Source organism: Streptomyces sp. iso_384 (genome assembly GCF_056172905.1).
In genome coordinates this window covers 5,843,664-5,900,235 of sequence record NZ_JBWBTT010000001.1, presented here as the reverse complement: position 1 = coordinate 5,900,235, position 56,572 = coordinate 5,843,664, and the positions used below count along the sequence as shown (strand labels likewise).

Annotated in this window: 56 protein-coding genes (2 of these 56 only partly in view); 37 read left to right on the top strand and 19 right to left on the bottom strand. The window is 70.9% G+C overall.

Annotated elements, in window-relative coordinates; genetic code table 11:
• Positions 1-60, bottom strand: the start of a protein-coding gene (locus AC0VY3_RS26350; protein WP_475550740.1) for a CAP domain-containing protein. It extends 900 nt beyond the left edge of the window; only the first 60 of its 960 coding nucleotides appear in the window; the start codon lies at positions 58-60; the stop codon falls past the left edge of the window.
• Between the two features lie 236 nt (positions 61-296).
• Here AC0VY3_RS26350 and AC0VY3_RS26345 point away from each other — a divergent pair, with 236 nt between their 5' ends.
• The 4 genes from AC0VY3_RS26345 to AC0VY3_RS26330 all read left to right on the top strand — a co-directional run bounded on the left by AC0VY3_RS26345 (position 297) and on the right by AC0VY3_RS26330 (position 7,121).
• A complete protein-coding gene (locus AC0VY3_RS26345) occupies positions 297-578 on the top strand; it encodes an acylphosphatase (protein ID WP_103512709.1) in 282 nt (93 codons plus the stop codon).
• 439 nt (positions 579-1,017) lie between these two features.
• Positions 1,018-1,230, top strand: a complete 213-nt coding sequence (locus AC0VY3_RS26340) for a hypothetical protein (RefSeq protein ID WP_006127885.1) — start codon at positions 1,018-1,020, stop codon at positions 1,228-1,230.
• Between the two features lie 322 nt (positions 1,231-1,552).
• Complete coding sequence (locus AC0VY3_RS26335; protein ID WP_475550739.1) at positions 1,553-5,488, top strand: AAA family ATPase; 3,936 nt, start codon at positions 1,553-1,555, stop codon at positions 5,486-5,488.
• A 214-nt stretch (positions 5,489-5,702) separates the two neighbouring features.
• Positions 5,703-7,121 (top strand): sugar porter family MFS transporter, encoded by a 1,419-nt coding sequence (locus tag AC0VY3_RS26330; protein WP_475550738.1) that lies wholly within the window; start codon positions 5,703-5,705, stop codon positions 7,119-7,121.
• Positions 7,122-7,188: 67 nt separating this feature from the next.
• Here the strand turns inward: AC0VY3_RS26330 and AC0VY3_RS26325 are convergent, their stop codons facing one another.
• Positions 7,189-8,175: an LLM class flavin-dependent oxidoreductase gene (locus AC0VY3_RS26325; protein ID WP_475550737.1), complete on the bottom strand. Its 987-nt coding sequence runs from the start codon at positions 8,173-8,175 to the stop codon at positions 7,189-7,191.
• Positions 8,176-8,367: 192 nt separating this feature from the next.
• Between AC0VY3_RS26325 and ftsY the strand changes: the two genes are divergently transcribed.
• Complete coding sequence (gene ftsY / locus AC0VY3_RS26320; RefSeq protein ID WP_475550736.1) at positions 8,368-9,579, top strand: signal recognition particle-docking protein FtsY; 1,212 nt, start codon at positions 8,368-8,370, stop codon at positions 9,577-9,579.
• 102 nt (positions 9,580-9,681) lie between these two features.
• Here ftsY and AC0VY3_RS26315 read toward each other — a convergent pair whose 3' ends face one another.
• Positions 9,682-10,329 carry a bifunctional DNA primase/polymerase gene (locus AC0VY3_RS26315; RefSeq protein WP_242736914.1) on the bottom strand — a complete coding sequence of 216 codons (648 nt, stop codon included), beginning with the start codon at positions 10,327-10,329 and terminating at the stop codon, positions 9,682-9,684.
• A 455-nt stretch (positions 10,330-10,784) separates the two neighbouring features.
• Between AC0VY3_RS26315 and nsdA the strand changes: the two genes are divergently transcribed.
• The 5 genes from nsdA to ffh all read left to right on the top strand — a co-directional run bounded on the left by nsdA (position 10,785) and on the right by ffh (position 18,466).
• A complete protein-coding gene (gene nsdA / locus AC0VY3_RS26310; RefSeq protein ID WP_359144809.1) occupies positions 10,785-12,260 on the top strand; it encodes a transcriptional repressor NsdA in 1,476 nt (491 codons plus the stop codon).
• 357 nt (positions 12,261-12,617) lie between these two features.
• Positions 12,618-13,970, top strand: a complete 1,353-nt coding sequence (locus AC0VY3_RS26305; protein ID WP_103510742.1) for an ammonium transporter — start codon at positions 12,618-12,620, stop codon at positions 13,968-13,970.
• Positions 13,967-14,305 (top strand): P-II family nitrogen regulator, encoded by a 339-nt coding sequence (locus AC0VY3_RS26300; RefSeq protein ID WP_006127894.1) that lies wholly within the window; start codon positions 13,967-13,969, stop codon positions 14,303-14,305. Before AC0VY3_RS26305 ends, AC0VY3_RS26300 begins: the two co-directional genes overlap by 4 nt.
• Before the next feature lie 29 nt (positions 14,306-14,334).
• Positions 14,335-16,794: a [protein-PII] uridylyltransferase gene (locus AC0VY3_RS26295; RefSeq protein ID WP_103510740.1), complete on the top strand. Its 2,460-nt coding sequence runs from the start codon at positions 14,335-14,337 to the stop codon at positions 16,792-16,794.
• 121 nt (positions 16,795-16,915) lie between these two features.
• A complete protein-coding gene (gene ffh / locus AC0VY3_RS26290; RefSeq protein ID WP_359144819.1) occupies positions 16,916-18,466 on the top strand; it encodes a signal recognition particle protein in 1,551 nt (516 codons plus the stop codon).
• A gap of 78 nt (positions 18,467-18,544) precedes the next feature.
• On the opposite strand, the gene AC0VY3_RS26285 is transcribed toward ffh, so the two are convergent.
• The gene (locus tag AC0VY3_RS26285; protein WP_475550735.1) at positions 18,545-19,429 is read right to left on the bottom strand and encodes a methyltransferase domain-containing protein; all 885 of its coding nucleotides are present in this window, start codon (positions 19,427-19,429) and stop codon (positions 18,545-18,547) included.
• A 451-nt stretch (positions 19,430-19,880) separates the two neighbouring features.
• On the opposite strand from AC0VY3_RS26285, the gene AC0VY3_RS26280 reads away from it, so the two are divergent.
• From AC0VY3_RS26280 to AC0VY3_RS26200, 17 genes are all read left to right on the top strand, one after another.
• Positions 19,881-20,474 carry a hypothetical protein gene (locus AC0VY3_RS26280; RefSeq protein WP_003965961.1) on the top strand — a complete coding sequence of 198 codons (594 nt, stop codon included), beginning with the start codon at positions 19,881-19,883 and terminating at the stop codon, positions 20,472-20,474.
• 157 nt (positions 20,475-20,631) lie between these two features.
• Positions 20,632-21,072 carry a 30S ribosomal protein S16 gene (gene rpsP / locus AC0VY3_RS26275; protein WP_475550734.1) on the top strand — a complete coding sequence of 147 codons (441 nt, stop codon included), beginning with the start codon at positions 20,632-20,634 and terminating at the stop codon, positions 21,070-21,072.
• 2 nt (positions 21,073-21,074) lie between these two features.
• The gene (locus tag AC0VY3_RS26270) at positions 21,075-21,314 is read left to right on the top strand and encodes an RNA-binding protein (RefSeq protein ID WP_003965959.1); all 240 of its coding nucleotides are present in this window, start codon (positions 21,075-21,077) and stop codon (positions 21,312-21,314) included.
• Positions 21,315-21,461: 147 nt separating this feature from the next.
• On the top strand, positions 21,462-22,058 hold the full coding sequence (gene rimM, locus AC0VY3_RS26265; RefSeq protein ID WP_242736924.1) for a ribosome maturation factor RimM: 597 nt from the start codon (positions 21,462-21,464) through the stop codon (positions 22,056-22,058).
• Positions 22,058-22,879, top strand: coding sequence for a tRNA (guanosine(37)-N1)-methyltransferase TrmD (gene trmD / locus AC0VY3_RS26260; RefSeq protein ID WP_475550733.1), 822 nt, complete (start codon positions 22,058-22,060; stop codon positions 22,877-22,879). The genes rimM and trmD overlap by 1 nt, the downstream gene beginning before the upstream one ends.
• 129 nt (positions 22,880-23,008) lie before the next feature.
• Positions 23,009-23,359, top strand: a complete 351-nt coding sequence (rplS, locus tag AC0VY3_RS26255; RefSeq protein ID WP_003965955.1) for a 50S ribosomal protein L19 — start codon at positions 23,009-23,011, stop codon at positions 23,357-23,359.
• Between the two features lie 45 nt (positions 23,360-23,404).
• Positions 23,405-24,175: a signal peptidase I gene (gene lepB, locus AC0VY3_RS26250; protein ID WP_475550732.1), complete on the top strand. Its 771-nt coding sequence runs from the start codon at positions 23,405-23,407 to the stop codon at positions 24,173-24,175.
• Positions 24,168-25,244, top strand: coding sequence for a signal peptidase I (gene lepB, locus AC0VY3_RS26245; RefSeq protein WP_475550731.1), 1,077 nt, complete (start codon positions 24,168-24,170; stop codon positions 25,242-25,244). Before lepB (AC0VY3_RS26250) ends, lepB (AC0VY3_RS26245) begins: the two co-directional genes overlap by 8 nt.
• Complete coding sequence (lepB, locus tag AC0VY3_RS26240) at positions 25,147-26,061, top strand: signal peptidase I (protein ID WP_103507122.1); 915 nt, start codon at positions 25,147-25,149, stop codon at positions 26,059-26,061. The genes lepB (AC0VY3_RS26245) and lepB (AC0VY3_RS26240) overlap by 98 nt, the downstream gene beginning before the upstream one ends.
• A gap of 49 nt (positions 26,062-26,110) precedes the next feature.
• Positions 26,111-26,866: a signal peptidase I gene (lepB, locus tag AC0VY3_RS26235; RefSeq protein WP_475550730.1), complete on the top strand. Its 756-nt coding sequence runs from the start codon at positions 26,111-26,113 to the stop codon at positions 26,864-26,866.
• Complete coding sequence (locus AC0VY3_RS26230; protein ID WP_475550729.1) at positions 26,863-27,351, top strand: NUDIX hydrolase; 489 nt, start codon at positions 26,863-26,865, stop codon at positions 27,349-27,351. Before lepB (AC0VY3_RS26235) ends, AC0VY3_RS26230 begins: the two co-directional genes overlap by 4 nt.
• Before the next feature lie 64 nt (positions 27,352-27,415).
• Positions 27,416-27,724, top strand: coding sequence for a DUF2469 domain-containing protein (locus AC0VY3_RS26225; RefSeq protein WP_003965949.1), 309 nt, complete (start codon positions 27,416-27,418; stop codon positions 27,722-27,724).
• Between the two features lie 161 nt (positions 27,725-27,885).
• Complete coding sequence (locus AC0VY3_RS26220; RefSeq protein ID WP_103507119.1) at positions 27,886-28,245, top strand: YraN family protein; 360 nt, start codon at positions 27,886-27,888, stop codon at positions 28,243-28,245.
• Positions 28,245-29,867, top strand: coding sequence for a YifB family Mg chelatase-like AAA ATPase (locus tag AC0VY3_RS26215; RefSeq protein WP_103507118.1), 1,623 nt, complete (start codon positions 28,245-28,247; stop codon positions 29,865-29,867). The genes AC0VY3_RS26220 and AC0VY3_RS26215 overlap by 1 nt, the downstream gene beginning before the upstream one ends.
• A gap of 281 nt (positions 29,868-30,148) precedes the next feature.
• Positions 30,149-31,261, top strand: coding sequence for a DNA-processing protein DprA (gene dprA, locus AC0VY3_RS26210; RefSeq protein WP_103507127.1), 1,113 nt, complete (start codon positions 30,149-30,151; stop codon positions 31,259-31,261).
• Positions 31,262-31,515: 254 nt separating this feature from the next.
• Complete coding sequence (gene whiG / locus AC0VY3_RS26205; protein ID WP_103507117.1) at positions 31,516-32,352, top strand: RNA polymerase sigma factor WhiG; 837 nt, start codon at positions 31,516-31,518, stop codon at positions 32,350-32,352.
• A gap of 139 nt (positions 32,353-32,491) precedes the next feature.
• Positions 32,492-33,061, top strand: coding sequence for a TetR/AcrR family transcriptional regulator (locus AC0VY3_RS26200; protein ID WP_103507116.1), 570 nt, complete (start codon positions 32,492-32,494; stop codon positions 33,059-33,061).
• Here AC0VY3_RS26200 and AC0VY3_RS26195 read toward each other — a convergent pair.
• Entirely contained in the window at positions 33,000-33,785 is a 786-nt protein-coding gene (locus AC0VY3_RS26195) for a M23 family metallopeptidase (protein ID WP_103507115.1), read from the bottom strand. The two genes, AC0VY3_RS26200 and AC0VY3_RS26195, sit on opposite strands and share 62 nt — an antisense overlap.
• Before the next feature lie 348 nt (positions 33,786-34,133).
• Between AC0VY3_RS26195 and rpsB the strand changes: the two genes are divergently transcribed.
• The 5 genes from rpsB to AC0VY3_RS26170 all read left to right on the top strand — a co-directional run bounded on the left by rpsB (position 34,134) and on the right by AC0VY3_RS26170 (position 38,726).
• Positions 34,134-35,090 carry a 30S ribosomal protein S2 gene (rpsB, locus tag AC0VY3_RS26190; RefSeq protein WP_475550728.1) on the top strand — a complete coding sequence of 319 codons (957 nt, stop codon included), beginning with the start codon at positions 34,134-34,136 and terminating at the stop codon, positions 35,088-35,090.
• A 99-nt stretch (positions 35,091-35,189) separates the two neighbouring features.
• Positions 35,190-36,026, top strand: coding sequence for a translation elongation factor Ts (gene tsf / locus AC0VY3_RS26185; protein ID WP_030629547.1), 837 nt, complete (start codon positions 35,190-35,192; stop codon positions 36,024-36,026).
• Between the two features lie 161 nt (positions 36,027-36,187).
• Positions 36,188-36,961: a UMP kinase gene (pyrH, locus tag AC0VY3_RS26180; protein ID WP_103507113.1), complete on the top strand. Its 774-nt coding sequence runs from the start codon at positions 36,188-36,190 to the stop codon at positions 36,959-36,961.
• A 122-nt stretch (positions 36,962-37,083) separates the two neighbouring features.
• Positions 37,084-37,641 carry a ribosome recycling factor gene (gene frr / locus AC0VY3_RS26175; RefSeq protein WP_006127917.1) on the top strand — a complete coding sequence of 186 codons (558 nt, stop codon included), beginning with the start codon at positions 37,084-37,086 and terminating at the stop codon, positions 37,639-37,641.
• Positions 37,641-38,726, top strand: a complete 1,086-nt coding sequence (locus tag AC0VY3_RS26170) for a phosphatidate cytidylyltransferase (RefSeq protein ID WP_103507112.1) — start codon at positions 37,641-37,643, stop codon at positions 38,724-38,726. The genes frr and AC0VY3_RS26170 overlap by 1 nt, the downstream gene beginning before the upstream one ends.
• Positions 38,727-38,980: 254 nt before the next feature.
• On the opposite strand, the gene AC0VY3_RS26165 is transcribed toward AC0VY3_RS26170, so the two are convergent.
• The 14 genes from AC0VY3_RS26165 to AC0VY3_RS26100 form a co-directional block, all read right to left on the bottom strand.
• Positions 38,981-39,739: a hypothetical protein gene (locus AC0VY3_RS26165; protein ID WP_475550727.1), complete on the bottom strand. Its 759-nt coding sequence runs from the start codon at positions 39,737-39,739 to the stop codon at positions 38,981-38,983.
• A gap of 78 nt (positions 39,740-39,817) precedes the next feature.
• Positions 39,818-41,056 carry a tyrosine-type recombinase/integrase gene (locus tag AC0VY3_RS26160; RefSeq protein ID WP_367539012.1) on the bottom strand — a complete coding sequence of 413 codons (1,239 nt, stop codon included), beginning with the start codon at positions 41,054-41,056 and terminating at the stop codon, positions 39,818-39,820.
• A 75-nt stretch (positions 41,057-41,131) separates the two neighbouring features.
• Positions 41,132-41,359, bottom strand: coding sequence for a helix-turn-helix transcriptional regulator (locus tag AC0VY3_RS26155; RefSeq protein ID WP_367539011.1), 228 nt, complete (start codon positions 41,357-41,359; stop codon positions 41,132-41,134).
• Between the two features lie 183 nt (positions 41,360-41,542).
• Positions 41,543-42,754: a DUF3631 domain-containing protein gene (locus tag AC0VY3_RS26150; protein WP_367539009.1), complete on the bottom strand. Its 1,212-nt coding sequence runs from the start codon at positions 42,752-42,754 to the stop codon at positions 41,543-41,545.
• Complete coding sequence (locus AC0VY3_RS26145; protein WP_475550726.1) at positions 42,751-43,098, bottom strand: hypothetical protein; 348 nt, start codon at positions 43,096-43,098, stop codon at positions 42,751-42,753. Before AC0VY3_RS26145 ends, AC0VY3_RS26150 begins: the two co-directional genes overlap by 4 nt.
• A complete protein-coding gene (locus AC0VY3_RS26140) occupies positions 43,095-43,982 on the bottom strand; it encodes a bifunctional DNA primase/polymerase (RefSeq protein ID WP_367539006.1) in 888 nt (295 codons plus the stop codon). Before AC0VY3_RS26140 ends, AC0VY3_RS26145 begins: the two co-directional genes overlap by 4 nt.
• Complete coding sequence (locus AC0VY3_RS26135; RefSeq protein ID WP_475550725.1) at positions 43,979-45,058, bottom strand: DNA cytosine methyltransferase; 1,080 nt, start codon at positions 45,056-45,058, stop codon at positions 43,979-43,981. The genes AC0VY3_RS26140 and AC0VY3_RS26135 overlap by 4 nt, the downstream gene beginning before the upstream one ends.
• Before the next feature lie 90 nt (positions 45,059-45,148).
• Entirely contained in the window at positions 45,149-46,924 is a 1,776-nt protein-coding gene (locus tag AC0VY3_RS26130) for a MarR family transcriptional regulator (RefSeq protein WP_367539002.1), read from the bottom strand.
• A 255-nt stretch (positions 46,925-47,179) separates the two neighbouring features.
• Positions 47,180-47,635 carry a hypothetical protein gene (locus tag AC0VY3_RS26125; protein ID WP_367539000.1) on the bottom strand — a complete coding sequence of 152 codons (456 nt, stop codon included), beginning with the start codon at positions 47,633-47,635 and terminating at the stop codon, positions 47,180-47,182.
• Complete coding sequence (locus AC0VY3_RS26120; RefSeq protein ID WP_367538998.1) at positions 47,632-47,979, bottom strand: RRQRL motif-containing zinc-binding protein; 348 nt, start codon at positions 47,977-47,979, stop codon at positions 47,632-47,634. Before AC0VY3_RS26120 ends, AC0VY3_RS26125 begins: the two co-directional genes overlap by 4 nt.
• A complete protein-coding gene (locus AC0VY3_RS26115; protein ID WP_367538996.1) occupies positions 47,976-48,977 on the bottom strand; it encodes a DUF2637 domain-containing protein in 1,002 nt (333 codons plus the stop codon). The genes AC0VY3_RS26120 and AC0VY3_RS26115 overlap by 4 nt, the downstream gene beginning before the upstream one ends.
• Positions 48,974-49,279: a hypothetical protein gene (locus AC0VY3_RS26110; protein WP_367538994.1), complete on the bottom strand. Its 306-nt coding sequence runs from the start codon at positions 49,277-49,279 to the stop codon at positions 48,974-48,976. Before AC0VY3_RS26110 ends, AC0VY3_RS26115 begins: the two co-directional genes overlap by 4 nt.
• Before the next feature lie 17 nt (positions 49,280-49,296).
• Positions 49,297-49,578: a DUF6284 family protein gene (locus AC0VY3_RS26105; RefSeq protein ID WP_367538992.1), complete on the bottom strand. Its 282-nt coding sequence runs from the start codon at positions 49,576-49,578 to the stop codon at positions 49,297-49,299.
• Between the two features lie 693 nt (positions 49,579-50,271).
• The gene (locus AC0VY3_RS26100; RefSeq protein WP_367538991.1) at positions 50,272-50,988 is read right to left on the bottom strand and encodes a GntR family transcriptional regulator; all 717 of its coding nucleotides are present in this window, start codon (positions 50,986-50,988) and stop codon (positions 50,272-50,274) included.
• Positions 50,989-51,044: 56 nt separating this feature from the next.
• Here AC0VY3_RS26100 and AC0VY3_RS26095 point away from each other — a divergent pair, with 56 nt between their 5' ends.
• The 5 genes from AC0VY3_RS26095 to AC0VY3_RS26075 all read left to right on the top strand — a co-directional run.
• Complete coding sequence (locus AC0VY3_RS26095; protein WP_367538989.1) at positions 51,045-51,866, top strand: class I SAM-dependent methyltransferase; 822 nt, start codon at positions 51,045-51,047, stop codon at positions 51,864-51,866.
• Positions 51,867-52,037: 171 nt separating this feature from the next.
• Positions 52,038-53,144, top strand: coding sequence for a dual-specificity RNA methyltransferase RlmN (rlmN, locus tag AC0VY3_RS26090; protein WP_030085148.1), 1,107 nt, complete (start codon positions 52,038-52,040; stop codon positions 53,142-53,144).
• Between the two features lie 283 nt (positions 53,145-53,427).
• The gene (locus AC0VY3_RS26085; protein ID WP_475550724.1) at positions 53,428-54,525 is read left to right on the top strand and encodes a thiamine ABC transporter substrate-binding protein; all 1,098 of its coding nucleotides are present in this window, start codon (positions 53,428-53,430) and stop codon (positions 54,523-54,525) included.
• A gap of 80 nt (positions 54,526-54,605) precedes the next feature.
• Positions 54,606-56,231, top strand: a complete 1,626-nt coding sequence (locus AC0VY3_RS26080) for an ABC transporter permease (protein ID WP_103507126.1) — start codon at positions 54,606-54,608, stop codon at positions 56,229-56,231.
• A 5-nt stretch (positions 56,232-56,236) separates the two neighbouring features.
• Positions 56,237-56,572, top strand: partial view of an ABC transporter ATP-binding protein gene (locus tag AC0VY3_RS26075; protein ID WP_103507110.1) — the beginning only. 696 nt of this gene lie beyond the right edge of the window; only the first 336 of its 1,032 coding nucleotides appear in the window; the start codon lies at positions 56,237-56,239; the stop codon falls past the right edge of the window.

Below are 56,572 nucleotides of genomic sequence, written 5' to 3'. Positions count from 1 at the left end.
GGCCCCGGCCGCGGACTCCTCAGCGGCGGGGCCTGCGGCGGATCGTCGGTGGCGTCCCATGCGCTGTGCCTTCCTGATGCTCCGGACGCCGTTGTGACGTCACGCGACTGCCCCGTTGCTGAACTGCCACGATGATCGAATTCGGTCGTACGCGGAGCGAATGCCGCTTGATCGACTTTCCGCCCGCGTCCGTCCGATACTCACCCGATCGAGTGAGGCTGTTGCGACGGGACTGTAGCCCATGGGCGAAAGGGGGCGACGTGCTTCGAGAGCAATTGGCCGGTTAGCGTTCGGGCATGAATGAACAAGCGCGCCTCGTCGTATGGGTACGCGGCCGAGTACAGCAAGTAGGCTTCCGCTGGTTCACCAGGGCAAATGCTTTGGAGATCGGCGGCCTCATCGGGTTCGCCCTCAATCTCGACGACGGCAGAGTGCAGATCGTGGCTGAAGGGTCGCGTGAGAATTGCCACCGTCTGCTGGACTGGCTGCGGTCCGACGACACTCCCGGGCGCGTGGACGGCGTCACTGAGATCTGGGACACCCCGCGCGGTGGATACGACGGATTCGCCATCCGCTGATCCCGCCCTGCGAGGCCCCCCTCGGATCCGCTCGGTGAAGACCGCGCCCCGAACGGTCACCGGAACGCCGTCCGGGGCCCCGCACCCGAAATGACCTGCGACGGGACCCGATGGCGACCGATGGTTGCCAGATACGGGATGTCGTGCAAGGCTGCGGCATTGACGAAGATCCGCACACCCCTCGGGGTCCCGCAGGAGAGTCGCGCCGCATGATCGTCCGGCCGCGCGCCCCCGGGACACCCGGGTACACAGGGTGTGATCGTGTTGACCGTCAAACTTTTTGGTGAGACGCTGAAAACCCCGCGCACCTTAGCTGTTCGGTAGAGCTGATTAGCAGCAGAACCGCAGTGGTGACAGAGCCCTGCCGAGCACCGCGGGTGCGATCCCCTGACGACCCACACCGCATCGGTCGGTCACTCATTGTGGAGGACCATCCATCATGGCAAAGGCGCTTCTCGGTTACGTCGGCGGTTCCGACCCGCGACTCCTCGCCGAGATGCGACGGCTCCAGCAGCGCGTCCAGGACCTGGAATCCGAGCTCACCCGGATCCAGGACGAGAACGACGCGCTGAACGCCGCCGCCCAGCACCAAGAGTCGCTGCTCGACAGCATCGACATCGACGTACCCCAGGGCGAGCCTGCGCTGACCTGACCATGATGGCCCCTTCGGGCCGGTCGGGCCGAGCACGCTCAGCAGCCTCGGAGCACCTCTGATTCGTCCTGCGTCACGGATCGTCGTCACCGAACACCGGGGTCCCCGCAACACCGGGGACGTCGTTGTCCGGTCGCTCTGCGATGCACCACGCAGGACCGCAGCTGGATCCACCGTGTCGCCAGCAAGATTCACAGGGACGCTTCGGCGTCCCTTTTTCTTTGCCCGACCCCCATCCCGGGCCTACCGGCCTTCGCTTACCGTCTGATGTGCCCTGCACCTTCATCAGCGAAACCGAGAGCGAAAGGTAGAGTCCGGCGGCGTGCACCTCAAGGCCCTGACCCTGCGTGGTTTCAAATCGTTCGCGTCCGCCACCACCCTGCGGTTCGAACCGGGGATCACCTGCGTCGTCGGACCCAATGGATCCGGAAAGTCCAATGTGGTGGACGCGCTCTCCTGGGTCATGGGGGAACAGGGCGCCAAATCCCTGCGCGGCGGCAAGATGGAAGACGTGATCTTCGCCGGGACGACCGGGCGGCCCCCGCTCGGCCGCGCCGAAGTGTCGCTGACCATCGACAATTCCGATGGCGCTCTGCCCATCGAGTACGCCGAAGTGACGATCACTCGGATCATGTTCCGCAATGGCGGCAGCGAATACCAGATCAATGGCGACACCTGCCGGCTGCTCGACATCCAGGAACTCCTCTCCGACTCCGGCATCGGCCGCGAGATGCACGTCATCGTCGGCCAGGGCCAGTTGGACTCCGTGCTGCACGCCGACCCGATGGGCCGCCGGGCCTTCATCGAGGAGGCCGCGGGCGTCCTCAAGCACCGCAAGCGGAAAGAGAAGGCGCTGCGGAAGCTGGACGCGATGGGCGCCAACCTGGCCCGGGTCCAGGACCTCACCGACGAACTGCGCCGCCAGCTCAAACCGCTCGGCCGGCAGGCCGCCGTCGCCCGCCGGGCCGCCGTCATCCAGGCCGATCTGCGCGACGCCAGGCTCCGGCTCCTCGCCGACGACCTGGTGACCCTGCGGGACGCGCTGCGCGACGAGGTCGCCGACGAGGCGGAGCTGAAGAAGCGCAAGGACGCGGCCGAGACCGAGCTGGGCGCGGCGCTCGCCCGGGAAGCCGAGCTGGAGGGCGAGGTGCGCCGGCTCGCGCCCCGGCTCCAGCGCGCCCAGCAGACCTGGTACGAGCTGTCGCAGCTGGCCGAACGGGTCCGCGGCACGATCTCGCTGGCCGACGCCCGGGTCCGCAGCGCCTCCGAGGCGCCCGCCGAGGAGCGCCGGGGCCGCGACCCCGAGGACCTGGAGCGCGAGGCCGCCCGGATCCGCGAGCAGGAGGCGGAGCTGACGGCGGCCCTGGAGGCGGCCGAACACGCGCTGGAGGACACCGCGGCCCACCGCGCCGACCTGGAACGCGAGCTGGCCGCCGAGGAGCGCCGCCTCAAGGACGTCGCCCGTGCCATCGCGGACCGGCGCGAGGGGCTCGCCCGGCTGAACGGCCAGGTCAACGCGGCCCGCAGCCGGGCCGGTTCGGCCCAGGCCGAGATCGACCGGCTGGCCGCCGCGCGCGACGAGGCGCAGGAGCGCGCGGTGACCGCGCAGGAGGAGTACGAGCAGCTCAAGGCCGAGGTCGACGGGCTGGACGACGTCGACGAGGAGCTGGCCGCCCGCCACGAGGAGGCCAAGGAGGCCCTCGCCGAGGCGCGGTCCGCCCACGGCGCGGCCCGCGAGGAGGCCACGGCCGCCGAGCGCAGGCGGGCGGCGGTCGCCGCCCGGCACGAGGCGCTGGCCCTCGGGCTGCGCCGCAAGGACGGCACGGGCGTGCTGCTCGGCGCCCGCGACCGGCCGGCCGGGCTCCTCGGCCCGGCCGCCGAACTGCTGACCGTGGAGCCCGGGTACGAGATCCCCGTCGCGGCCGCCCTCGGCGCTGCGGCGGACGCGGTGGCCGTCACGGACCCGGCCACGGCCGCCGACGCGATCAGGCTGCTGCGCGAACGGGACGCGGGGCGCGCGGCGATGCTGCTGGGCACGGTGTCGGCCGACGGCGCGGGGGCCCGGCCCCACCACGTGCCGGAGCAGCCGGGGGAGCAGACACCCGGACCGGAGCGGCCAGGTGCGCAGACACCCGTACCGGTGCGGCCCGGTGTGCAGACACCCGTACCGGAGCGGTCCGCGGAACAGACGCCCGTACCCGAGCAGTCCGGTGAGCAGACTCCGGCACCTGTACGGGAAGGCGCCCCGCATCCCGCGGCCGCCGTGCTGCCCGGTCAGGGTGGCGCTCACGGTGGTACGGAGCCCGCGCCTGCCGCGCACGCCGGGACGGAACCTCAGCTGCCCGCCCAGGACGGCATCCACGACGCCACCGAATCCGGGCCGCCCGCGCAGCACAGCGGTCCGCCCGCCGGTGTCGCCCTCCCGGGCGGCCGTGCCGAGACGGTCACCGCCCTCGCCGCGCCCGCCGTCGCCGACCTCGTGCGCGGGCCCGCCGCACTCGTCGGGGCCGTGCGCCGCCTCGTACCGGACATGGTGGTCGTCGGGACGCTGGAGGATGCCGAGGCGCTGGTGGCCGCGCACCCCGGGCTGACCGCGGTGACCGGTGAAGGGGACGTGCTCTCCGCCCACTTCGCGCACGGCGGTTCCGCCGGTGCGCCCAGCCTCCTGGAGGTGCAGGCCTCCGTCGACGAGGCCGCCGCCGAGCTGGCCGACCTGGCCGTACGGTGCCAGGAGCTGGCGGAGGCCCAGCGGCTGGCGGGGGAGCGGCGCACGGAGCGGACCGCGCTCGTCGAGGAGTTGGGGGAGCGCCGCCGGGCGGCCGAGCGGGAGAAGTCCGGTGTCGCCCAGCAGCTCGGGCGGCTCGCCGGGCAGGCCCGGGGCGCGGCGGGCGAGGCCGAGCGGATGACCGCCTCCGCCGCCCGCGCCCAGGAGGCCCTGGAACGGGCGACCGAGGAGGCCGAGGAGCTGGCGGAGCGGCTGCTGGTCGCCGAGGAGGCCCCGGCCGAGGAGGAGCCCGACACCTCGGTGCGGGACCGGCTCGCCGCCGACGGGGCCAACGCCCGCCAGACCGAGATGGAGGCCCGGCTCCAGGCCCGTACGCACGAGGAGCGGGTCAAGGCGCTGGCCGGCCGCGCCGATTCGCTGGACCGGGCCGCCCGCGTCGAACGCGAGGCGCGCACCCGTGCCGAACAGCGCCGGGCCCGGCTGCGGTACGAGGCCGAGGTCGCCTCCGCCGTGGCCTCGGGCGCCCGTCAGCTGCTGGCGCACGTCGAGGTGTCTCTCGTACGGGCCGACCAGGAGCGGACGTCGGCCGAGGCGGCGAAGGGCGAGCGGGAGCGCGAGCTGACCGTCGAGCGCGACCGGTGCCGGGCGCTGAAGGGCGAGCTGGACAAGCTCACCGACTCGGTCCACCGGGGCGAGGTGCTGGGCGCGGAGAAGCGGCTGCGGATCGAGCAGCTGGAGACGAAGGCTTTGGAGGAGCTGGGCGTGGAGCCCGCGGGGCTGGTCTCCGAGTACGGCCCCGACCAGCTCGTGCCGCCGTCGCCCGCCGCGGAGGGCGAGGAACTGCCGGAGGACCCGGAGCACCCGCGTAACCAGCCGAAGGCGTACCGGCGGCCCGAGCAGGAGAAGCGGCTGCGGGCGGCCGAACGGGCGTACCAGCAACTCGGGAAGGTGAATCCGCTCGCCCTGGAGGAGTTCTCGGCGCTCGAGGAACGGCACAAGTTCCTGTCCGAACAGCTTGAAGACCTGAAGAAGACCCGGGCCGATCTGCTCCAGGTGATCAAGGAGGTCGACGAGCGGGTCGAGCAGGTCTTCACGGAGGCCTACCGGGACACCGCCCGTGAGTTCGAGGGCGTCTTCTCGCGGCTCTTCCCCGGCGGTGAGGGGCGGCTCGTCCTGACCGACCCGGACAACATGCTGGCCACCGGGGTGGACGTCGAGGCGCGTCCGCCGGGCAAGAAGGTGAAGCGGCTCTCCCTGCTGTCGGGCGGCGAGCGGTCCCTGACGGCCGTGGCACTGCTGGTGTCGATCTTCAAGGCCCGGCCCAGTCCGTTCTATGTGATGGACGAGGTCGAGGCCGCGCTCGACGACACCAATCTGCAGCGGCTGATCCGGATCATGGAGGAGCTCCAGGAGAGCTCCCAGCTGATCGTGATCACGCACCAGAAGCGGACGATGGAAGTCGCCGACGCGCTGTACGGCGTGTCCATGCAGGGCGACGGGGTCTCGAAGGTCATCAGCCAGCGGCTGCGCTGATCCTTTACCGCAACGACCGAACCATCAGAGGTTCAATGCACCTTTTGTGCGCTCCTGGGCAGGCAACGCAGGACCCGCTGTTTGACTTCGCTTCTTGAACGCATAACCTCTGCAAAGTTGATTTCGCCTTCAAGTGGTGGCGGGCCGGATGTTGTGCCCCACTGGGAAGGCTCACCCCCCACGTCTGACTTGCGGCCAGGCATCAGGAGTTCACGTGACCAGCACAGCGAACGGACCCGAGTCCGGGCCCAGGGCGGCCCATCCGGACCACCTCGGCCATGTCATCTTCATCACCGCGGCCGCGGCGATGGGCGGCTTCCTCTTCGGCTACGACAGCTCCGTCATCAACGGCGCGGTCGAGGCGATCCGCGACCGGTACGACATCGGCTCCGGAACCCTCGCCCAGGTCATCGCCATCGCGCTGATCGGCTGTGCGATCGGCGCCGCCACCGCCGGCCGGATCGCGGACCGGATCGGCCGCATCCGCTGCATGCAGATCGCCTCGGTGCTCTTCACGGCCAGCGCGATCGGCTCCGCACTGCCGTTCGCCCTCTGGGACCTGGCGATGTGGCGCATCATCGGCGGCTTCGCCATCGGCATGGCCTCCGTGATCGGCCCGGCCTACATCGCCGAGGTCTCCCCGCCCGCCTACCGCGGCCGGCTCGGCTCGTTCCAGCAGGCCGCGATCGTCATCGGCATCGCCGTCTCCCAGCTGGTCAACTACGCCGTCCTCCAGATCGCCGACGGCGACCAGCGCGGCAAGATCCTGGGCCTGGAGGCCTGGCAGTGGATGCTCGGCGTGATGGTCGTCCCGGCCGTCCTGTACGGGCTGCTCTCCTTCGCCATCCCCGAGTCCCCGCGCTTCCTCATCTCGGTCGGCCGGAAGGCCGAGGCCCGCAAGATCCTCGAAGAGGTCGAGGGCAACAAGATCGACCTCGACGCGCGGGTGACCGAGATCGAGACCGCCATGCACCGCGAGCACAAGTCCTCCTTCAAGGACCTGCTCGGCAACCGCTTCTTCTTCCTGCCCATCGTCTGGGTCGGTATCGGCCTCTCGATGTTCCAGCAGCTCGTCGGCATCAACGTCGCGTTCTACTACTCGGCGACGCTGTGGCAGTCCGTCGGCGTCGACCCGACCGACTCGTTCTTCTACTCGTTCACCACCTCGATCATCAACATCATCGGCACGGTGATCGCGATGGTGCTGGTGGACCGGGTGGGCCGCAGGCCGCTCGCCCTCGTCGGCTCCGTCGGCATGGCGGTCGCGCTGGCCGTCGAGGCGTGGGCCTTCTCCGCCGACCTGGTCGACGGCAAGCTGCCCACCGCGCAGGGCGCCGTGGCCCTGATCGCCGCCCACACCTTCGTGCTCTTCTTCGCCCTGTCGTGGGGTGTCGTCGTCTGGGTCTTCCTGGGCGAGATGTTCCCGAACCGCCTGCGCGCCGCCGCCCTCGGCGTGGCCGTCTTCGCTCAGTGGATCGCCAACTGGGCGATCACCGCCAGCTTCCCGAGCCTGGCCGACTGGAACCTCTCGGGGACGTACATCATCTACGCCTGCTTCGCCGTGCTCTCGATCCCCTTCGTGCTGAAGTTCGTGAAGGAGACCAAGGGCAAAACACTGGAGGAGATGGGCTGACCCCCCCGCACTGGAGGAGATGGGCCACCCCCCCGCTGCCCCTCTCCTCTTCACCGACGGCCCCGGCTCACCCTTGAGCCGGGGCCGTCGGCTTCTCCCGGCCCACCGCCTCGCAGAACAGCCGCAGGCTCCGCCACCCCTCCTCCACCGGCATTCCGCCGCACAGCGGATGCAGCACCAGGCTCTCCGCCTCCAGGGCCTTCAGCCCGTCCGGGGTGACGATCCGGTACACGCCCTCCTCACGCAGCTCCGCCACCGTCGTCGCCGCCGAGCGCACCGCCGAGCGGATGTCCTCGGACTGCCACGAGGCGTACGTCCGTGCCTCGTGCAGGAAGTGCTCGCCGTACTCCGCCCACGTACGGTCCGGATCCTCGGACACATGCAGCAGCGGCGTCTCGGCCGCCGGCATCATGCAGAAGCCCTCCGTCCCGTGGACCGCGCGCTGCTCGTGGTAGTACGCCTCCAGCTCCGGCAGATGCGCGCTCGGGAACAGCGGCAGCCCCAGCCGGGCCGCCCGCCGCGCCGCCGCCCGCGAGCTGCCGCCGACCAGCAGCAACGGGTGCGGCCGCGTGTACGGGCGCGGGGTGACGCGTACCGTACGGCCCCGGTACGGGAACGGCTCCCCGGTCCACGCGGCCAGCAGTGTCTCCAGCAGCTCGTCCTGGAGCCGGCCGCGCCGCCCCCACTCGACCCCGGCCCGCTCGTACTCCTCGGGGCGGTAGCCGATCCCCGCCACCGTCACCAGCCGGCCCGCGCTCAGCAGGTCCAGCACCGCGACGTCCTCCGCCAGCCGCAGCGGATCGTGCAGCGGCCCGATGATCGCCGAGACGGTCACCGCGATCCGGCGGGTGGCGCCGAAGACCGCTCCGGCGAAGGTGAACGGGGAGGGCAGCCAGGAGTTCGCCACCCCGTGGTGCTCCTCGGTCTGCACCGTGTCGACGCCGTGCTCGTCCGCGTACGCCGCCATCTCCAGGGCGGCGCGATAGCGGGCCGAGAGCGCCACGGGTTCGGCTGCCGGGTCGACGAGATTGAACCGGACCACTGTGAAGGCCATCGGGGGCGTCCCTTCGCCGGAGCGGGCGGCTGTACGGGCAGGGGGGCGGCGGCACCGTACCTGACGAGGCGTCAGAAGTGTAGGGGTGGGCATCCGGATTGCGGCCAAAAGGTGCATAGGGGTCCACCGGATCGCCGAGGGTGTAGCCGGGGCAGCACCCGCGGCACGGCCGTGGCCGATACTGGACGGGTTATGGAACTCGTCGAAATCGTCATCCTCGCTGTAGTCATCGCCCTGGTCGCTGTCGGCCTGGTCGGCGGGCTCGTGGTCGGCAGCCGCAAGAAGAAGAAGCTGCCGCCCCCGCCGCCGAGCGCGCCGACCATCACTCCTCCCGCCGAGCCGCAGGTCGGCGAGGAGGCCGAGACACCGCGCGACGAAGCGCGGCGCACCATCGACGAAGTCGGCCTCCCGGACGCCACCGCGCCCGTGGAGGAGGCCCCGGTCGCCGAGGCCCCCGAGGCCCCCGCGCTGGAGGTCCCCGAGCCCACCGCCGGCCGGCTCGTCCGTCTGCGCGCCCGGCTCGCCCGCTCGCAGAACTCGCTGGGCAAGGGGCTCCTCACCCTGCTCTCCCGCGACAACCTCGACGAGGACACCTGGGAGGAGATCGAGGACACCCTCCTCACCGCCGACGTCGGCGTCGTCCCCACCCAGGAACTGGTCGAGCGGCTCCGTGAACGCGTCCGGGTGCTCGGCACCCGTACCCCCGAGGACCTGCGCACGCTGCTCCGCGAGGAGCTGATCACCCTGCTCGGCCCGGACCTCGACCGTGAGGTCAAGACCGAGGGCGGCGCCGAGACCCCCGGCGTCGTCATGGTCGTCGGCGTCAACGGCACCGGCAAGACCACCACCACCGGCAAGCTGGCCCGGGTGCTCGTCGCGGACGGCCGCAGCGTGGTGCTCGGCGCGGCCGACACCTTCCGCGCCGCCGCCGCCGACCAGCTCCAGACCTGGGGCGAGCGCGTCGGCGCCCGTACGGTCCGCGGGCCCGAGGGCGGCGACCCGGCGTCGATCGCCTACGACGCGGTCAAGGAAGGCATCGCCGAGGGCGCGGACGTCGTCCTCATCGACACCGCCGGCCGGCTGCACACCAAGACCGGTCTCATGGACGAGCTCGGCAAGGTCAAGCGCGTCGTGGAGAAGCACGGTCCGCTGGACGAGGTACTGCTCGTCCTCGACGCCACCACCGGGCAGAACGGCCTCGTCCAGGCCCGGGTCTTCGCCGAGGTCGTGGACATCACCGGCATCGTCCTCACCAAGCTCGACGGCACCGCCAAGGGCGGCATCGTCATCGCGGTCCAGCGCGAGCTGGGCGTACCGGTGAAGCTGATCGGCCTCGGCGAAGGGGCGGACGACCTCGCCCCGTTCGAGCCGGGCGCCTTCGTGGACGCCCTGATCGGCGACTGACCCCCTTCGCATCCGGTACGGCGGACGGGCGGCGGCTCCTGCGAGGAGCCCGCCGCCCGTCCGCCGTTTCCCGGCCGCTGCGATCCGCCGTTTCCCGGACTTCTACGAGCGGTGGCAGATGTACGCCAGCGTCCCCAGCAGCAGCCGCGCCTGCGGGGGAGCGGCCGCCGTGTCCAGCACCGGGGGCCGCAGCCAGCGGACCGGGCCGAGGCCGCCGAGGTCGGAGGGCGGGGCGGTGATGTACGTACCCGGGCCCAGGGCGCGCAGATCGAGAGCGGCGTCGTCCCAGCCCATCCGGTAGAGCAGCTCGGGCAGCTCGGCGGCGGCCCCGGGGGCGACGAGGAACTGCGCCCGCCCGGTCGGTGTCACCGCGACCGGCCCCGACGGCAGCCCCATCCGCTCCAGCCGCACCAGCGCCCGTCGCCCGGCCTGCTCCGCGACCTCCAGGACATCGAAGGAGCGGCCCACCGGCAGCAGCACCGCCGCTCCGGGCGTCTCGGCCCAGGCGTCCGACGCACGGTCCAGGCCGGTGCCCGCCGGGACCTCGCGGGCGAAGCTCAGCGGGTGGGCTCCCGGCGCCGGGCAGGCCGGATCGCCGCACGAGCAGGAGCCGGCCGCGGCCCGGGCCCCGGGCGTCACCGCCCAGCCCCACAGCCCTGTGTACTCGGCCACCGCCGTGCCCTCGGTGCCGCGGTGGCGTCGCCGCGCACCGGATCGCATCTCCCGGATGCCGCCGATCGTGAAGCCCATGCCCCCTCCAACGGGTCCGGCTCGCCGGTGGTTACGACCCGCGTCGCTCGGGTAACCCTCCGTCGCTGCAACTCGATCGAGTGGCGTGCGCGGTAGTGCGAAAGGGAGTGCAACACGGTGTACGCGCCCCCGAGTGCTTCCATCCGCTCGCCCTCGGTCCTGGTCGCTCAAGTCAAGCGCGCCCGGCGGCAGTCGGGTTCATTCGAAGGGGTGGCGAATGGTGGCGTTTCCTCAATTCCCCTCGCGGGAGGGGTGATCGTAGGATTACCGTCGGTACACGAACCCTGGGAGTATGTGCACCCACGGGTATGCCGCGGGCAACCCGATTTCCTGTTCGACGACGTCGGTGAAGTCGAGATGTCGACGGGGGGCAACTCCCGGACGGACAGCACCGATGCACGGCATTCTGATAATGGTTCGCGCGATGAGGTTTCAAGCGGGATGGGGGCGTTCCAGTGAGTGGCAGCGGCGCAGGCGACACGGATGCCGGAAAGCGTCCCAACGGACAGTTGGGGTCGTGGTTCGTGCGCAGTGGCTGGTCCAAGGGCGAGCTGGCGCGCCAGGTGAACCGGCGGGCGCGGCAGATGGGCGCCCACCACATCAGCACCGACACCTCCCGGGTGCGGCGCTGGCTCGACGGCGAGCAGCCGCGCGAGCCGATCCCGCGCATCCTCTCCGAGCTGTTCTCCGAGCGCTTCGGCGCCGTCGTCGCCGTCGAGCAGCTCGGGCTGCGCACCGCCCACCAGTCACCCTCGGTGGCCGGCGTCGACCTGCCCTGGGCCGGCCCGCAGACCGTCGCCCTGCTCAGCGAGTTCTCCCGCAGCGACCTGATGCTCGCCCGGCGCGGCTTCCTCGGCAGCTCGCTGGCGCTGGCCGCCGGGCCCGCCCTCATCGAGCCGATGCAGCGCTGGCTGGTGCCCGTCCCCACCCAGGGCCCCGGCGAACCGGAGGCCCCGTCCTCCGACCACCGCCCCTCCCGGCTCTCCCGGCCCGAGCTGGACCTGTTGGAGTCGACCACCGCGATGTTCCGGCAGTGGGACGCCCAGTGCGGCGGCGGACTGCGCCGCAAGGCCGTCGTCGGGCAGCTGCACGAGGTCACCGACCTGCTCCAGGAGCCCCAGCCCGGCCCCACCGCCCAGCGGCTCTTCCGCTGCGCCGCCGAACTGGCCGAGCTGGCGGGCTGGATGAGCTACGACGTCGGCCTCCAGCCCACCGCCCAGAAGTACTTCGTGCTCGCCCTGCACGCCGCCAAGGAGGCCGGGGACAAGCCGCTCGGCAGCTACATCCTCTCCAGCATGAGCCGTCAGATGATCCACCTGGGCCGCCCCGACGACGCCCTGGAGCTGATCCACCTCGCGCAGTACGGCAGCCGCGACTGCGCCACCTCCCGTACGCAGGCCATGCTGTATGCGATGGAGGCCCGCGCCTACGCCAACATGGGCCAGCCCAGCAAGTGCAAGCGGGCCGTCCGGATGGCCGAGGACACCTTCCTGGACGCCGGTCTCGACGGCGAGCCCGAGCCCGACTGGATCCGCTTCTTCTCCGAGGCCGAGCTGAACGGCGAGAACGCCCACTCCTACCGCGACCTGGCCTATGTCGCCGGCCGCAGCCCCACCTACGCCTCGCTCGCCGAGCCCGTCATGGAGAAGGCCGTCGAGCTGTTCGGCGAGGACGACGAGCACCAGCGCTCCTACGCGCTCAACCTCATCGGCATGGCCACCGTCCACCTCCTCCAGCGCGAGCCCGAGGAGTCCACCGTGCTCGCCACCCGCGCCCTGAAGATCGCCAAGAAGGTCCGCTCCGAGCGCGTGAACACCCGCCTGCGCAAGACCGTCGACACCGCTGCCAGGGACTTCGGCGATGTCGCCGACGTCGCCCGGCTCACCGAGCTGCTCCACGAACAGCTGCCGGAGACGGCCGAAGCGGTCTGACCGGCACCACCGGCCCCGGCCGCGGCGCCCCTTCCGTACAGCCCGACTCGGCTCCCCCATCGCCTGGTCACACGGAGGGCCGCCGTGGCCGGTTTCGTGTTTTCCGGCTCCCGGGCGTTTCAACCGCGCCGTATGCGGCGTGCGACGCAGGATAGGCAGGGCACCGGACGCGCCACCCCGGATTCATTCGGCCGTAACACGCGATCCCTCTTCGTCACGCTCGCGAAACATCGGGCGGCATCCCCGGAAACGGCGCTCGGCCAACCTCGTGGCTCATAACCGGCCCGCACCTTTTCCCCAGTGGTCCCGCAGCATTCCCCCGCACGCCGCGGCCGCACCGACGACGAGGAGACGCCGATGCCCCCAGGCATCACGACGCTTGCCGCAGACGCCCCTGAGCTGTCTGCCGCCAACACCGGGTTCATGCTCATCTGCACGGCCCTGGTGATGCTCATGACCCCCGGCCTGGCCTTCTTCTACGGAGGCATGGTCCGCGTCAAGAGCACCCTGAACATGCTGATGATGAGCTTCATCAGCCTCGGGATCGTCACGGTCCTGTGGGTGCTCTACGGATTCAGCCTGGCCTTCGGCTCCGACGTCGGCTCGGTCATCGGCTGGAGCTCCGAGTACGTCGGCCTCAGCGGGATCGGCGTCACCGAACTCTGGGACGGCTACACCATCCCGGTGTACGTCTTCGCCGCCTTCCAGCTGATGTTCGCGATCCTCACCCCGGCCCTGATCAGCGGTGCGCTCGCCGACCGCGTGAAGTTCACCGCCTGGGCGCTGTTCATCGTCCTGTGGGTCACGATCGTCTACTTCCCCGTCGCCCACTGGGTCTGGGGCTCGGGCGGCTGGCTCTTCGAGATGGGCGTCATCGATTTCGCCGGTGGTACGGCCGTTCACATCAACGCCGGTGCCGCCGCCCTCGGCGTCATCCTGGTCATCGGCAAGCGCATCGGCTTCAAGAAGGACCCGATGCGGCCGCACAGCCTGCCGCTCGTCATGCTCGGCGTGGCCCTCCTGTGGTTCGGCTGGTTCGGCTTCAACGCCGGATCCTGGCTCGGCAACGATGACGGCGTCGGCGCGGTCATGTTCCTGAACACCCAGGTCGCCACCGCCGCGGCCGTCCTCGGCTGGCTGGTCTACGAGAAGCTGCGCCACGGCTCCTTCACCACCCTCGGCGCCGCCTCCGGCGCGGTCGCCGGCCTCGTCGCCATCACCCCTGCGGGCGGCTCCGTCAGTCCGCTCGGCGCTATCGCGATCGGCGTCATCGCCGGTGTCCTGTGCGCCATGGCGGTCGGCCTGAAGTACAAGTTCGGCTACGACGACTCCCTGGACGTCGTCGGCGTCCACCTCGTCGGCGGCATCATCGGCTCCCTCCTGGTCGGCTTCTTCGCCACCGGAGGCGTCCAGTCCGACGCCGCCGGCCTCTTCTACGGCGGCGGTGTGGAACAGCTCGGCAAGCAGGTCGTCGGCGTCGTCGCGGTCCTCGCGTACTCTCTCGTCGTCTCCGCGGTCATCGCCCTGGCGATCCACAAGACCATCGGGATGCGGGTCTCCGAGGACGACGAGATCTCCGGCATCGACCAGGTCGAGCACGCCGAGACGGCCTACGACTTCAGCGGCACCGGCGGCGGCTCGGTCTCCCGCACCACCGCCCCCGCGGCGGACCCGACGGCAGCACCGAAGGCAAAGAAGGTGGACGCATGAAGCTCATCACCGCAGTCGTGAAGCCCCACCGGCTGGACGAGATCAAGGAGGCCCTCCAGGCCTTCGGCGTCCAGGGGCTCACCGTCACCGAGGCCAGCGGTTACGGGCGGCAGCGCGGCCACACCGAGGTCTACCGGGGCGCGGAGTACACCGTCGACCTGGTGCCCAAGATCCGCATCGAGGTCCTCGTCGAGGACGAGGACGCCGAACAGCTCATCGAGGTCGTCGTCAAGGCCGCCCGTACCGGCAAGATCGGAGACGGCAAGGTCTGGAGCGTCCCGGTCGACACCGCCGTCCGCGTACGGACCGGCGAGCGCGGCCCGGACGCCCTCTGACCGACGGCCCGCAAACGGAAGGCAGCTGGGTGACGAGTACCGAAGTGACCACCGAAACCGAAGGCTCGGGACCCAGCGGCTACGCGGCGGCCCGGCTGCGCCTCCTCCAGCAGGAGGCGCGGTCCGGGCCGCCGCGCCGTACGGCCCTCGCCCGCCTCACCGACGACTGGCTCACCGGCCTGTTCACCGCCGCCGCGACCCGCGCCCAAGTGCGCGGCGCCGCCCTCGTCGCCGTCGGCGGCTACGGCCGCGGCGAACTCTCCCCGCGCAGCGACCTCGACCTGCTCCTCCTGCACGACGGCAGCGCCGACGCGGCGGCCCTCGCCGCCCTCGCCGACGCGATCTGGTATCCGGTCTGGGACCTGGGCCTGGCCCTCGACCACTCCGTACGCACCCCCGGCGAGGCCCGGAAGACGGCGGGCGAGGACCTCAAGGTCCAGCTCGGCCTGCTGGACGCCCGCCCGGTCGCCGGCGACCTCGGCCTCGTCGCCTCCCTGCGCACCGCGATCCTCGCCGACTGGCGCAACCAGGCCCCCAAACGCCTGCCCGCCCTCCACGAGCTCTGCCAGGAACGCGCGGAACGGGCGGGCGAGCTCCAGTTCCTCCTGGAACCCGACCTCAAGGAGGCCCGCGGCGGCCTCCGGGACGCCACCGCCCTGCGCGCGGTCGCCGCCTCCTGGGTCGCCGACGCACCCCGCGAAGGACTCGCCGAGGCCCGCCGCACCCTCCTCGACGCCCGCGACGCCCTCCACCTCACCACGGGGCGCGCCACCGACCGGCTCGCCCTCCAGGAACAGGACCAGGTCGCCGAGGCCCTCGGCCTGCTCGACGCCGACGTCCTGCTGCGCAAGGTCTACGAGGCCGCCCGCACCGTCTCGTACGCCACCGACGTCACCTGGCGCGAGGTCAACCGGGTCCTGCGCGCCCGCTCGGTCCGCCCGAAGCTCCGCGCCATGCTCAGCGGCGGCCTCGGCTCCAAGGCCGCCCCCGAACGCACCCCGCTCGCCGACGGCGTCGTCGACGCGGACGGCGAAGTGGTCCTCGCCCGCGCCGCCCGCCCCGAACGCGACCCGGTCCTCACCCTGCGCGCCGCCGCGGCCGCCGCCGAGGCCGGACTCCCGCTCTCCCGCCACCTCGTCCGCCACCTGGCGACCACCGCCCAGCCGCTGCCGGTCCCGTGGCCGCCCGAGGCCCGCGAGGAACTCGTCACGCTGCTCGGCGCCGGTGAGGCCACCGTCGGCGTCTGGGAGGCGCTCGAAGCGGAAGGGATCATCACCCGGCTGCTGCCCGACTGGGAACGCGTCCACTGCCGCCCCCAGCGCAACGCCGTCCACACCTGGACCGTCGACCGGCACCTGGTGGAGACCGCCGTCCGCGCCTCCGCCCTGACCCGCCGCGTCCACCGCCCCGACCTCCTCCTGGTCGCCGCGCTGCTCCACGACATCGGCAAGGGCTGGCCCGGCGACCACTCCGTGGCAGGCGAGGTCATCGCCCGCGACATGGCCACCCGGATCGGCTTCGACAAGCACGACGTGGGCGTCATCGCCACCCTCGTACGCCACCATCTGCTGCTCGTCGACACCGCCACCCGGCGCGACCTCGACGACCCCGCCACCGTCCAGGCCGTCGCCGGGGCCGTCTCCAGCGCCTCCACCCTGGAGCTGCTGCACGCCCTCACCGAGGCCGACGCGCTCGCCACCGGGCCCGCCGCCTGGTCCGCCTGGCGCGCCTCCCTCGTCGCCGACCTGGTCAAACGGGTCGGAGCGGTGCTCGCCGGAGAGTTCCCCGACGAACCCGACGACGCGGCCCCCAGCGCCGAGCACGAACGCCTCGCCATCGAGGCCCTGCGCACCGGCGAACCCGTCCTCGCCCTGCACACCCAGCCCGAGGAGCCCGCCGGGGACGGCGAGGTGGAACCCGTCGGTGTCGAACTCCTCATCGCCCTGCCCGACCGCCCCGGCGTGCTGCCCGCCGCCGCCGGGATCCTCGCCCTGCACCGCCTCACCGTGCGCGCCGCCGACCTGCGCGCGGTGGAGCTGCCGAACGAGCTGGGGGAGCGGGCGGACCTGCTGCTGCTCAGCTGGCGGGTCGCCGCCGAGTACGGCTCCCTCCCGCAGGCCGCCCGGCTCCGCGCCGACCTCGTACGCGCCCTGGACGGCTCCCTGGACATCCGGGCCCGGCTCGCCGAGCGCGAGGCCGCCTATCCGCGCCGGCGCGGGGTGAAGGCCCCGCCGCCCCGGGTCACCGTGGCCGCAGCGGGCTCCCGCCGGGCCACCGTCATCGAGGTCCGCGCCCAGGACGCCCCGGGCCTGCTGCACCGGATCGGCCGGGCCCTGGAAGGGAGTGCGGTACGGGTGCGGAGCGCCCATGTCTCCACCCTCGGCGCCAACGCCGTGGACGCCTTCTACGTCACCGGCACCGACGGCGAACCCCTGTTCCCGGACCGGGCCGCCGAGGTCGCCCGGGAGGTCGAGAAGGCCCTCGGCTGACCGCGTACGACCAGCCCTCGTCCGGCAGGTTCCGGGCGAGGGCTTGGTGTTCTCCGGGGGACGGATACCCTGGAGGGCGATTGACCTGCCCCGCCCCCGACCCTGAGGACCGACGAGCGCCGTGTTCGATACTCTCTCCGACCGCCTTAGCGCGACTTTCAAGAACCTCAGGGGCAAGGGCCGCTTGTCCGAGGCGGACATCGACGCCACGGCACGCGAGATCCGTATCGCCCTGCTGGAAGCCGACGTCGCCCTGCCCGTGGTCCGGGCCTTCATCGCCAATGTGAAGGAGCGGGCGCGCGGCGTCGAGGTCTCCCAGGCGCTGAACCCCGCCCAGCAGGTCGTCAAGATCGTCAACGAGGAGCTCGTCGCCATCCTCGGTGGCGAGACCCGGCGGCTGCGGTTCGCCAAGACCGCGCCCACCGTGATCATGCTTGCCGGCCTCCAGGGCGCCGGTAAGACGACGCTCGCCGGAAAGCTCGGCCTCTGGCTCAAGGGCCAGGGCCACTCCCCGCTGCTCGTCGCCTGTGACCTCCAGCGCCCCAACGCCGTCAACCAGCTGAGCGTCGTCGCCGAGCGCGCGGGCGTCGCGGTGTACGCCCCCGAGCCGGGCAACGGCGTCGGCGACCCGGTCCAGGTCGCCAAGGACTCCATCGAGTTCGCCAAGGCCAAGGTGCACGACATCGTCATCGTCGACACCGCCGGCCGCCTCGGCATCGACCAGGAGCTGATGCAGCAGGCCGCGGACATCCGCGACGCCGTCAGCCCCGACGAGATCCTCTTCGTCGTCGACGCGATGATCGGTCAGGACGCGGTCAACACCGCCGAGGCCTTCCGCGACGGCGTCGGCTTCGACGGCGTGGTCCTCTCCAAGCTCGACGGCGACGCCCGCGGTGGTGCGGCCCTGTCGATCGCCCATGTCACGGGCAAGCAGGTCATGTTCGCGTCGAACGGCGAGAAGCTGGAGGACTTCGACGCGTTCCACCCGGACCGGATGGCCTCCCGCATCCTCGACATGGGTGACCTGCTCACCCTGATCGAGCAGGCGGAGAAGACGTTCAGCCAGGAAGAGGCCGCCAAAATGGCCTCGAAGCTGCAGTCGAGCAAGGGTGGGAAGGACTTCACCCTCGACGACTTCCTGGCGCAGATGGAGCAGGTCCGCAAGATGGGCTCCATCTCCAAGCTGCTCGGGATGCTGCCCGGCATGGGGCAGATCAAGGACCAGATCAACAACATCGACGAGCGCGACATCGACCGCACCGCCGCGATCATCAAGTCGATGACCCCCAAGGAGCGCGCCGAGCCGACGCTCATCAACGGCTCGCGCCGGGCCCGTATCGCCAAGGGTTCGGGCGTCGAGGTCTCCGCGGTCAAGAGCCTGGTGGAGCGCTTCTTCGAGGCCCGCAAGATGATGTCGAAGATGGCTCAGGGCGGCGGCATGCCGGGGATGCCGGGGATGCCCGGCATGGGTGGCGGCCCCGGCCGGCAGAAGAAGCAGGTCAAGCAGGCCAAGGGCAAGCGCAAGAGTGGCAACCCCATGAAGCGCAAGGCCGAGGAGCAGGCCGCGGCGGCCCGCCGTGAGCAGGCGGCCCAGAGCGGCGGCGCGTTCGGTCTGCCCGCCCAGGACGACAAGAACTTCGAGCTGCCGGACGAGTTCAAGAAGTTCATGTAAGCGGCACGGCATGAGACATGCGTAAGGGGCGCCCTTGAGAGAGGGCGCCCCTTACGCATGTCCGGCGGACGTACGCGCTCAGGTCACGCAGACCAGATAGCGGAAGACGTTCGGCATCCACACCGTGCCGTCCTGCCGCCGATGCGGATGCAGGGCCTCGGCGACCTCCTTCTCCACCTGGGAGCGGTCCGTGGCCCGTACGGCGGCGTCGAAGAGCCCGGTGGACAGCAGTCCGCGCACCGCGCTGTTCACGTCCGCGTACCCGAACGGGCAGGACACCCGCCCCGAACCGTCCGGCTTCAGCCCGGCCCGCGCCGCCACGTCCTCCAGATCGTCCCGGAGTGTGGGCCGCCACCTGCCGGGCTCGGTGCGCGGCGGACGCGCCGACTCCGCCAGCCGCGCGGCCACCCGCAGCACCGCCGCCGTGGCGCAGCGCTCCGGCGGACCCCAGCCGGTCAGCACCACCGAGGCGCCCCGGACGGCCAGCGGCACGGCCGACCGCAGCGCCGGCACCAGCCCCTCGGAGTCCCCGGCCGCGCAGCCGATCGGTTCGAAGACCGTGATCAGGTTGTACGGAGCGCCGTCCGCGCCGGCGGGCGCGGGCCGCCCGTCCTCCAGCAGCCGGGCCCGACGGCGGGCCGGATGCGGGGAGTGCGCGGGCGCGTCGTCCCAGCCGTCGTCCGGCAGCAGCCGCGCGCGGGCCAGCGCCAGGCGCTCCCGGTCGGAGTCCACACCCGTGACGTGCGCACCCCGGGCCGCCGCGACGAGCATCGCGAGGCCCGAGCCGCAGCCGAGGGACAGCACCCGGGTGGCGGCCCCGACTTCCATCCGGTCGTACACCGCCTCGTACAGCGGCGCGAGCATGCGTTCCTGGATCTCGGCCCAGTCGCGTGCGCGGGTACCGGCGTCCGCCGGCGCGGAGGCGTCCGCGGCCGGCTGGTTCCGGACGAGCGTTGGTGTCATGGAAAGTGCCCCAATCCGCCAAGAGGTCGGTCGTGCCCGAGTGGACTCCCCCGTGTGCGTATGTTCCGCACCCCCGTAGCCAGAGAACTGCGCATCCGCCGTTCCGTCCAGGGGGTGTGGGGCAGTGCTTGCGTGCACCGTTCGTGCGCCCCGTTCCGCGTCTGCTCTCCGACCAGTCTTACCCGACACCCCGCGCCGGGCACGTCGAGCGACGGGGCGGGTAGTCTCTCGGGCGGATTCGTCAGGACCGCGGGCCGCCCGCGCACCTCACATCCGAAGCGCCCGGCGCACCGCGAGCTGTGCACCACCTTGGTGCGAGCTGTGCGTCTTCTCCGCAGTTCTGCGTACCCGCCCTCGTCCGGACGCATCAACGGCAACTGACTGGTACGTGCAAATTATTTGGGATGCCCCGGAATAGGAACACCGGAGCACTCGGGCTCGTTATCACGACGTGAGCACGACACCACCTGTACTTGCCGCAGAGCTGGCACAGGCGTGGGCCGACATTCAGCGGTACCACCCCGAGCTGCCCGATCTTGCCGCGCCCGAGTCCCTGATCGGAGAGTCCTCGTCCGCCTGTGGCGCCGAGCTCTCCTTCGAGCGACTGCTCCACGAGGCAGTCCACGGCATCGCCGCCGCGAGAGGAGTCCGAGACACCTCCCGCGCCGGCCGCTACCACAATCGACGTTTCCTCGCGATCGCCGAGGAGCTGGGCCTCGATCATGCCGAGGAACCCCATCCCAGCAGCGGATTCTCCCTGGTCACGCTAAATCCGGAAGCCAAGCGCCGGTACCGTCCGACCACCGAACGGCTGCAGCGCGCCCTCAAGGCGCACACCGTCGCCACCGCCGCCGACACCAAACGCTCCTTCCGCGGACCTGCCGCCCGGCACGGTTCCTCCGGGGGCGGCGTGCGGGTCAAGGCCGTCTGCGACTGCGGACGCAACGTCCGCGTCGTCCCGTCGGTCCTGGCGCAGGCGCCGATCGTCTGCGGCGGCTGCGGCAAGCCGTTCCGGATCCCGGAAGCGGCGGTCGCGGTGGGGTGAGCCGATGTGGTGTGGCACAATGGCTAGCTGTACTCGACAGTCGCACAGGACCCCTCTCTCCTCCGGCTGACGCGTCCATCGGGCACTCCGAGTACCGCAACCCCACGTGGCATCTAGTTGTGCCCAACCACGTCATAGACCAGGAGACACCACTTCCGTGGCAGTCAAGATCAAGCTGAAGCGTCTGGGCAAGATCCGTTCGCCTCACTACCGCATCGTCGTCGCCGACTCCCGTACCCGCCGTGACGGCCGGGCCATCGAGGAGATCGGCCTGTACCACCCGGTGCAGAACCCCTCGCGCATCGATGTCAACTCGGAGCGTGCGCAGTACTGGCTGTCCGTCGGCGCCCAGCCGACCGAGCCGGTCCTCGCGATCCTGAAGCTCACCGGTGACTGGCAGGCCCACAAGGGCCTCCCGGCCCCCGCGCCGCTGCTGCAGCCGGAGCCCAAGGCTGACAAGCGCGCGCTGTTCGAGGCGCTGTCCGCGGACGGCGACGAGGCCAAGGGTGAGGCCATCACCCCCAAGGCCAAGAAGTCCGACAAGAAGGCGGACGAGGCGGCTGAGACCCCCGCGTCCACCGAGTCGACCGAGGCCTGAGCATGCTCGAGGAGGCTCTCGAGCACCTCGTGAAGGGCATCGTCGACAACCCCGACGACGTGCAGGTTGCCGAGCGCACCCTGCGTCGCGGACGCGTGCTGGAGGTCCGGGTCCACCCCGACGACCTCGGCAAGGTGATCGGCCGTAACGGCCGCACCGCTCGCGCTCTGCGTACGGTCGTGGGTGCCATCGGCGGCCGTGGGATCCGTGTCGACCTCGTCGATGTGGACCAGGTTCGCTGATCAGCGAGTTGAACACCGGCCAGGGCCGGGGAGGGCCTTCGGGCCGTCCCCGGCCTTTGTCGTCGGCCACCCGGACGTTCCGGATGTTTCCGTGAGCCGGACGTTTCCGTGAGGGCCGACGTCCCCACCCACCAATCGGAGAACAGCGTGCAGTTGGTAGTCGCGCGGATCGGCCGCGCCCACGGCATCAAGGGCGAGGTCACCGTCGAGGTACGAACGGACGAGCCGGAGCTGCGGCTCGGACCCGGCGCCGTCCTGGCCACCGAACCGGCGGAGACGGGTCCGCTGACGATCGAGACCGGCCGGGTCCACAGCGGCAGGCTCCTGCTGCGCTTCGAGGGCGTACGCGACCGCTCCGCCGCCGAAGCGCTGCGCAACACCCTGCTGATCGCCGAGGTGGACCCGGAGGAACTGCCCGAGGAAGAGGACGAGTTCTACGACCACCAGTTGATCGACCTCGACGTGGTGCTGGCCGACGGCACCGAGATCGGCCGGATCACCGAGATCTCGCACCTGCCCTCGCAGGACCTGTTCATCGTGGAGCGCCCCGACGGCAGCGAGGTGATGATCCCCTTCGTGGAGGAGATCGTCACCGAGATCGACCTGGAGGAGCAGCGCGCGGTCATCACCCCGCCGCCCGGTCTGATCGACGAGAGCGAGGCCGTGGTCGCCTCCTCCCGCGACGAGGAGACCGGTGAGGCGGCCTCCGGGGACGCGGACGAGGCGCCGAAGGGCGACGCCTGATGCGGCTCGACGTCGTCACGATCTTCCCGGAGTACCTGGAACCGCTGAACGTCTCCCTGGTCGGGAAGGCCCGCGCCCGCGGCGTCCTGGACGTCCACGTCCACGACCTGCGGGAGTGGACGTACGACCGGCACAACACGGTCGACGACACCCCCTACGGCGGCGGCCCCGGCATGGTCATGAAGACCGAACCCTGGGGCGAGGCGCTGGACGAGGCCCTGGCCGACGGCTACGAGGCCGGGGCGCACTCCCCGGTGCTCGTCGTGCCCACGCCCAGCGGCCGCCCGTTCACCCAGGAACTGGCCGTCGAACTCTCCGCCGCACCCTGGCTGCTGTTCACCCCGGCGCGGTACGAGGGCATCGACCGCCGGGTGATCGACGAGTACGCCACCCGGCTGCGGGTCGTCGAGGTCTCCATCGGGGACTACGTACTGGCCGGCGGGGAAGCGGCCGTCCTGGTGATCACGGAGGCCGTGGCCCGGCTGCTGCCCGGCGTCCTCGGCAACGCCGAGTCCCACCGGGACGACTCCTTCGCGCCCGGAGCGATGGCGAACCTCCTGGAGGGGCCCGTCTACACCAAGCCGCCCGAGTGGCGCGGCCGGTCCATTCCGGACGTGCTGCTCAGCGGCCACCACGGGAAGATCGCGCGCTGGCGGCGGGACCAGGCCTTCGCCCGGACCGCCCTCAACCGGCCCGATCTGATCGAGCGGTGCGAGGCGAGCGCCTTCGACAAGAAGGACCGCGAGATCCTCTCCATCCTGGGCTTCGCACCGGAGCCCGGCGGCCGATTTTGGCGCAGGCCCACCGCCGTGGAAGAATAGGCCGCTGCTGTACGTCCGGTGTGCGCCCCTGCCACAGGGGGAAAGACGCCCGCCCGACGCGATCAGCACTCCTGACTCCTCTCGATATCCCGTCGATGACCTGTGGCATCGGCGAAGAAAGCAGAAACCATGGCTTCCCTGCTCGATGGCGTCAACGCCGCCACCCTCCGTTCGGACGTCCCGGCGTTCCGCCCCGGTGACACCGTCAACGTCCACGTGCGCGTGATCGAGGGCAACCGCTCCCGTATCCAGCAGTTCAAGGGTGTTGTCATCCGCCGCCAGGGCTCGGGCGTCAGCGAGACCTTCACGGTCCGCAAGGTCTCCTTCAGCGTCGGCGTCGAGCGCACCTTCCCGGTGCACAGCCCGATCTTCGAGAAGATCGAGCTCGTCACCCGCGGTGACGTCCGTCGCGCCAAGCTGTACTTCCTCCGTGAGCTGCGCGGCAAGGCCGCGAAGATCAAGGAGAAGCGCGACAACTGAGCTGCTTCCCGCGTTCACAGCGTGGCCGGATAAGCTTCGGCCGCGATGGAGACGCAAGCACAGCACTCGGAGCGCGACCGCTCCCCGGAACCCGATGCGGGGTCCGGGGAGGGGTCGCGCTTTTCGCGTACGCGGGACCGCGTCGCCTCCGTACTGACCTGGCGGCGGGTGCTGACCGGGGCGGTCCTGGCCACCGTCGCCCTGCTGCTGTTCAGCTCCTACGTGGTCCAGCCCTTCCTGATCCCCAGCCGCTCGATGGAGCCCACGCTGCAGGTCGGGGACCGGGTCCTCGTCAACAAGCTGGCGTACCGTTTCGGCGCCGAGCCCGAGCGCGGCGACGTGGTGGTCTTCGACGGCACCGGATCGTTCGTACGGGAGGACCTCGACGCGAACCCGCTGACCGGACTGGTGCGCGGAGCGGCGGCCTCCCTGGGGCTCGCGGAGCCCGCCGACACCGACTACGTGAAGCGGGTGGTGGGCGTGGGCGGCGACCGCGTCGTGTGCTGCGACGCGAAGGGGAGGCTCGCGGTCAACGGCACCGTGGTGGACGAGCCGTATCTGTACCCCGGTGACACCGCCTCCCGGGCGCCCTTCGACATCGTGGTGTCCGTTGGCACCCTGTGGATGATGGGCGACCACCGCAGCCGCTCCAGCGACTCCCGGGACCATCTCGGCTCGCCCGGCGGCGGGATGGTCCCCGTCGAGCGGGTGACCGGCCGGGTGGACTGGCTGGGCTGGCCGCCGGCCCGGACGGGCTCCTTGGAAGGGACCGGCGCCTTCGGCGGCGTACGGTCGCCCGGCGGGCCGCATGGGTAACCGCGGACGTCCGCGCGGCGCACCCGACCCCGACGCGTCCCTGCCGACCGGGACCAGGCCCACCGGGCCGCGCTCGCTGCCGACCCGGGCGGAGCGCCGCAAGCTCGCCAGGAAGGTCCGGCGCAAGCGCCGCAGGTCCGTGATGCGGGAGATACCCGTCCTCGTCGTCGTGGCGCTCCTGATCGCGCTCGTCCTGAAGACTTTCCTGGTCCAGGCGTTCGTCATCCCGTCCGGGTCGATGGAGCAGACCATCCGGATCGGCGACCGGGTGCTCGTGGACAAGCTGACCCCGTGGTTCGGATCGAAGCCGGAGCGCGGCGACGTCGTGGTCTTCAAGGACCCCGGCGGCTGGCTCCAGCAGGAGAACCCCGGAGAGAAGAAGGACCCGCCGATCGGCGTCAAGCAGGCCACCGAGCTGCTGACCTTCATCGGGCTGCTGCCGTCCGACGACGAGCAGGACCTGATCAAGCGCGTCGTCGCGGTCGGCGGCGACACCGTGAAGTGCTGCGGCGAGGACGGCCGGATCACCGTCAACGGCGTACCGCTGGCCGAGACGTACCTCCACCCCGACGACCGGCCCTCGACCATCTCGTTCGAGGTGAAGGTCCCCGAGGGCAGGCTGTTCGTGATGGGCGATCACCGGTCCGACTCCGCCGACTCCCGCTTCCACCTCGACGAACCCGACCGGGGCACGGTCTCCGAGCAGGAGGTGGTGGGGCGGGCCGTCGTGATCGCCTGGCCGTTCGGCCACTGGAGCACCCTGGAAGAACGCGACACCTTCACCGCGGTCCCGGACGCGCGCGCATCGGAGGCAGCGGTTCCGGCACCGTCGAATAGTGTGGCACCTCCGGATCGCGATGGAATGGTCCGGCTCCCGACCCCTGCGGAACTCCCGCTCGTTATGGGAGTGGTGGGCCTGCGTCCGATGGGGCGCCGGCAGTGGCACGTACTGAGGAGTGGATGTGGGGGATTTGGCGGTCGGCGCACGATCCGGACACGACGAACCCGAGGACCGGCCGGAGCGCGACGAGTCTCCCGCGGGCGGGGCGGGGGTCCCGCCGGACGGTGAGGGCGGCGGCCCTGGCGACGACGGCGACAACCCGGGCGGCCGTGGCGGTCGTCCCAAGAAGCAGCGTTCCTTCTGGGTGGAGCTGCCGCTGCTCGTCGGCATCGCCCTGGTCCTCGCGCTGCTGATCAAGACGTTCCTGGTCCAGGCGTTCTCGATCCCCTCGGACTCCATGCAGAACACGCTGCAGCGGGGCGACCGGGTGCTGGTCGACAAGCTGACCCCGTGGTTCGGCTCCGAGCCGGAGCGCGGCGAGGTCGTGGTCTTCCACGATCCGGGCGGCTGGCTGGAGGACACCGCGACCCCGGAGCCCAACGCGGTGCAGAAGTTCCTGAGCTTCATCGGCCTGATGCCGTCCTCCGAGGAGAAGGACCTGATCAAGCGGGTCGTCGCCGTCGGCGGCGACACCGTGGAGTGCAAGGAGAACGGGCCCGTCACGGTCAACGGGAAGAGCCTGGACGAGAAGTCGTTCATCTTCCCGGGGAACACCCCGTGCAACGACAAGCCCTTCGGCCCGATCAAGGTGCCGGACGGCCGGATCTTCGTCATGGGCGACCACCGGCAGAATTCTTTGGACTCGCGCTACCACCAGGAGCTCCCCGGAGAGGGCACGGTCTCCACGGACGAGGTCGTGGGCCGCGCCGTCGTCGTCGCCTGGCCGCTGGGCCGCTGGGCGACCCTCCCGGTCCCGGACACCTTCGACCAGCCCGGTCTGAACGCGGCCGCTGCGATGGCCCCGGCGGCACTGGGCGTAGCCGGAGCGGTGCCCCTCGTGTTGTGGCGCCGCCGGAGGCTGACCGCCGGGCGTACCGCCGGGTAGGGTGCCGCTCGGATCAGCGATTGTCGATCTCCGACGGGGGAGCGCTGGGATGAGCGGTACACAACGCAAGGACGACGGCCGCGGCCGGCTCGGCGCCATGATGTCGGGCTTGGCCGTGGCCGTCGGCTGTGTGCTCTTCCTCGGCGGTTTCGTCTGGGCGGCGGTGGTCTACCAGCCGTACACCATCCCGACGGACTCCATGGCGCCGACGGTGAACCCCGGCGACCGGGTGCTCGCCGAGCGGATAGACGGCGCCGAGGTCCGGCGCGGTGACGTGGTGGTCTTCACCGATGAGGTCTGGGGCGCCACGGCGATGGTGAAGCGCGTCGTCGGGGTCGGCGGCGACGAGGTGGCCTGCTGCGACAAGGAAGGGCGGCTCACCGTCAACGGAACCCCCGTCGACGAGCCGTATCTCGACCGGGACCCGGCGGCTCCGGGCGCGGCGGCCCCCGCCTCGCCCCAGGACTTCTCCGCCACCGTGCCCGAGGGCCAGATCTTCCTGCTCGGCGACGAACGGGCCACCTCCCTGGACTCCCGGGTCCACCTCCAGGACGCCGGAGAGGGCTCCGTACCGCTGAGCGCCGTACAGGCCCGGGTGGACGCGGTGGCCTGGCCGATGAACGGCATGATCAGCCGGCCCTCCTCGTTCGCCGCGCTGCCCGGCGGGGTGTCCGCCGCGGGGCCCCTGCCGCTCCAGCTGGGCGCGATCCTGGTGGGAGTGGTCCTGATCCTCGGTGGCGCGGTGTACGGGCCCGTGGCGGGGCGCCTGGCCCGCCGGAGGACGGTCGCCGGAGGGGCCCGGTGACCTCGGAGAACCGCAGGGTCGCCCGAGTGGTCCTGCTGGACCCCGACGACCGCGTACTGCTTCTGCACGGCCACGAGCCGGACGACCCGGCCGACACCTGGTGGTTCACCCCGGGAGGCGGTCTGGAGGGCGATGAGACCCGGGAGCAGGCGGCCCGCCGCGAGCTCGCCGAGGAGACCGTCATCACGGACATCGAGCTGGGCCCGCTGCTCTGGACCCGGATCTGTTCCTTCCCGTTCGACGGGCGGCGCTGGGACCAGGACGAGTGGTACTACCTGGCCCGCACGACGCAGACCGCCACCGCCCCGCAGGGCCTCACCGACCTGGAACTGCGCAGCGTCGCCGGTCTGAGGTGGTGGACTTCCGCCGAACTGCTCGCGACGCGTGAGACGGTGTACCCGACCAGACTCGCCGAGCTGCTGCGCACGCTTCTCGACGAGGGTCCCCCGCGTGATCCGTTGGTTCTGGCCCCCGAAATCGTCTAATCGTTCAAGGGCGCCGGAGGCTGACGCACAATGGGGGCACGCACGGCTGAAGGGGAAACATGCCATGAGCGCCGAGGACCTCGAGAAGTACGAGACCGAGATGGAGCTGAAGCTCTACCGGGAGTACCGCGATGTCGTCGGTCTGTTCAAATATGTGATCGAGACCGAACGGCGCTTCTACCTCACCAACGACTACGAGATGCAGGTGCACTCGGTCCAGGGTGAGGTTTTCTTCGAGGTGTCCATGGCGGACGCCTGGGTCTGGGACATGTACCGGCCCGCGAGGTTCGTCAAGCAGGTCCGCGTGCTGACCTTCAAGGACGTCAACATCGAAGAGCTCAACAAGAGCGATCTGGAACTTCCGGGAGGCTGACCCCGCGCGGCCCCCGGTGCGGGGCCGCCGATACGCGCGTTGCAGTGAGCGACCCGGTCACCCGTGTGGGTGGCCGGGTTTTCCACATCCGCGGAGTTGTCCACCAAGATCCACATCTTCGGGCGGGCCGGGTCACAGTCGGTGCCGGAGGTGGTGCCGATATGAACGCACGGGGGGCACTCGGGCGGTACGGCGAGGATCTGGCGGCACGGCTGCTGTCCGAAGCCGGAATGGCGGTGGTCGAGCGCAACTGGCGCTGCCGCGCCGGAGAGATCGACATCGTGGCCAGAGACGGTGACGCCCTGGTCTTCTGTGAGGTGAAGACCCGCAGGTCAGACACTTTCGAACACCCCATGGCGGCGGTCGGCCCGGTCAAGGCGGACCGGCTGCGACGGCTCGCCGAGATCTGGCTCGACCGGCACGGCGGGCCCCCGTCCGGCGGCGTCCGCATCGACCTGATCGGCGTGATCGTGCCCCGGCGCGGGGCCCCGGTCACGGAGCACGCCCGGGGGGTGTCCTGATGGGCTTCGCACGAGCGTGTTCCGTGGCGCTGGTGGGCGTCGAGGGTGTGGTGGTGGAGGTCCAGGCGGACCTGGAGCCGGGGGTGGCGGCCTTCACCCTGGTCGGACTGCCGGACAAGAGCCTGGTGGAGAGCCGGGACCGGGTGCGGGCCGCGGTGGTCAATTCCGGGTCCGAGTGGCCGCAGAAGAAGCTCACGGTCGGGCTCTCCCCGGCCTCCGTGCCGAAGAGCGGTTCGGGTTTCGACCTCGCCGTCGCCTGCGCTGTCCTCGGTGCGGCGGAGCGGATCGACCCCGCCGCGATCGCCGATGTGGTGATGATCGGCGAACTGGGTCTGGACGGCCGGGTGCGACCGGTACGGGGCGTGCTGCCCGCCGTCCTCGCGGCGGCCGAAGCGGGGTACGAGCAGGTCGTCGTCCCCGAGCAGTCGGCCGGGGAGGCGGCCCTGGTGCCGGGGGTCTCGGTCCTCGGGGTCCGGAGCCTGCGCCAGCTCATCGCGGTTCTGTGCGACGAACCGGTGTCCGAGGAACCCGCGGACGACCAAGGGCGCCCCGACGCCATGCTCGCCGGGCTCATGATCCCCGGCACGGGCCTCGGCGCGGGGCTCGCCCCGGCCTCCGCGCGCGGTGACGGGCACCGGCACGACCTGGCGGACGTCGCGGGGCAGCCGCGTCCGCGCCGGGCCCTGGAGGTGGCCGCGGCCGGAGGACACCATCTGCTGTTCTCGGGTCCACCGGGCGCGGGCAAGACCATGCTGGCCGAGCGGCTGTCGGCGGTCCTGCCGCCGCTGACCCGGCAGGAATCCCTCGAAGTGACGGCGGTCCACTCCGTGGCGGGCATCCTCCCCCCGGGTGAACCGCTCGTCTCCCGGGCGCCGTACTGCGCCCCGCACCACTCGGCGACCATGCAGTCCCTGATCGGCGGGGGCAACGGCATCCCGAGGCCCGGGGCGGTGTCCCTGGCCCATCGCGGGGTCCTCTTCCTCGACGAGGCCCCGGAATTCTCGGGCAAGGCCCTCGACGCGTTGCGCCAGCCCCTGGAGTCCGGTCATGTCGTGGTCGCGCGGGCGGCGGGAGTGGTGCGGCTGCCCGCCCGGTTCCTGATGGTGCTGGCCGCCAACCCGTGCCCCTGCGGCCGGCACACGCTCACCGGCGCGGGCTGCGAGTGCCCGCCCTCGGTGGTCCGCCGCTACCAGGCGCGCCTGTCCGGGCCCCTGCTCGACCGGGTGGACCTGCGGGTCGAGGTGGAGCCGGTCGGCCGCGCGGACCTGCTGGGGCAGGGCGGCCGGGGCGAGTCGACGGCCGTCGTCGCCGCACGGGTACGGGACGCCAGGGCGCGGGCGGCCGAGCGGCTGGCCGGCACCCCGTGGACCACGAACAGCGAGGTGCCCGGCCATGAGCTGCGGACCCGGCTGCTCGCGGCTCCGGGAGCGCTGGCGGCGGCGGAGCGGGACCTGGAGCGCGGCACCCTGACGGCCCGGGGCCTGGACCGGGTGCTGAGGGTGGCCTGGACCGTGGCGGACCTGCGGGGTGCGGACCGCCCGGACGACTCCGATGTGGCGGTCGCCCTGGAACTGCGGACGGGCATCCAGCGCGGGGTGCCGATGGGGGCGGGGGAGCGGTGACCGGAGTGATGGGAGAGCGCCGGCACGGGCCGGAGCGGGACGAGGGACGCGAAGCGGGCCGGGAGCGCGGGTTCGAACCGAAGGGCGGGGTGGAGCCGGGGCGGGAGCACGAGCCGGGGTGCGGACCGGGACGAGGGTACGGGGGTGGCGCGGAGGCGGACCGGGAGGGCCGGGACGGCGACGGAGACCGGGGCGAAGGCCGCGGCCGGAGCGGCGGTCACGATGGCGACCGGGTGGAAGGCCGGCAGCGGGAGCGGGTGGCCAGGGCCGCGTTGACGCGGGTGCTGGAGCCGGGGGACGAGCGGGCCGGGCGTTGGCTGCGGCGGACCGGCGCGGTCGAGCTGCTGCGGCGGCTCACCGTCGAGGACGGGTCCGCCGAGAGGCTGCCGGGGATGACCGCTCTCCGGCTCGGTGGCTACCGGCTGCGGGCGGCCGCCGCGGAGCCGGAACGGGATCTGGCCGCGGTCGCCGCGGTGGGCGGACGCTTCGTCTGCCCGGGGGACCGGGAGTGGCCGAGCCAGCTGGACGACCTGGGCGACGCGCGGCCCGTCGGACTCTGGGTGCGGGGGCGGCCCGACCTGCGGCTGTGGTCCCTGCGCTCGGTCGCGGTTGTCGGTGCGAGAGCCTGCACCCCGTACGGGGCGCACATGGCGGCGACCCTCGGCTCCGGGCTCGCGGAGCGCGGCTGGGTGGTGGTGTCGGGGGCGGCGTTCGGGGTGGACGGTGCCGCCCACCGGGGCGCGCTCGCGGCGGGCGGGGCGACGACGGCCGTGCTGGCCTGCGGTGTCGACGTACCCTACCCGCGCGGGCACGCCGAGTTGCTCGGGCGGCTGGCCCAACAGGGTCTCGTCGTCGCCGAGTTGCCGCCCACCTCGCACCCCACCCGCAGCAGATTCATCCTGCGCAACCGCGTCATCGCCGCGCTGACCAGGGGAACGGTCGTGGTCGAGGCCGAATACCGCAGCGGTTCGCTGGTCACCGCCCGCCAGGCCCAACGGCTCGGCCGCTTCGCGATGGGGGTGCCCGGACCCGCCACCAGCAGCCTGTCGGCAGGGGTCCACGAGCTGCTGCGAGGCGAGGGCGTGCTCGTCACCGACGCCGACGAAGTCGTCGAGCTGGTCGGGGACATCGGCGACCTCCCGCCGGTCCGACGCGGCCCGGTGCTGCCCAGGGACCACCTGGACGCGGCCACCGCGAGAGTCCTCGAAGCGCTTCCGTACCGCGGTGCCAGCCACCCCCGTGACCTCGCCCGCACCGCGGGGACTTCGGCAGACGAAACGCTCGGTCGACTGTACGAACTGCACTCACTGGGGTTCGTCGAACGAGAAGGCGACGGCTGGCGGTTGACGCTTCCTTCGGTACGCAACGACGACGCGCGGCGAGGCGGTCCTTGACCTGGAGCATTCGGGTGAAAAGGTAAGGCCGATGACCTCGCACGATCGATCGGTGACCTGCCCGGGACCCGCACCCACGGTGGCGGTCCCGGCCCCCGGCGGGCGCGGGCGGCGTGAACGGCGGCACACCATCACGCGGCATGGAACTCCCGTCCTGCGCGGACTGCGACGCCTCAGTCACGCTACGCTCACAAGGATTCCGCCCCAGACAAAAGTCCCCCAGCACTTCACGGCAGAACGGCTCAAGGCATCACATGCCCCAGCACACCTCCGGGTCTGACCGCGCGGCAGTACCACCGGTTGCGCGTGGCACTGTGCGCCCTCCCGCTCCCTCCTCCCTCGACGAGTTGTGGCGTTCCTACAAGACCACGGGCGACGAGCGGCTGCGGGAGCAGCTGATCCTGCACTACTCGCCGCTCGTGAAGTACGTCGCGGGCCGGGTGAGCGTGGGGCTGCCGTCCAACGTCGAGCAGGCCGACTTCGTCTCCTCCGGGGTCTTCGGACTGATCGACGCCATCGAGAAGTTCGACATCGAACGGGCCATCAAGTTCGAGACGTACGCGATCACCCGGATCCGCGGCGCGATGATCGACGAACTCCGGGCGCTGGACTGGATCCCGCGGTCCGTCCGGCAGAAGGCGCGGAACGTGGAGCGTGCCTACGCCACGCTGGAGGCGCAGTTCCGGCGCACGCCGTCGGAGGCCGAGGTGGCCGCGGAGATGGGCATCGCGCTGGAGGAACTACATGCGGTTTTCAGCCAGTTGTCGCTGGCGAATGTGGTCGCCCTGGAGGAGTTGCTGCACGTCGGCGGCGAGGGCGGCGACCGGCTGAGCCTGATGGACACGCTGGAGGACACCGCCGCCGACAACCCGGTGGAGGTCGCCGAGGACCGTGAGCTGAGACGACTGCTCGCGCGGGCCATCAACACCCTCCCCGACCGCGAGAAGACCGTGGTGACCCTCTACTACTACGAAGGCCTCACCCTCGCGGAGATCGGCAACGTCCTCGGGGTGACCGAGAGCCGGGTCAGCCAGATCCACACCAAGTCCGTGCTGCAGCTCCGCGCGAAGCTCGCCGACGCGGGCCGCTGACAACGCTTTCGCGGCCCTTTCCCGGGCTTCTTCCCGGCTTCTTCCCGGCCCTCTCCGGCCATCCGGTCGGAGGCCGTGCCCTTCCCCCGCACGTCTGCCGCCGTAGAGTGGACACGTGCCCAGGATTCGAGCGGCCTCCGTGGCCGAGCACCGGACCATGCAGCGCGGCGCCCTCCTGGACGCCGCGCGCTCCCTGCTGTCCGAGGGCGGCACGGAGGCGTTGACCTTCCCCGCACTCGCCGAGCGCACGGGCCTCGCCCGGTCCTCCGTGTACGAGTACTTCCGCTCCCGGGCCGCCGTCGTCGAGGAGCTGTGCGCCGTCGACTTCCCCGTCTGGGCGGCCGAGGTCGAGAACGCCATGCAGCGCGCCGATACGCCTGAGGCGAAGATCGAGGCGTATGTGCGCCGGCAGCTCGACCTCGTCGGGGACCGCCGCCACCGCGCGGTCGTCGCGATCTCCGCGAGCGAGCTGGACGCGGGCGCCCGGGAGAAGATCCGCGCCGCGCACGGCGGACTGATCGCCATGATCGTCGAAGCGCTGGCCGACCTCGGCAACGAGCAGCCCAGGCTGGCCGCCATGCTCCTGCAGGGTTCGGTCGACGCCGCCGTGCGCCGTATCGAACTGGGCGTCGCGGAGGAGCCGGGCGTCATCGCGGACACCGTCGTCGCGATGGTCCTGCGCGGTGTGACCGGCGGCCTGAGCGACTGACCCGGACGGCTTCCGGCTCCGGCACACCGAACACCGGAAGCAGCCGCGAGGGGCCTGTGTGCAGCAGTGCGGGCGGCAGCAGCGAGAGCGGGTCCAGATAGGCGTCCCCGCGCCGCAGGCCCCAGTGCAGGCAGCCCTCCGCGCAGTGGAACGGCCCTTTCTCCAGCACTCCGACCGGCTGCCCGGCCCGTACGCGCGCGCCCTCCTCGATCAGCGCCCGCACCGGTTCGTACGTGGTGCGCAGCGGCGGCGAACCGCTGCCGGCCACCTCGACGGAGACCACCCCGCGGCCCGCCACCCGCCCCGCGAACGACACTCGGCCCCCGGCGGCCGCCAGCACCCGGGCGCCCGGCCCGGCCCCGAGGTCCACGCCGCGATGGCCTGGCCCGTACGGACCGACGGGCGGCTCCCACCCCCGCAACACCGCAGGTCTCCCGGCCAGCGGCCAGCTCCGGCCGTCGTCGTCGGCGCTCACATCGGTGTCTGTGTCTGTGTCTGTGTCTGCGTGTGCGTCGGTGTCAGCGTCGTCGTCTTCGTCCACGTCGGCGTCCGCGCCCGGCAAGGCCGCCACGACTCCGGCCGGTGCGACGGCCGGGCCAGGCGTGGGCGGCCCGGTCGGAAGCAGCCCGCACAGCACGAGCAGCGAGAGCAGCAGGGGCAGGAGCACGAGCGGGAGCAGGGTGCGGTGGGCGGGGGAGCGGTGCGGGGCGGGCTGATGGCGCATGTCGCCACGATGGCCCGGAGGCCGGGATTCCGGGGATCGCGGACCGTTCCTGTGGACTACTCGCCGGTTGTGGACATCCCGGTCACCCGACCGTGAAGATCGCGGTCATGTGGTGGTGGTGAAGTTCCCGGTCACGCGGTTGTGGACATCGCGGTCACCCGGCACTCAGCCGGTCCCGTACACTTCTTACGGCGATCCGGGTCACCGGGTCGACTTCGCACGCCCCGCCACCTCCCTCTTCTCGGAGGTGGCCGCGCTCCTCGGTCCCTCGTGGCACGGCGCGTCGGGGCGTCAGGCGCGAGCGCAAACCTGCGGTCGCGATAACCGAGTACCTCAAGGAGTACGGCCATGGCCGTCGTCACGATGCGGGAGCTGCTGGAAAGCGGCGTCCACTTCGGTCACCAGACCCGTCGCTGGAACCCGAAGATGAAGCGCTTCATCTTCACCGAGCGCAACGGCATCTACATCATCGACCTGCTCCAGTCGCTGTCGTACATCGACCGCGCCTACGAGTTCGTCAAGGAGACCGTCGCCCACGGCGGCTCCATCATGTTCGTGGGTACGAAGAAGCAGGCCCAGGAGGCCATCGCCGAGCAGGCGACGCGCGTCGGCATGCCGTACGTCAACCAGCGTTGGCTCGGTGGCATGCTCACCAACTTCTCCACCGTCTACAAGCGCCTTCAGCGTCTGAAGGAGCTCGAGCTCATCGACTTCGAGGACGTGGCCGCCTCCGGCCTCACCAAGAAGGAGCTCCTGGTCCTCTCGCGCGAGAAGGCCAAGCTGGAGAAGACCCTCGGTGGTATCCGCGAGATGCAGAAGGTGCCCAGCGCCGTCTGGATCGTCGACACCAAGAAGGAGCACATCGCCGTCGGTGAGGCGCGCAAGCTCCACATCCCGGTCGTCGCGATCCTCGACACCAACTGCGACCCCGACGAGGTCGACTACAAGATTCCGGGCAACGACGACGCGATCCGCTCCGTCACCCTGCTCACCCGCGTGATCGCCGACGCCGTCGCCGAGGGCCTCATCGCCCGCTCCGGTGCCGCCACCGGTGACTCGAAGCCGGGCGAGAAGGCCGCCGGCGAGCCCCTCGCCGAGTGGGAGCGCGACCTGCTCGAGGGCGACAAGAAGGACGAGACCGCGGCTGCCGCCGAGGTCCAGTCCTCCGCCGAGACCGAGAAGGTCGCCGACGCCGAGAAGCCGGCCGAGGCCGTCGCCGAGGCCGAGGCCGCTGTCGAGGCTCCGGCCGCCGAGGCTCCGGCCGCCGACGCTCCGGCCGCCGACGCGGACGCCGAGCAGGCCTGACACCCGTCACGGCTACTGACGGCGGGGGCCGACGCCACAAGCGTCGCCCCCGCCGTTCACCCGTAGATCTTTCAGACTTCGAGAGAGACATACAGACTCATGGCGAACTACACCGCCGCTGACGTCAAGAAGCTCCGCGAGCTCACCGGCGCCGGCATGATGGACTGCAAGAAGGCGCTCGACGAGGCCGACGGCAACGTCGACAAGGCCGTCGAGGCGCTCCGTATCAAGGGCCAGAAGGGCGTCGCCAAGCGCGAGGGCCGTTCTGCCGAGAACGGTGCCGTCGTCTCCCTGATCTCCGAGGACCAGACGTCCGGCGTCATCCTCGAGCTGAAGTGCGAGACGGACTTCGTCGCCAAGGGCGACAAGTTCCAGGCCGTCGCCAACACGCTCGCCGCGCACGTCGCCGCGACCTCCCCGGCCGACATCGAGGCGCTGCTCGCCTCCGAGATCGAGGCCGGCAAGACCGTCCAGGCGTACGTCGACGAGGCCAACGCCAACCTCGGCGAGAAGATCGTCCTGGACCGCTTCGCGCAGTTCACCGGCGCCTACGTCGGTGTGTACATGCACCGCACCATGCCCGACCTGCCCCCGCAGATCGGTGTTCTGGTCGAGCTGGACAAGGCCGACGCCGAGTTGGCCAAGGGCATCGCGCAGCACATCGCCGCCTTCGCCCCGAAGTACCTCTCCCGCGAGGACGTCCCGGCCGAGGTCGTCGAGGCCGAGCGCCGCGTCGCCGAGGAGACCACGCGTGCCGAGGGCAAGCCCGAGGCCGCGCTCCCGAAGATCGTCGAGGGTCGCGTCAACGGCTTCTTCAAGGAGGCCACCCTCCTCGGCCAGCCGTACGCGCTGGACGCCAAGAAGTCCGTCCAGAAGGTCCTGGACGAGGCCGGTGTCACCCTGAAGCGCTTCTCGCGCATCAAGGTCGGCATCTGAGTCCGTCCGGGCGAACAGCGCCGGACCCGATAGGGTCTGACGCAGTCGACGGCCGCACCCACGCCGGACGACCGCAGATCTGACGAGGAGGCCATTGCCGCTGTAGGGACACCAGACCCACCGGCAATGGCCTTCTTCGTATGTGCACGAGGAGAATTTCCATGGACAAGGGCGCGGACGCCATTCAGGCCGACGACAAGCACGACGACAAGGGCTCCGGGCGCTTCATGCTGAAGCTCTCCGGTGAGGCGTTCGCCGGTGGCGGTGGCCTCGGCGTCGACCCCGACGTCGTGCACACCATCGCCCGCGAGATCGCCGCCGTCGTACGCGACGGCGCCCAGATCGCGGTGGTCATCGGAGGAGGCAACTTCTTCCGTGGTGCCGAGCTCCAGCAGCGCGGCATGGACCGGGCCCGGTCCGACTACATGGGCATGCTCGGCACCGTCATGAACTGCCTGGCACTCCAGGACTTCCTGGAGAAGGAGGGCATCGACTCGCGCGTCCAGACCGCCATCACCATGGGCCAGGTCGCCGAGCCGTACATCCCGCTCCGGGCCGTCCGGCACCTGGAGAAGGGGCGCGTCGTGATCTTCGGCGCCGGTATGGGCATGCCGTACTTCTCCACCGACACCACCGCCGCCCAGCGCGCCCTGGAGATCGACGCCGAGGCGCTGCTCATGGGGAAGAACGGCGTGGACGGGGTCTACGACTCCGACCCCAAGGCCAACCCCGACGCGGTCAAGTTCGACGCTCTGGAGTACGGCGAGGTGATCACCCGCGACCTGAAGGTCGCCGACGCCACCGCCATCACGCTCTGCCGCGACAACGAGCTCCCGATCCTCGTCTTCGAGCTGACCGCCGAGGGCAATATCGCTCGTGCGGTCAAGGGTGAGAAGATCGGCACGCTCGTGAGCGACGCGAGTACCCGGGCCTGACGGCCCCCCAGGATGGACAACGGCCTGCCGGTCGGACACCGTGCAGGTGAGGACGCGACGCAGGACCCGCAGGGCGCGGCGATGACGACGCCGGGCCCACCCAAGACACGCAGGAGCACGTGGTGATCGAAGAAATCCTCCTCGAGGCCGAGGAGAAGATGGAGAAGGCCGTTGTCGTCGCGAAAGAGGACTTCGCCGCGATCCGTACCGGCCGTGCGCACCCGGCGATGTTCAACAAGATCGTCGCCGACTACTACGGCGCGCTGACCCCGATCAACCAGCTGGCCTCGTTCTCGGTTCCCGAGCCGCGGATGGCCGTCGTGACGCCGTTCGACAAGACCGCGCTGCGCAACATCGAGCAGGCGATCCGCGACTCCGACCTCGGCGTCAACCCGAGCAACGACGGCAACATCATCCGGGTGACCTTTCCCGAGCTCACCCAGGACCGCCGCAAGGAGTACATCAAGGTCGCCAAGACCAAGGCCGAGGACTCCAAGATCTCGATCCGCTCCATCCGCCGCAAGGCCAAGGAGAACCTCGACAAGCTCGTCAAGGACAAGGAGTCCGGCGAGGACGAGGTGCGCCGCGCCGAGAAGGAGCTCGACGACACCACCGCGAAGTACGTCGCGCAGGTGGACGAGCTGCTCAAGCACAAGGAAGCCGAGCTGCTCGAAGTCTGATGAACGACTCTTCCTGGGGCGCCCCGCAGGGAGCCGGTTACTGGGGCACGCCCGAGATGAGCGCCGCCCCGGCGGGTCCTGCCCACGATGTGCGTGATGCCCAGCAGACTCGGCCCATGCCCAACGTGCCGGACGTTCCCGACGCAGGTAGAGACGCAGCCGACCGCGACGACCGGGACAGGGATGCCGCTCACGTCAGCGGCCCCCTGTTCCGTGACGAGATGCCGCAGGAGCCCATGTCCACCCCGCTGCCGCCCCCGCCGCAGAAGAAGCGTGCGGGGCGTGATCTGCGCGCCGCCATAGGGGTCGGCGTGGGTCTCGGCGCCGTCATCGGCCTCTCGCTGTTCATCGTGAAGGCCGTCTTCATCGGCGTGATAGTGATCGCCGTCGTCGTCGGCCTGTGGGAGCTCACCTCCCGCCTCCAGGAACGCAAGGGCATCAAGGCGCCCCTGGTGCCGCTGGCCGTCGGCGGAGCCGCGATGGTCGTCGCCGGTTACGCACGGGGTCCCGAGGGGGCCTGGATCGCGATGGCCCTGACGGCTCTCGCCGTGCTGGTCTGGCGGATGACCGAACCGCCGGACGGGTATTTGAAGGACGTCACGGCCGGGGTCTTCGCGGCGTTCTACGTGCCGTTCCTGGCCACCTTCGTGGCTCTCCTGCTGACGGCGGACGACGGATCGTGGCGGGTGCTGACCTTCCTGGTCCTCACCGTGGTCAGCGACACGGGGGCCTACGCCGTCGGCTGGCGCTTCGGCAAGCACAAGCTCGCCCCGCGCATCAGCCCCGGCAAGACCCGTGAGGGCCTGTTCGGAGCCGTCGCCTTCGCGATGGTCGCCGGCGCGCTGTGCATGGAGTTCCTGATCGACGGCGGCGCCTGGTGGCAGGGGCTGCTGCTCGGCTTCGCGGTCGCCGTCAGCGCCACCCTCGGCGACCTGGGCGAATCCATGATCAAGCGGGACCTCGGGATCAAGGACATGGGCACCCTGCTCCCCGGTCACGGCGGCATCATGGACCGGCTGGACTCGCTGCTGCCGACCGCACCGGTCGTCTGGCTGCTGCTGGTGCTGTTCGTGGGCTCCGGCTGAGCTTCCCGGCACCTCGGCACCCCGTCCCACCTGCACGTTCCACGAGTGAGGGTCCGTCGTCCACAGGGCGGCGGGCCCTCATCCGTCTGTCTGCGACACTGGATGAACCATGCCTAAGCCCGGAGAACTGGTAGTTGTCTGGCCGCGACTGGCCACTGACCAGGACATTTGCTTCCCTGGGCGGGCCATTCGCATGCCCCTGGGCCGTCTCGGGGCCGTGGGGGTTCCGCCGCCCCGCCCGGCTGGCACGGTGCCTAAGCGGGATATTTGATCATGAACGCATGAACGCCGTGGATGAAGAGGCGCACCTGATGCTCGTCGTACTTCTCGTAGTTTCCGTGCGCGGCCTGGTTTCGTAGGTCCATCCAGGCGGTGATCTGCTTTTGTTGCAGCCCGTCGTACACGCCGGCCTTCTTGAGGTCGGCGTTCATGCTGTCAGCCTTCCTCGGTTTGCCGTCGGGTAGCTCCGTGTCGATTTGGTGTTTGACGCATAGGGCACGCACGTGGACCTCAAGTGAGGTGCCTGTGACAACCGCCGCCGGGTCCTTGTATCCCTTGCCGAGCAACTCTTGTGACATCTCCAAGTAGTCGCTATAGGTACCCGCGTGCACCAGTTCAACAAATGACGCAGTCCACCCAGCCGCGATGTCGGCGTGAAGACCGTCGGCGATGGCGATCAGCTCATCAAGCTTGTACGCGAGCGGCTTGGTGCGATGCTGGTTTAGTTGCTCTACGTAGGCCGATCCCGGTAGGGCGATGCGCTCGATGGCGGCTTCGAGGCGGTTCGAAAGGATGCGCCCTCTCGCTGCTTCGGAAGCGCGATAAGTCCAATCGTCCCTCAGCGTGATCTGAGAGGCTTCCTTGATTAGCAGGTCGAGCTGGTTCGCCAACTTGCTGATATCGGCCAACGCTATACCTCCGGCTGTGAGTTGCTGAGCGCTGAACAGATCAGCATACTCCCAGGCATGCACTAGGGGCAGGAGAGTGCGCGACAACTGCTCAAGCGCCTTCACTCGGGAGCGTCAGGCATGGACGGCCCGCCGTGAGGTGGCACTTCGCATCGCTGCGCGACGGAGGGTCCTTCTTCGGCATCACGGGGTCCTCGGTGCTGACATCAGGGCAGCATCGACTGCTTTGCGAGTCCGTTCCTGGCTAGCAGGCATCAGGTGGGCGTACACGCGTAGTGTGAGGGCCGGATCTGTATGCCCGAGGTACTGGCTGACCGCCTTGATGCTCTCGCCAGCGTCCAGCAGCACCGACGCATAGAAGTGCCGAAGCGCGTGCATGCCGTGTTCGCGAGCGGACTCGTACTTGCCGTTGTGTGCGTCCGGGATGAGACCTGCCATCGCAAGGGCTGGCTTCCACTCCTGGATATTGAAGTTGCTGCGCCAGACGACTCCGGATGCTGTGTTCGTGAACAGGAGACGGGTCGTCACCTGCGGGCCGTCAGGCTTCCGCCACGGGAGGGTGACCTCAACCGGCTTGCAGTTCCCCATGTGGGATCGCAGGGCTTCGGCCACCGAGGACGGAAGCGGGACGTCCCGCTCCTTGCCGCACTTCGGTGGAGAGAACACGGCTTTGCCTTGGATGAGCTTCACCTGCCGAACGACCCGCAGAATGCCAGCCTCGAAATCGATGGCGTCCTCAGCGAGTCCCACGATCTCCCCCTGCCGGAGCCCGCAACCAGCGCCTGTGTCCACCATGGTCCGGTAGCGCTCAGGGAGGGCACGGCGGACCGCCTGGACATGTGAGGGCAGCCAAGGAATGACCCGCCGCCGTTCGACCGATGGCGGGCGCACGGACTTTGCGGAGCACGGGTTGCGGGGGAGGAGACCGTCGTCCACGGCCGCACTCAGTACGGCTCGAACGTCGCCGTAGATGTTGCGTGCGTATGCCCCGCTCACGCCAGGGTTGGCCTCAAGGGCGCTCACCAGGTCGCGAAGGTGTTCCGGCCGGAAGGAGTCGAGCGGGCGTGAGCCGAGGATGGGGAAGGCGTGCAGGCGTAGCCGCTGCTCGGTGACGATCTGGCTCGACAGGTCCGCGCTGTGCGCCTTGAGCCACCTCTCGGAGTAGCCCTTGAACGTGACTCGGGCCGCGCGAGGGTCGATGTACTGGCCCCGAGACATGTCAGAGGCGACGTTGGCGAGCCACTGCTCAGCAAGACGCTTCTGCCGGTCGGGAAAGCTCTTGGACTTCTCGGTGCCGTCGGGGCCGACGTAGCGGGCCCGGTAGCGGAGTCCGGAGCCGTATCGGTCGCTTTTGACCCGGCGTTGCTTTCCGTCGGGTCCTGGTTCGGTCTTGTACCAGCGGTCTTGAATGTGGCCGGCCAACGTGGTGCTCCTGTCGGGGATGCGTCAGGGGCGCAACCGGTGTGGTCGCGCCCCTGTGGGTGTTTGTGGTGTGGGTCAGGCGGCAGCGTGCTCGGCTTCGGTGAGGGTGTTGATCCAGGCGTGGACGGCGGTGGGGTCGTAGCGGAGGTGTTTGCCGATGCGGAAGCCGGGCGGGCCGGTGCGCTTCTTGCGCCAGGCGTAGACGGTTTCGAGCGGGACGGAGAGCAGGGCGGCGATGTCCTCGGGGGTGAAGTAGCGGTCGGGGAGCCCGCCCCGGAGGGCGGCGCGGGGGTCAGATGTCATGGGTTCTCCCGGGCGCGGGGATGCGGGGGCGTCGCCCCCTTTCACTCAGGTCCGCTACTTCCGCTACCTCCGCTACCGCCCTGGTCAGGGGCTTGTTTGAGGTAGCGGATGGGGTAGCGGTAGCGGATGGGTGCCGCTACCGGACCCGCTTGTGGAGGGAGTGGGTCCGGTAGCGGGTAGCGCTCAGGTAGCGGAGGGGAAGAGGGTTGCCGCTACCGTTTCCAGGGCGTTGACCTGCGGGGTAGCGGAGGTAGCGGAGGTAGCGGCCCCTGAGGGGGGTGGGGGGCAGTACCGCTGCCACGCGTCGTGGAGATCCAGGGCGTAGTAGCCCTTGAGGACGGTTCCGGCGGTCTTGATGTTGCGTGCCTTGACGGGGGTGTTGTCGCTGGTCATGTACTCCCCGAGCATCTTGGCCAGGCCCCGGGAGTCGAGCGGGCGTCCGCTCATGTCGGCCCACGGTGCCTCGTCCAGGGCGCAGAGCCGGTCGAGGATGGCGACGGTCGGCATCCTGTCGATGCCCGCCATCACGTGGTCGCGGAGGTCGGTGAGCAGCCGGATACCGAGAGATCCCTTGTCGTCGGCGCGGGCGGCGTTGACCAGCTCGACGCAGGCGGCGCGGGCGCGCTGGGGCCAGTCGCCCCCGGCGGCGTCCGCGACGGACAGCAGGGGCTCCCACACGTCGGCGGGCCGGTCGGTGACCCCTTCGGGCATCTCGGGCCACCGTCCGGCCACGTCATCGCGGACGGTGTCGGCCCACTGAGCGAGCCGGTCTCGCAGGGCGTTGCCCTCGGCCTCGTGGAGGCGGGCCCGGAAGGGCTCGACGTGTTCGTTGCGGGCCCGCCGGCGCATGCGGATGATGACGGATCGGGTGGTGATGGTGTCGGGCAGGTAGCCGAGACCGGCGACTGCCACGGCGGTGTAGGACGGGAACTCGACAACGGTCTGGTTGCCGCCGTCTCCGATGCACCGGTAAGTGACTCCGGAGCGGCGGTGACCGGCGTTGAGGAAGCCGCGCAGTTCCTCGTTGTCCCCGGCCTTGGGGCCAAAGACGGTGTCGATCTCGTCGAACAGGATCGTCGGCCGCCCGGCGGGGTCGGAGACCGACCGGAACAGGGCGGCGGCACGTGCGTTCACGGCGAGCATGGGGCGCGGGACCAGGGTCTCCACCACCTCCAGTGCCCGGGACTTCCCCGAGCCCGGTTCCGGGGAGAGGAACGCCAGGCGCGGGGTGGAGTCGAACGCTTCGAGCAGGTGGGCGTGTGCGTCCCACAGGGCGACGGCGACGTAGGCGGCTTCGCGGGGGAACACGTTGAAGCGGCGGTGGAAGGCTTCCACCTCGGTCAGCAGCGCCGCACCGTCGATGGTGGGCCCGGCAGGCTGGTTGGGGGTGTTCATGCGGCGTTCCTCCGGTGCTGCTCGGTGCGCGGGCAGTGGTCGACGCGGGCGCGGGTGGTCAGTTCGGTGACGCGGTCACGGCCCCGGGCGCGTTCGTGGTGGCCGCAGGCGCAGAGCCAGTCGGCGGCGGGGATCTGGTTGCGGCCGAGCCCGCGCACGGTGAGGCCGGGGCGGATGCCGGTCACCGTGACCGTGTGCGGGTCAGGGAGAACAGCAACGCGGACGCCTTCGGCGACGCCTTTCGGCACGCCACCACCGGCCGGTCCTGCGGCCCGGTTTGCGGCCTGCGGGCTGTTCGGGGTGGCAGCCAGGCTCTTAAGGCGGTGATTCGGGGCGGTGGTCATGCCGGCCGCCCGGGGTTGTTGGCGATGGACCAGTTCAGAGCGCTGGTCACGGCGGCGCGGCACTCGTTCTCCCGGAGGCCGGCCGCCAATCCCGCCGAATTAAGAGCCTGCTCCACCTCATGGCGGCCGAGGTCGCCGGACGGGATGAACCGCCCCAGAGCACGGGCGGCCCGAACCAACGTCCAGTTCCGCACACCCTCCCCAGCCCCGGCGACGGCCGCCGTTTCGGCCCTGAGGGCCGCTGCGGCGTAACGAGAGGCCCGAACCGGCATGGGCGCGGCCGTCAATGCCCGGGACGACTGACGAGGTGTCAGAAGGTCGTACAGCCATTCCGGGAGCGGTACGGGCTCGGCCGGGTCGACCACCTCGTACGCACCGTTCGGGAGGGTGCTGCCGGCGGCGACGACGTAGCCGCCGTGGGCGCGGGTGTCGATGTGCTTGCCGAGCCTGCCCGCGCTGTTGCCGAGCCGGACCCCTGTGGGGGCGGTGAAGTACAAGTGGTGTCCACCGCTCGCGGTCCGGGTCCGGTAGGTGGCGGGGACGGGTTGCCCGGCGCGCTCGCAGAGCGCTTGCAGGGAAGTGACGCCGTCAGGCGTTCCTTTCGGGTCCTTGGCCTTGACCGGGTCCAGGTCCACCACGACCAGCCCGGACGGGCCCGTGGCCAGGCCGACGTTGAACGCGCCGACCGACCACGCCTTGCGGATGCGGTCGGGATCGGTGGTGGCCCGATGCTCCCACTTCCGGTGCCCGCCGGCGCAGTCGCCGGTACCGGAGCACGCGGTCTCGCCGTGGAGAGCGGGCCGCTTGTCGGCCGGCCGCAGGGGAAAGACATGCCATCCGCGTTCGGCCGCGTTCAGGGCGGCGTTGAGGAGGTGGGTGTTCATGCGGCCACCGCCCACGGGTTGGTCCAGGCGGCGGGAGTGGCTCCGAGGAGCTGTCCATAGGCGTGGTGTGCCTGGCGGGGGATGACGCCGTTGCCGAGGATGCGGAGCTGTTCCTTACGCGGGATGCCGGGGATGTCGGTGACCCAGCCGGCGGGCAGGCCCATGAGCCATTCCGTGAAGAACGGCGACAGGCGGCGGTTGCCGCGCATGCCCGGTTCGGTGGGGCAGGGGGCGGGGCGGCCGGTGATGTGTTCCCAGCGGCGGATGGCGGGCCCGTAGTCGATGCCGTCGGTGGAGATCCAGCTCCCGCTGTAGGGGAGCCGGTTGACGACGAACTCGTTCAGCGGGCGAGCGTTGAAGTCCATCAGGTTGGAGGCACCCGACCGCCAGTCCCGCGCGGCCGGCGTGGGGACCAGCCTCAGGACTCGGGCGGGGGTGCCGGGAGCCGGGTGACTGCGGTGCGCAGGTTCAGCCCACCCTTGCGCTTGGGAGACGTGCCGGGGCCGCCAGTGCCGTCCGAGGTGGTGGGGGTCGGCATCAGCGGGATGGGCAACTGCGAACCACCGGTCGCGCTCGTGCGGGGCCCCGACTTCGGGGTCACCAGCTCGTAGACATGTCCACCGGACGCCATACCCGATCGCGGCCAGGTCCTGGGCGACGACGTCCAGCCCCCGCGAGCGGAGCGCCGCCACGTTCTCCAGGAAGACGTAGCGCGGTCGAACGACGCCCACAGCCGCAGCGACGTTCTTCCAGACCCTCGACCACTGGCCACTGATCCCATCCTTCCGTCCGGCGTTGCTGATGTTGCGGCACGGGAACCCCGCCCCGACGACGTTGGGCCGGTACAGGTCACGGACCCGCTCCCAATCGGTGCGGGTGATGTCTCCCAGGTTCGGCACCCCCGGGTGGTGGGCGGCGAACACGGCGGCGGCGTAGGGGTCGTTCTCGGCGTAGGCGACCGGGACCGCACCGACACCGGCGCTCAGCGCGGTCTCCAGTCCGCCATAGCCGGCGCACAGCGCCACGGCTCGTAAGGTCCCGTCCGGCACTCGCCGGATGGGGGTGGGTTGGGTCATGCTGGTGTCTCCAGTTCTCGTGAGTGGGTTTCTGGACGAGGGCGGCCCCGGCTTTGGCGAGACGGGGGCCGCCCTCCTTGGTTGGTGTGGTCAGGCGGCCTTGTCGGCGGTGAGTCCGCCGTCCGGCCGGCGGGTGATGTGGCCGGTGTCGGTGAGGCGCTTGACGGCCTTGGACACCGTCCCCTTGGACAGCCCGGTGGTCTCGGCCAAGTCCTTCTGCCGTACCGGCGTTCCGGCGGTCTCGATCGCGTCGAGGATTCGCGCGTCCGTCCCGTCCACGGCCGCCACGACCGGGGCGGCGCTGGTCGGCTTCACGAGGGTGAGCGTCGGGGCCGTCCCGGTGGCGGTGGTGGGTGTGGTGGTGCGGGACCAGATGGGCTGGTCGGGCAGGGCGATGACGACGGCCTTGTCCATGTAGCGGACCTTGACCGGATCGGGGCCCCGCTTGCCGTCGCGGATGAGCGCGACGCCGGGCGCGGGAAGCTCGTCCGCGTTCCAGCCCTTGGCCTGTGCGTCCTCACCGAGGACGACGCGGGCCTCGGCAGGGGTGCGGACGGCAAGGCAGATCGAGGTGCTGATCTGCGGGGCGATCTGCTTGGGGACGCCGTCGCCGATGGTGGGCTTCTGCGTCATCCACCACAGGTCGATGCACGCCGCCCGCCCCATCCGGGCGATCGACTCCAGACCCGGCAGGGCGCTGCGGGTGCGGACCTTCGTCTTCCCGTCGCCGTCCTCCTCGGGGAAGGGGACCTTGTCGGCGGCGGTGACGACTTCCGCGCCCTCGTCCACGACGACGGTGATGCGGGGCCGGTCGGGGGTGGGGCCCCAGGTGTCCTGTCCCTTGGGCAGGACGTTGAGCCGGTCGTGCATCTCGGCTTCCAGCTCGTCCACCACTGCGATGACGTCTTCGGGGGTGGAGGCGACGCGGGCCCGGTGGTCCCACAACCGGCCTTCCACGCGCTTGAGGTCGATGATGACCAGCGCGTTCGTGTCGCCCTCGGAGGCGTCGAACAGGAGCGGGCGGGACGCGACGCTCTTGCCCGCCCCGGACCGGCCCGCGATCAGCAGCCGTTCCCCCAGGGGGACGGTGACGTGTTCGCCGGTGACGGTGTCGATGCCGAGCGAGCGCCGCTCCGGGGCCCACAGGAGGTCGTCGCCGTCGGCGGCGCTGCGGGTGCGCAGGGTCAGTTCGGCCCAGCCGCCCTGCTTCCCGGCCTTGATCTGGAACCGCAGCCCGGTGCGGGCACCGAGCAGGGCGCGGATGTGGTCTTCGGAGCCGCGCAGTTTGGTGGTGGTCCACTGTCCGTCGAGGCGGACCGCGACGACGATCCCGGACTCGGTCAGGCGCGGCCGGCCGGTCAGCGTCCCGGCCAGGCCGCGCTGTTCGGCGTGCTCGCGCCAGTGCTCGGGCTGGAGCCGCTTGAGCAGGTCGCGTTCCTCGGCGGTCGGCTCGATCGGGGAAGCCGCGGGGCGGTGGAGCATCGCCCACAAGACTGCTCCGGCGATGGCGACGCTCACGGCGACGGCCGCCCACATCCACACCCGCCCCGGCACGAGCGGCAGCCCCACGTATCCGGTCGCGGCGGTGACGGCGGCGGCTTTGGAGGCGACCAGCCACATCGGGTCGGGCACGTGCCGCTTGGCGGTGGCGAGTTCGCGCTCGGCGCGGTGGACGAGGGTGGTGACCTTCTGGGGGTCGGTGGCCTGTGCCTGTGCGAGGGCGGCGCGGGCGTCGCGGACCAAGGGCTTGCGGGTGGCTCGGAGGGTGCGGCGGCGGTCGGATTCCTTGGACCAGCGGTCGGCGGTCCAGCGGGCGGCGGTGGCTGCGTACTGGCGGTGGGTCTGCCAGGCTGATGGGTGACTCACGGGTTCCTCTCCAAGGGCTATGAGTCGGTGGGGGCGGGCCCGGCATGGCCCGCCCCCACACGCGGGTGTGTGTACGCGCGGTGATGGAGTTTCCGGTTTCCTGGTTTCCGACAGGGGCCCCTACGCGTGTGCGCGCGAGACGGGAAACTTCCGTCACGCTGCGTCGCTACGGGGGTCCTGGCGGCCGAACAGGGGCCGGGGGGTCTCAACCCACCCGGAAGGGGGTCCGGCGCACCTGTGGGGCGCTGGGCGGTTTCAGTGGGTGGAGCGGCCGAACCACCGGTTGTGGACGGTGGTGTTGTGCACCGTCGCGGGCCGCCCGCCACCGAGGACGGCGGGGGCGATGCGGGAGGCGACGACGGCGATCGCGGCCCACATCACGAGCGACCCCAGCCCGGCGGCGGCACTGACGAGCTGACCGGCACCGAGGAGAAGCTGACCGGCACCCCACCCGGCACCGCCGGCGAGCAGTCCGCCGGCGGCGATGCGCTGGGCGCGCGGGTCGAACAACGGCTGCGGAGTCAGGTCACGCGGCTGGTGGACGGCGGGGGCGGTGGGCAGGTGCTCACGCAGCACGGCAACCATGCTCCCGTCCGGGCCGGGGACGTAGACGACCGTCCCGGCCCGCTCGGCGTGGAGCTGCACCGTGCCCGTGGTGGGGGCGGGCGGTGCGGTGGGCCGGGTCGGCAGGACGTGTTCGGCGGGGGTCATGGGGGCGTGTCCTTCCTGGTCGGCGGGGTGTCGTGGCAGGTGACGCACATGCCGAGCGAGCGCGGGATGCAGTACCCCACGTCGGTGCGGCAGTTGGGGCAAGTGCGGCGGGCGAGCATCGCCGCAGCGAGCGCGGCGGCGCGGGCGGGGGTCATGGGGCGTACGGGCTTTGCCCGGTCGACCCTGTAGAGGTAGGCGACCAGCGGCCCACGGCGACGCCGGGGCCGGTGGACTTCCGCGACGACGTCCTGACCACCCGGCCGCAACCCCAGCGTGCGGAGCTGACGGCGGGTCGCCAGACCTTCGGGGGCGAGCCGCCACCGGTAGCAAGGAAGCGCGCTCACGATGACGCGCCCTCAAGGACGAGCCCGGCACTGTCGCGGTGCTCCTGGTAGCGGGCGGTCACCCAGCCGGTGGACCAGCCGCACAGCTCGGCGGCCTGCCGGATGGACAGCCCGGCCCCGAACGCGGCCCGGACCGTGGCCCGCGCCCGCTCCTCACCCTGCTTCTCCACAGCAGGCCCGGCGGACAGCAGCGCCTGGCGTTCACGCTCGGCCTGCTGCTGTTCACGCTCGCGCTCACGGCGCTCACGAGCCTCCCGATCCCGAGCCTCCAACTCCCGGCGCTGGGCAGCCTCGCGTTCAAGGCGTTCACGCTCGGCCTGCTGCTGTTCACGCTGGCGCTCACGGTGTTCACGGGCCTCACGCTCAGCCCGCTCCCGAGCCTCCGCCCGCTCGCGCTCCTCACGCCGCGCCGCGTCCTCGCGGGCGGTCTGTTCACGGGCGATCAGCGCTTCATGCTCACGCTGTTCACGCGCCAACTGGGCGGCGTGCTCCCGCTCCTCACGCTGCCGCCGATCGTGTGCCTCGCGGCGTTCGGTGGCGGCCTGCTCGCGTTCGGCGCGCTCTGCCTTGAGCTGGGCTTCGCGGGCGGCCTGGGCGGTGGTGATGGCGCGCCGGTAGGCGAGTCCGGTCTCTGCGGTGACGATCAGTAGGAGCGGTGCGACCGCGTGGACAGCGGCCCCGACCAGGTCCTTCTTCAGCGCGGAGTCGGCCACGTTCAGGGCCAGGGTCATGGCCCCGGTCATCCACCGCAGAGCGATGGGCCACCGGCCACCGTGCCCACCCAACGCTGCCAGGACCGCATCCAGGCGGACCACGATGACGACCGCCGCGTCCACGACGAGCGGCAGGATCGGGGCCGTCCACTCCCACCCCTTCGGGCTGTGCCGCTCCATCAGTGGCGTGACCGTGAGGATGGAGAACAGCATTGCCCCGCCCACGATCAGCCACGTGCCGACCGAGAGTGCGCGTTCCGCTGAACGGATCTGAACACTGTTCACGACGCCGCCCCCTCAGCCGGTGCGGGCGTCGGAACCATCCCGAAGCCGATCAGGCTGACCGTGACCCCGTCCACGAGCGTGCACGCCTGCACCCACATCAGAGACTCCCGCGTGCGGTAGTCCACAGCGAGGTGGGTGATCTCCATGGCGGACCGCCACACCTCGAAGGAGGCCAGCCCGTCATCGTGGAACGACAGCTCGACCTGATCCGCGAAATGCGGGGAGGCCTGAACGATCGGCGCGGGCAGGTCCGGGAACTGCTTCGTCAGCTCTGCCAGCACCACCACGGTGGCGGACAGCATGCTCATCGTCGGACCGCTCATGCCGCACCGCCCGACACCGTGGTGTCCGTCTCGGCGGCGGTGCGGTTGGCCAGGTCCCGGCGTGTGGCCAGCACCCGCCGGCGGGCCCGGCGGATACGCCGCTCGTCCAGCTCGGTCGGCGTACGGTCGATGGTCATGATCTGCGCGTCGAGAAGGGCGACCTCCGCCAGGATCAGCGGCGACTCGGTCTCGATCGCGTCCAGCTCGGCGTCCGACGGCTCACCGTCGAACGGGGCGGCGGCCGTAACGGCGGCCTGAAGTGCTGCGATGCTCTTCATCGGGTCAGTTCCTCTCAGACAGGAACGGCTCGCAGAGACCCTCGGGGGTGCCACCCCGGGGGTCTCGCCGTTGGAGCCATCCGGCTCCCCTCGGCCCCGCCCGTACAGCACCGCGTGAAGCGGACTGGACGGGCAGAGGAGGCAACCGGCGCGGCGAGAGACGCCGCGAATCGGTGGAAGATGACCGGCTGCCCGCAGGCCCCGCAGGGCCTGACGCGCGAGGGTGGAACGGCGCTGCCCTACCGGCCTGTCACGGGAGCGCCCGGACATGTAACTGCCTCACTTGATGACTCCTTCATGCCGCTGAACAGGGGATATGCACTGCAAGGGGGACCGCGTCCCCACTCTCCGGCCGTTGCTCGCGGTCGCCGGGCCACCTCGCCAGTCGGGCCGAAGCCCATTGCGTCCTACCTGGCCTTTAGCGGGATTGCAGCGTCCCCGCCCTCTGCATTCGTGCAGGTCGAAGCAGCCCAAAGAAGGCCCCTTCTGCGTGGTTCACCGCCCTTTCCGGAAGTTCCGGATCGGGCGATGGCCACAACCAAGAGACTGGACCGGTGGACCGGTCCAGTCAAGCGACGGACTCACGCTTCGTCGTGTCGCGGCGACAGAAAGTGCAGGTGGAGCGGCATTTCGAGGCAACAAAAAAAGCTGAACCGGTGGACCGGTCCAGCAGTTTCGTTTGCCGTTTTCTGCCTACATTGCGTACGTGTCGACCTGTTCGAACAGTGAGGACGGTGTGACGCCTTCCTCGCAGACCAGCGGCTTCCCCTGCTCGTCGTACGCGGTGTGCAGCAGTACGGCTACCGGCGTCCCCTCCGGTACCCCTAGGCGGTCCGCTTCCGTCTCCGACGCGCCGCGCACAGTGGTTACGTCCACGCCTTCTGCCGGGCCCCGCCCGGTCTGACGTCGGACGTATCGCGTCGTCCCTTCCGCGATCGGGGCGGTGTCTGCCAGGCGCGGCGAAACCTCCGCGACCTCCGGAGGGAACCACGCCTCAACGCAGCTATTCGGCGTTCCGTCCGGGAGCTGGAGCACGCGAACGCGCCGAAGCGCCTTCGCCCCGGGTGAGAGTCCAAGGGTGGCGGCGACCCGGGCGGGGGGTTCCGCCCAGTCGGGCTCGCCGACGCGAAGGAACGGCATCCCGCCCAAGATGCGCGCCGACCCGGCACGGCGAGCGCCGGCGGGACGTGCCACGGGCGTTTCCGTGACGACGAACCCGGTCCCCTGCTTGGCCACGACCACACCATCGTTTCGCAGTACATCGACTGCCTTGATCGCGGTGGCGCGTGACACATCCCACTGCTCGGCCAGCTCTCGGCCGGACGGAATAGTGTCCCCGGGCTCGATCTCACCAGCGGCGATGCGGGCGCGCAGGAACTCTGCGATCTCTTCGTACTTCAGGACTGCCATGGCTTCCCCTATTTCCTGCGCTGGACTGGTCCACCGGTACACACGATACTGCGACCATGTCGAATCTCGAATTGGCTCCCTCCGTGATGCGGTTCTATGGCGAGACGGTCAACGAGGACAGTCGTCTGCGCAGCTCGGCAGACGGCCGGATGGAACTGGTCAGAACTCAGGAACTCCTCCGACGCTTTCTGCCCCCCGCGCCGGCGCGCGTGCTCGACGTGGGCGGGGGGACCGGGATTCACGCTGAATGGCTGGTGAAGGACGGCTACGACGTCGCCCTGGTAGATCCGGTGCCCCGTCACGTTGAGGCCGCGTCGGCCGTGTGCCCGGCGGTCGTCGGGGACGCCCGCGACCTGCCCGAGCCGGATGACACCTTCGACGTCGTGCAGCTCCTCGGGCCGCTGTACCACCTGCCCGACCCCGCCGACCGGCAACGGGCGCTCGCGGAAGCCTCACGCGTGGCAAAGCCCGGTGGACTGGTCGCCGCCGCCGCGATCAATCGCTATGCGTCGCTCTTCGAGCACGTCACGTACGCCCACCTGCACACCGAGCGGATTCACAACTCCGTCTCCAAGATTCTGGAGACGGCGGTCTACGACGGATCGCGGGGGTTCACCCTGTCGTACTTCCACCGGGCCGAAGACCTGGTGACGGAGCTGGTCGCCTCCGGGCTGGAGAACGTGCAGGTCTTCGGCATCGAGGGCCCGGCCTGGTCGCTGGTGAAGGCGGCAGAGCAGCAGCCGGGCGACGGTCCCACGGATGAGCTGATCGCCTCAGCCATGGACGCGGCCCGTATGGCAGAGCCGTACCCGGAACTGCTCGCCGCCAGCTCGCACCTCTTGGCCGTGGGTACCGTCCCGGCCGGCAGCGCTGGCTGACGGCCCTGACCTGCGGACGGGGGCGTGGGGCCGGGCCGTCTGTGGGCCGTCGAGGGGTAGCCAACGACGACCCACAACCACCATCAACGCCCGGTACCGGCCCGCCCGGGTCGTCGCTGAGCTGGGCGACGACCCGGGGCACCTCGGCGTGTCTGCGACACTGGATGAACCATGCCTAAGCCCGGAGAACTCACTTTCGTCGCGCCCCGCGGAGCCAAGAAGCCGCCGCGGCACCTCGCCGACCTCACGCCCGCCGAGCGCAAGGAAGCGGTCGCCGCGACCGGTGAGAAGCCGTTCCGCGCCCAGCAGCTCTCGCAGCACTACTTCGCGCGGTACGCGCACGACCCGGCCCAGTGGACCAACATCCCGGCCGCGTCGCGGGAGAAGCTCGCCGAGGCGCTGTTCCCCGATCTGATGTCCGTGATCCGGCACATCAGCTGCGACGACGACACCACGCGCAAGACCCTGTGGAAGCTGCACGACGGCACGCTCGTCGAGTCCGTCCTGATGCGCTACCCGGACCGCGTCACGATGTGCATCTCCTCGCAGGCCGGCTGCGGCATGAACTGCCCCTTCTGCGCCACCGGACAGGCCGGCCTCGACCGCAATCTGTCGACCGCCGAGATCGTGCACCAGATCGTCGACGGCATGCGCGCCCTGCGCGACGGCGAGGTGCCCGGCGGCCCGGCGCGGCTCTCCAACATCGTCTTCATGGGCATGGGCGAGCCGCTCGCCAACTACAACCGCGTCGTCGGCGCGATCCGCCGGCTCACCGACCCCGAGCCGGACGGCCTCGGCCTCTCGCAGCGCGGGATCACCGTCTCCACCGTGGGCCTGGTCCCGGCCATGCTGCGCTTCGCCGACGAGGGCTTCAAGTGCCGCCTCGCGGTCTCGCTGCACGCCCCGGACGACGAGCTGCGCGACACCCTGGTCCCCGTCAACACCCGGTGGAACGTCCGCGAGGTGCTGGACGCCGCCTGGGAGTACGCGGAGAAGTCCGGCCGCCGGATCTCCATCGAGTACGCCCTGATCCGGGACATCAACGACCAGGCCTGGCGCGGCGACCTGCTCGGCCGGCTGCTCAAGGGCAAGCGGGTGCACGTCAATCTGATCCCGCTCAACCCCACGCCCGGCTCCAAGTGGACCGCCTCGCGTCCCGAGGACGAGAAGGCGTTCGTCGAGGCCATCGCGGCCCACGGCGTGCCCGTCACGGTCCGGGACACCCGGGGTCAGGAGATCGACGGAGCCTGCGGTCAGCTGGCGGCCTCCGAGCGCTAGCGACTCCCGGGCGGCCTCGTGAAGACCGGTGGCCTCACGGTCCGGCCGAAAACCGCCGGTGTAGCCTGGGCCCGAAATCAACTTCATATTCCGACAGGGGAGCGCCACAGCGCTGAGAGTGCGGCACCAAGGACAGGTTGGCCGCAGACCCTCTGAACCTCGCCCGGGTCATTCCGGGTAGGAAGTTCGGACCTTACTCAAGCTGTTGCGCCCTGCCCGCTTCCGGTTCGCCGGACAGCGGGCGGGGCCGCGTCTCTTCCTGGTCACCTCCAGGAGGAATCAGATGAACACCACCACGAAGTACGCGGCGACCGCGCTCGCCGCCGCCCTCGGCGTCACCGTGCTCGCGGGCTGCGGCGGCGACGACGGTTCGGCGGGCTCCGGCGCCTCCAAGGGCAGCGGCTCCAAGACCGTCACCCTGGTCAGCCACGACTCCTTCAACGTCTCGGACAAGGTGCTGAAGGCGTTCACGAAGGAGACCGGCTACACGGTCGAGATCCTCAAGAGCGGCGACGCCGGGGCCGCGCTCAACCAGGAGATCCTGACCAAGGGCTCCCCGCGCGGCGACGTCTTCTTCGGCGTCGACAACACCCTGCTCTCCCGCGCCCTCGACAACGGCCTGTTCACCGCGTACGAGGCCAAGGGCCTGGACACCGTCACGGCGGACACGCAGACGGACGAGAAGCACCGCGTCACGCCCGTCGACACCGGCGACATCTGCGTGAACTACGACAAGAAGTACTTCGCCGACAAGAAGCTCGCGCCGCCGAAGACCTTCGCGGACCTGATCAAGCCCGCGTACAAGAACCTCCTCGTCACCGAGAACGCCGCCAGTTCCTCGCCCGGTCTCGGCTTCCTCCTCGGCACCATCGCCGCCGAGGGCGAGGACGGCTACGAGGGGTACTGGAAGAAGCTCAAGGCCAACGGTGTCAAGGTCGTCGACGGCTGGGAGCAGGCGTACAACGAGGAGTTCTCCGGCTCCGCGGGCGGCAAGAAGGCCAAGGCCGACCGGCCGCTCGTCGTCTCCTACGCCTCCAGCCCGCCCGTCGAGGTGCTCTACGCCGACCCGCAGCCGAAGGAGGCCCCCACCGGGGTGGCCACCGGCACCTGCTTCCGGCAGACCGAGTACGCCGGGCTGCTGACCGGGGCGAAGAACGAGGCGGGCGGCAAGGCGCTGCTGGACTTCATGATCAGCAAGACGTTCCAGGAGGACATGCCGCTCAACATGTTCGTGAACCCGGTCGTGAAGGACGCCGAGCTGCCGGAGCTGTTCACGAAGCACGGCGATAGTGTCGAGACGCCTCCCACCGTCGCGCCCGAGAAGATCACCGCCAACCGTGAGCAGTGGATCCAGTCGTGGCAGTCGCTGGTCCTGAAGTAGGGCCCAAGGAGAGGACCGCCCGCTCCGCGCCGCCCGTCCGGGGGGCCGGGCGGCGCGGAGCCGCGGTGCGGCTCGGCCTGATGGCCGTGCCCGTCGCGTTCTTCGCGGTGTTCTTCGCCTACCCCGTGACCGCGATCGTCGGCCGCGGCCTCAAGGCGGGCGGCGACTGGCAGTTCGGGCGGATCGGTGACGTACTGGCCCGCCCGGACATCCTCGACGTCCTCTGGTTCACCACCTGGCAGGCCCTCGCCTCGACCGCGCTCACCCTGCTGATCGCGCTGCCCGGGGCGTATGCCTTCGCGCGCTTCGACTTCCCGGGCAAGCAGGTGCTGCGGGCGGTCGTCACCGTGCCGTTCGTGCTGCCCACCGTCGTCGTCGGCACCGCGTTCCTGGCGCTGCTCGGGCGCGGCGGGCTCCTCGACGAGCTGTGGGGCGTCCGTCTCGACACCACCGTGTGGGCGATTCTGCTGGCCCATGTCTTCTTCAACTACGCCGTGGTCGTCCGCACGGTGGGCGGGCTCTGGTCCCAGCTGGACCCGCGCCAGGAGGAGGCCGCGCGGGTGCTGGGCGCCGGACGGTTCGCCGCCTTCCGCCGGGTGACGCTGCCCGCGCTCGCCCCGGCCGTCGCCGCCGCCGCGCTGATGGTCTTCCTCTTCACGTTCACCTCCTTCGGCGTCGTACAGATCCTCGGCGGACCGGCGTACTCCACCCTGGAGGTGGAGATCTACCGGCAGACCGCGCAACTGCTGGACCTGCCGACGGCCGCCGTGCTGACCCTGGTGCAGTTCGCCGCGGTCGGCGGAATCCTCGCCGTGCACGCCGCGACCGTACGCCGCCGGGAGCGGGCGCTGAAGCTGGTCGACCCGGCGCAGACCTCCCGCCGGCCGCGCGGCCCCGGACAGTGGGCGCTGCTCGGCGGCGTCCTGCTCACCGCACTGCTGCTGATCCTGCTGCCGCTCGGTGTGCTGGTGGAGCGATCCCTCGACGGAGCAGACGGCCCCGGGGGTTACGGCTTCGGTTACTACCAGGCCCTCCAGTCGGTCGGGGCGGGCGGCTCCTCCACTTTCCTGGTGCCGCCGCTGGAGGCCGTCGGCAACTCCCTGCGGTACGCGCTCGTCGCGACGCTCATCGCCCTCGTCATCGGCGGGCTCGCGGCGGCGGCCCTGACCCGGCGGGCCGGGCGACTGGTCCGGGGCTTCGACGCCCTGCTGATGCTGCCGCTCGGGGTCTCCGCCGTGACCGTCGGCTTCGGCTTCCTGATCACCCTGGACAAGCCGCCGCTGGACCTGCGGACCTCCTGGATCCTGGTCCCGCTGGCACAGGCGCTGGTCGGCGTCCCCTTCGTCGTACGGACCATGCTGCCGGTGCTGCGGGCCGTCGACGACCGGCTGCGGGAGGCCGCCGCCGTGCTCGGGGCCTCGCCGCTGCGGGCCTGGCGGGAGGTCGATCTGCCGCTGGTGCGACGGGCGGTGCTGGTCGCGGCGGGCTTCGCCTTCGCCGTCTCCCTCGGGGAGTTCGGCGCGACGGTCTTCATCGCCAGGCCCGACAACCCGACCCTGCCGGTGGCCGTGGCCCGGCTGCTGGGCCGGTCGGGGGAGCTCAACTACGGGCAGGCGATGGCCCTCAGCACGATTCTGATGCTGGTGTGCGCGGTGTCGCTGCTGCTCCTCGAACGTATCCGCACCGACCGATCCGGGGAGTTCTGAACGACATGCTGAGCTTGCAGGCCGCCACCGTACGGTTCGGGAAGCGAGCCGCACTCGACGCGGTCGACCTGGAGGTCGCCGACCATCGGATCGTCTGCGTGCTGGGGCCCAGTGGCAGCGGGAAGTCCACCCTGCTGCGGGCCGTCGCCGGGCTCCAGCCCATGGACGGCGGCCGGGTGCTGCTGGCCGGCCAGGACCAGGCGGGTGTCCCGGTGCACCGGCGCGGCCTCGGCCTGATGTTCCAGGACCACCAGCTCTTCCCGCACCGGGACGTCGGCTCCAACGTCGCCTTCGGGCTGCGGATGCACGGGGCCGGGCGGGCCGAGTCGGACGCCCGGGTG

Coding starts and splice junctions, on each gene's coding strand:
- AC0VY3_RS26345 (WP_103512709.1), top strand. CDS start 297: ATGAATGAACAAGCGCGCCTCGTCGTATGGGTACGCGGCCGAGTACAG.
- AC0VY3_RS26340 (WP_006127885.1), top strand. CDS start 1,018: ATGGCAAAGGCGCTTCTCGGTTACGTCGGCGGTTCCGACCCGCGACTC.
- AC0VY3_RS26325 (WP_475550737.1), bottom strand. CDS start 8,175: ATGGCCTTCACAGTGGTCCGGTTCAATCTCGTCGACCCGGCAGCCGAA.
- ftsY (WP_475550736.1), top strand. CDS start 8,368: ATGGAACTCGTCGAAATCGTCATCCTCGCTGTAGTCATCGCCCTGGTC.
- AC0VY3_RS26315 (WP_242736914.1), bottom strand. CDS start 10,329: ATGGGCTTCACGATCGGCGGCATCCGGGAGATGCGATCCGGTGCGCGG.
- AC0VY3_RS26305 (WP_103510742.1), top strand. CDS start 12,618: ATGCCCCCAGGCATCACGACGCTTGCCGCAGACGCCCCTGAGCTGTCT.
- AC0VY3_RS26300 (WP_006127894.1), top strand. CDS start 13,967: ATGAAGCTCATCACCGCAGTCGTGAAGCCCCACCGGCTGGACGAGATC.
- AC0VY3_RS26285 (WP_475550735.1), bottom strand. CDS start 19,429: ATGACACCAACGCTCGTCCGGAACCAGCCGGCCGCGGACGCCTCCGCG.
- AC0VY3_RS26270 (WP_003965959.1), top strand. CDS start 21,075: ATGCTCGAGGAGGCTCTCGAGCACCTCGTGAAGGGCATCGTCGACAAC.
- trmD (WP_475550733.1), top strand. CDS start 22,058: ATGCGGCTCGACGTCGTCACGATCTTCCCGGAGTACCTGGAACCGCTG.
- rplS (WP_003965955.1), top strand. CDS start 23,009: ATGGCTTCCCTGCTCGATGGCGTCAACGCCGCCACCCTCCGTTCGGAC.
- lepB (WP_475550732.1), top strand. CDS start 23,405: ATGGAGACGCAAGCACAGCACTCGGAGCGCGACCGCTCCCCGGAACCC.
- lepB (WP_475550731.1), top strand. CDS start 24,168: ATGGGTAACCGCGGACGTCCGCGCGGCGCACCCGACCCCGACGCGTCC.
- lepB (WP_475550730.1), top strand. CDS start 26,111: ATGAGCGGTACACAACGCAAGGACGACGGCCGCGGCCGGCTCGGCGCC.
- AC0VY3_RS26225 (WP_003965949.1), top strand. CDS start 27,416: ATGAGCGCCGAGGACCTCGAGAAGTACGAGACCGAGATGGAGCTGAAG.
- AC0VY3_RS26220 (WP_103507119.1), top strand. CDS start 27,886: ATGAACGCACGGGGGGCACTCGGGCGGTACGGCGAGGATCTGGCGGCA.
- AC0VY3_RS26215 (WP_103507118.1), top strand. CDS start 28,245: ATGGGCTTCGCACGAGCGTGTTCCGTGGCGCTGGTGGGCGTCGAGGGT.
- whiG (WP_103507117.1), top strand. CDS start 31,516: ATGCCCCAGCACACCTCCGGGTCTGACCGCGCGGCAGTACCACCGGTT.
- AC0VY3_RS26195 (WP_103507115.1), bottom strand. CDS start 33,785: ATGCGCCATCAGCCCGCCCCGCACCGCTCCCCCGCCCACCGCACCCTG.
- rpsB (WP_475550728.1), top strand. CDS start 34,134: ATGGCCGTCGTCACGATGCGGGAGCTGCTGGAAAGCGGCGTCCACTTC.
- tsf (WP_030629547.1), top strand. CDS start 35,190: ATGGCGAACTACACCGCCGCTGACGTCAAGAAGCTCCGCGAGCTCACC.
- pyrH (WP_103507113.1), top strand. CDS start 36,188: ATGGACAAGGGCGCGGACGCCATTCAGGCCGACGACAAGCACGACGAC.
- AC0VY3_RS26170 (WP_103507112.1), top strand. CDS start 37,641: ATGAACGACTCTTCCTGGGGCGCCCCGCAGGGAGCCGGTTACTGGGGC.
- AC0VY3_RS26155 (WP_367539011.1), bottom strand. CDS start 41,359: ATGACATCTGACCCCCGCGCCGCCCTCCGGGGCGGGCTCCCCGACCGC.
- AC0VY3_RS26150 (WP_367539009.1), bottom strand. CDS start 42,754: ATGAACACCCCCAACCAGCCTGCCGGGCCCACCATCGACGGTGCGGCG.
- AC0VY3_RS26145 (WP_475550726.1), bottom strand. CDS start 43,098: ATGACCACCGCCCCGAATCACCGCCTTAAGAGCCTGGCTGCCACCCCG.
- AC0VY3_RS26140 (WP_367539006.1), bottom strand. CDS start 43,982: ATGAACACCCACCTCCTCAACGCCGCCCTGAACGCGGCCGAACGCGGA.
- AC0VY3_RS26135 (WP_475550725.1), bottom strand. CDS start 45,058: ATGACCCAACCCACCCCCATCCGGCGAGTGCCGGACGGGACCTTACGA.
- AC0VY3_RS26125 (WP_367539000.1), bottom strand. CDS start 47,635: ATGACCCCCGCCGAACACGTCCTGCCGACCCGGCCCACCGCACCGCCC.
- AC0VY3_RS26110 (WP_367538994.1), bottom strand. CDS start 49,279: ATGCTGTCCGCCACCGTGGTGGTGCTGGCAGAGCTGACGAAGCAGTTC.
- AC0VY3_RS26105 (WP_367538992.1), bottom strand. CDS start 49,578: ATGAAGAGCATCGCAGCACTTCAGGCCGCCGTTACGGCCGCCGCCCCG.
- AC0VY3_RS26100 (WP_367538991.1), bottom strand. CDS start 50,988: ATGGCAGTCCTGAAGTACGAAGAGATCGCAGAGTTCCTGCGCGCCCGC.
- AC0VY3_RS26095 (WP_367538989.1), top strand. CDS start 51,045: ATGTCGAATCTCGAATTGGCTCCCTCCGTGATGCGGTTCTATGGCGAG.
- rlmN (WP_030085148.1), top strand. CDS start 52,038: ATGCCTAAGCCCGGAGAACTCACTTTCGTCGCGCCCCGCGGAGCCAAG.
- AC0VY3_RS26085 (WP_475550724.1), top strand. CDS start 53,428: ATGAACACCACCACGAAGTACGCGGCGACCGCGCTCGCCGCCGCCCTC.
- AC0VY3_RS26080 (WP_103507126.1), top strand. CDS start 54,606: ATGGCCGTGCCCGTCGCGTTCTTCGCGGTGTTCTTCGCCTACCCCGTG.